The sequence below is a fragment of the Bifidobacterium callitrichos DSM 23973 genome (assembly GCF_000741175.1).
Lineage (GTDB): Bacteria > Actinomycetota > Actinomycetes > Actinomycetales > Bifidobacteriaceae > Bifidobacterium > Bifidobacterium callitrichos.
Genome location: NZ_JGYS01000019.1, coordinates 1 through 56,563, shown reverse-complemented (window position 1 = coordinate 56,563; position 56,563 = coordinate 1). Strand labels below are relative to the sequence as shown.

At 63.9% G+C, this 56,563-nt stretch carries 55 protein-coding genes and 1 tRNA gene (1 of these 56 cut by a window edge); 15 read left to right on the top strand and 41 right to left on the bottom strand.

All coding sequences use genetic code 11. The features are described from left to right. The 13 genes from hisI to BCAL_RS09760 form a co-directional block, all read right to left on the bottom strand. Nucleotides 1–329: the 5' portion of a phosphoribosyl-AMP cyclohydrolase gene (gene hisI / locus BCAL_RS09820; RefSeq protein ID WP_043164074.1), read on the bottom strand. 91 nt of this gene lie to the left of the window's left edge; only the first 329 of its 420 coding nucleotides appear in the window; the start codon lies at nucleotides 327–329; its stop codon lies off the left edge, out of view. Between the two features lie 45 nt (nucleotides 330–374). Beyond that, the gene (gene hisF, locus BCAL_RS09815; protein ID WP_043164075.1) at nucleotides 375–1,145 is read right to left on the bottom strand and encodes an imidazole glycerol phosphate synthase subunit HisF; all 771 of its coding nucleotides are present in this window, start codon (nucleotides 1,143–1,145) and stop codon (nucleotides 375–377) included. Between the two features lie 132 nt (nucleotides 1,146–1,277). Then, nucleotides 1,278–2,474, bottom strand: a complete 1,197-nt coding sequence (gene rlmN / locus BCAL_RS09810; protein ID WP_043164077.1) for a dual-specificity RNA methyltransferase RlmN — start codon at nucleotides 2,472–2,474, stop codon at nucleotides 1,278–1,280. A 70-nt stretch (nucleotides 2,475–2,544) separates the two neighbouring features. After that, entirely contained in the window at nucleotides 2,545–3,531 is a 987-nt protein-coding gene (locus BCAL_RS09805) for a phosphatidate cytidylyltransferase (protein WP_043164079.1), read from the bottom strand. A gap of 15 nt (nucleotides 3,532–3,546) precedes the next feature. After that, complete coding sequence (gene frr / locus BCAL_RS09800) at nucleotides 3,547–4,101, bottom strand: ribosome recycling factor (RefSeq protein WP_043164081.1); 555 nt, start codon at nucleotides 4,099–4,101, stop codon at nucleotides 3,547–3,549. Nucleotides 4,102–4,205: 104 nt separating this feature from the next. Beyond that, complete coding sequence (gene pyrH / locus BCAL_RS09795; RefSeq protein WP_043164083.1) at nucleotides 4,206–4,955, bottom strand: UMP kinase; 750 nt, start codon at nucleotides 4,953–4,955, stop codon at nucleotides 4,206–4,208. 77 nt (nucleotides 4,956–5,032) lie between these two features. After that, on the bottom strand, nucleotides 5,033–6,019 hold the full coding sequence (gene yddG, locus BCAL_RS09790) for an aromatic amino acid DMT transporter YddG (RefSeq protein ID WP_052118972.1): 987 nt from the start codon (nucleotides 6,017–6,019) through the stop codon (nucleotides 5,033–5,035). Nucleotides 6,020–6,137: 118 nt separating this feature from the next. Further along, nucleotides 6,138–6,989, bottom strand: a complete 852-nt coding sequence (gene tsf, locus BCAL_RS09785; RefSeq protein ID WP_043164085.1) for a translation elongation factor Ts — start codon at nucleotides 6,987–6,989, stop codon at nucleotides 6,138–6,140. A gap of 101 nt (nucleotides 6,990–7,090) precedes the next feature. Then, a complete protein-coding gene (gene rpsB / locus BCAL_RS09780; protein ID WP_043164087.1) occupies nucleotides 7,091–7,918 on the bottom strand; it encodes a 30S ribosomal protein S2 in 828 nt (275 codons plus the stop codon). Between the two features lie 281 nt (nucleotides 7,919–8,199). Then, nucleotides 8,200–8,688: a peptide deformylase gene (def, locus tag BCAL_RS09775; protein WP_043164089.1), complete on the bottom strand. Its 489-nt coding sequence runs from the start codon at nucleotides 8,686–8,688 to the stop codon at nucleotides 8,200–8,202. 5 nt (nucleotides 8,689–8,693) lie between these two features. Beyond that, nucleotides 8,694–10,790, bottom strand: a complete 2,097-nt coding sequence (locus BCAL_RS09770; protein ID WP_081887414.1) for an AMP-dependent synthetase/ligase — start codon at nucleotides 10,788–10,790, stop codon at nucleotides 8,694–8,696. 54 nt (nucleotides 10,791–10,844) lie between these two features. Beyond that, nucleotides 10,845–11,474 carry a hypothetical protein gene (locus tag BCAL_RS12385; protein ID WP_052118973.1) on the bottom strand — a complete coding sequence of 210 codons (630 nt, stop codon included), beginning with the start codon at nucleotides 11,472–11,474 and terminating at the stop codon, nucleotides 10,845–10,847. Nucleotides 11,475–11,612: 138 nt separating this feature from the next. Next, on the bottom strand, nucleotides 11,613–12,740 hold the full coding sequence (locus BCAL_RS09760) for a GuaB3 family IMP dehydrogenase-related protein (RefSeq protein WP_043164091.1): 1,128 nt from the start codon (nucleotides 12,738–12,740) through the stop codon (nucleotides 11,613–11,615). Nucleotides 12,741–12,888: 148 nt separating this feature from the next. Between BCAL_RS09760 and BCAL_RS09755 the strand changes: the two genes are divergently transcribed. Together BCAL_RS09755 and BCAL_RS09750 are read left to right on the top strand one after the other, a co-directional pair. Further along, nucleotides 12,889–14,109 carry an NADP-dependent isocitrate dehydrogenase gene (locus BCAL_RS09755; protein ID WP_043164093.1) on the top strand — a complete coding sequence of 407 codons (1,221 nt, stop codon included), beginning with the start codon at nucleotides 12,889–12,891 and terminating at the stop codon, nucleotides 14,107–14,109. A gap of 131 nt (nucleotides 14,110–14,240) precedes the next feature. Beyond that, nucleotides 14,241–15,941 (top strand): type 1 periplasmic-binding domain-containing protein, encoded by a 1,701-nt coding sequence (locus tag BCAL_RS09750; protein WP_043164095.1) that lies wholly within the window; start codon nucleotides 14,241–14,243, stop codon nucleotides 15,939–15,941. 51 nt (nucleotides 15,942–15,992) lie between these two features. Here BCAL_RS09750 and era read toward each other — a convergent pair whose 3' ends face one another. From era to BCAL_RS09720, 6 genes are all read right to left on the bottom strand, one after another. Beyond that, a complete protein-coding gene (gene era / locus BCAL_RS09745) occupies nucleotides 15,993–16,964 on the bottom strand; it encodes a GTPase Era (protein WP_238549684.1) in 972 nt (323 codons plus the stop codon). Between the two features lies 1 nt (nucleotide 16,965). Then, on the bottom strand, nucleotides 16,966–18,411 hold the full coding sequence (locus tag BCAL_RS09740) for a hemolysin family protein (RefSeq protein ID WP_043164099.1): 1,446 nt from the start codon (nucleotides 18,409–18,411) through the stop codon (nucleotides 16,966–16,968). A gap of 75 nt (nucleotides 18,412–18,486) precedes the next feature. After that, a complete protein-coding gene (gene ybeY, locus BCAL_RS09735) occupies nucleotides 18,487–19,032 on the bottom strand; it encodes an rRNA maturation RNase YbeY (protein WP_043164101.1) in 546 nt (181 codons plus the stop codon). Next, nucleotides 19,022–20,224 carry a PhoH family protein gene (locus BCAL_RS09730; RefSeq protein WP_043164103.1) on the bottom strand — a complete coding sequence of 401 codons (1,203 nt, stop codon included), beginning with the start codon at nucleotides 20,222–20,224 and terminating at the stop codon, nucleotides 19,022–19,024. Before BCAL_RS09730 ends, ybeY begins: the two co-directional genes overlap by 11 nt. Before the next feature lie 14 nt (nucleotides 20,225–20,238). Continuing rightward, nucleotides 20,239–20,577 (bottom strand): histidine triad nucleotide-binding protein, encoded by a 339-nt coding sequence (locus BCAL_RS09725; RefSeq protein WP_043164105.1) that lies wholly within the window; start codon nucleotides 20,575–20,577, stop codon nucleotides 20,239–20,241. Nucleotides 20,578–20,643: 66 nt separating this feature from the next. Next, a complete protein-coding gene (locus BCAL_RS09720; protein ID WP_043164107.1) occupies nucleotides 20,644–21,441 on the bottom strand; it encodes a 16S rRNA (uracil(1498)-N(3))-methyltransferase in 798 nt (265 codons plus the stop codon). Nucleotides 21,442–21,536: 95 nt separating this feature from the next. On the opposite strand from BCAL_RS09720, the gene BCAL_RS09715 reads away from it, so the two are divergent. From BCAL_RS09715 to glgC, 3 genes are all read left to right on the top strand, one after another. Then, a tRNA-Leu gene (locus BCAL_RS09715) sits at nucleotides 21,537–21,627 on the top strand. Between the two features lie 97 nt (nucleotides 21,628–21,724). Continuing rightward, nucleotides 21,725–22,597, top strand: a complete 873-nt coding sequence (locus tag BCAL_RS09710; protein WP_043164109.1) for a TrmH family RNA methyltransferase — start codon at nucleotides 21,725–21,727, stop codon at nucleotides 22,595–22,597. Nucleotides 22,598–22,853: 256 nt separating this feature from the next. Beyond that, nucleotides 22,854–24,101: a glucose-1-phosphate adenylyltransferase gene (gene glgC / locus BCAL_RS09705; protein WP_043164111.1), complete on the top strand. Its 1,248-nt coding sequence runs from the start codon at nucleotides 22,854–22,856 to the stop codon at nucleotides 24,099–24,101. A 131-nt stretch (nucleotides 24,102–24,232) separates the two neighbouring features. On the opposite strand, the gene BCAL_RS09700 is transcribed toward glgC, so the two are convergent. The 6 genes from BCAL_RS09700 to sufB all read right to left on the bottom strand — a co-directional run bounded on the left by BCAL_RS09700 (nucleotide 24,233) and on the right by sufB (nucleotide 30,544). Beyond that, nucleotides 24,233–24,826 (bottom strand): metal-sulfur cluster assembly factor, encoded by a 594-nt coding sequence (locus BCAL_RS09700; protein WP_043164113.1) that lies wholly within the window; start codon nucleotides 24,824–24,826, stop codon nucleotides 24,233–24,235. A gap of 120 nt (nucleotides 24,827–24,946) precedes the next feature. Then, nucleotides 24,947–25,510, bottom strand: coding sequence for a Fe-S cluster assembly sulfur transfer protein SufU (gene sufU / locus BCAL_RS09695; protein WP_043164116.1), 564 nt, complete (start codon nucleotides 25,508–25,510; stop codon nucleotides 24,947–24,949). Nucleotides 25,511–25,570: 60 nt separating this feature from the next. After that, a complete protein-coding gene (locus BCAL_RS09690) occupies nucleotides 25,571–26,842 on the bottom strand; it encodes a cysteine desulfurase (protein ID WP_043164118.1) in 1,272 nt (423 codons plus the stop codon). Between the two features lie 157 nt (nucleotides 26,843–26,999). Further along, nucleotides 27,000–27,788, bottom strand: a complete 789-nt coding sequence (gene sufC, locus BCAL_RS09685) for a Fe-S cluster assembly ATPase SufC (RefSeq protein WP_043164121.1) — start codon at nucleotides 27,786–27,788, stop codon at nucleotides 27,000–27,002. Between the two features lie 3 nt (nucleotides 27,789–27,791). Then, nucleotides 27,792–29,021, bottom strand: coding sequence for a Fe-S cluster assembly protein SufD (gene sufD, locus BCAL_RS09680; protein ID WP_043164123.1), 1,230 nt, complete (start codon nucleotides 29,019–29,021; stop codon nucleotides 27,792–27,794). Nucleotides 29,022–29,026: 5 nt separating this feature from the next. Then, nucleotides 29,027–30,544: a Fe-S cluster assembly protein SufB gene (sufB, locus tag BCAL_RS09675; protein ID WP_274518257.1), complete on the bottom strand. Its 1,518-nt coding sequence runs from the start codon at nucleotides 30,542–30,544 to the stop codon at nucleotides 29,027–29,029. A 211-nt stretch (nucleotides 30,545–30,755) separates the two neighbouring features. On the opposite strand from sufB, the gene BCAL_RS09670 reads away from it, so the two are divergent. Genes BCAL_RS09670 through BCAL_RS09660 form a run of 3 tightly spaced genes read left to right on the top strand, consistent with a single transcriptional unit; the run spans nucleotide 30,756 to nucleotide 33,630 of the window. Continuing rightward, entirely contained in the window at nucleotides 30,756–31,427 is a 672-nt protein-coding gene (locus BCAL_RS09670; RefSeq protein ID WP_043164125.1) for a response regulator transcription factor, read from the top strand. After that, nucleotides 31,424–32,662 carry a sensor histidine kinase gene (locus tag BCAL_RS09665; RefSeq protein ID WP_043164127.1) on the top strand — a complete coding sequence of 413 codons (1,239 nt, stop codon included), beginning with the start codon at nucleotides 31,424–31,426 and terminating at the stop codon, nucleotides 32,660–32,662. Before BCAL_RS09670 ends, BCAL_RS09665 begins: the two co-directional genes overlap by 4 nt. Before the next feature lie 59 nt (nucleotides 32,663–32,721). After that, a complete protein-coding gene (locus BCAL_RS09660) occupies nucleotides 32,722–33,630 on the top strand; it encodes a TraX family protein (protein ID WP_081887413.1) in 909 nt (302 codons plus the stop codon). 185 nt (nucleotides 33,631–33,815) lie between these two features. Here BCAL_RS09660 and BCAL_RS09655 read toward each other — a convergent pair whose 3' ends face one another. From BCAL_RS09655 to aroC, 4 genes are all read right to left on the bottom strand, one after another. After that, nucleotides 33,816–35,477 (bottom strand): CTP synthase, encoded by a 1,662-nt coding sequence (locus BCAL_RS09655; RefSeq protein ID WP_043164131.1) that lies wholly within the window; start codon nucleotides 35,475–35,477, stop codon nucleotides 33,816–33,818. 65 nt (nucleotides 35,478–35,542) lie between these two features. Beyond that, nucleotides 35,543–35,992, bottom strand: coding sequence for a type II 3-dehydroquinate dehydratase (gene aroQ, locus BCAL_RS09650; protein ID WP_043164133.1), 450 nt, complete (start codon nucleotides 35,990–35,992; stop codon nucleotides 35,543–35,545). Between the two features lie 45 nt (nucleotides 35,993–36,037). Next, nucleotides 36,038–37,660 carry a bifunctional shikimate kinase/3-dehydroquinate synthase gene (locus BCAL_RS09645; protein WP_043164375.1) on the bottom strand — a complete coding sequence of 541 codons (1,623 nt, stop codon included), beginning with the start codon at nucleotides 37,658–37,660 and terminating at the stop codon, nucleotides 36,038–36,040. A gap of 248 nt (nucleotides 37,661–37,908) precedes the next feature. Beyond that, nucleotides 37,909–39,102: a chorismate synthase gene (gene aroC, locus BCAL_RS09640; RefSeq protein WP_043164134.1), complete on the bottom strand. Its 1,194-nt coding sequence runs from the start codon at nucleotides 39,100–39,102 to the stop codon at nucleotides 37,909–37,911. Between the two features lie 174 nt (nucleotides 39,103–39,276). Between aroC and BCAL_RS09635 the strand changes: the two genes are divergently transcribed. Then, nucleotides 39,277–39,735, top strand: a complete 459-nt coding sequence (locus BCAL_RS09635; RefSeq protein ID WP_043164136.1) for a prepilin peptidase — start codon at nucleotides 39,277–39,279, stop codon at nucleotides 39,733–39,735. A gap of 99 nt (nucleotides 39,736–39,834) precedes the next feature. Here BCAL_RS09635 and mltG read toward each other — a convergent pair whose 3' ends face one another. From mltG to BCAL_RS09595, 8 genes are all read right to left on the bottom strand, one after another. Further along, nucleotides 39,835–41,013 (bottom strand): endolytic transglycosylase MltG, encoded by a 1,179-nt coding sequence (mltG, locus tag BCAL_RS09630; RefSeq protein ID WP_043164138.1) that lies wholly within the window; start codon nucleotides 41,011–41,013, stop codon nucleotides 39,835–39,837. Nucleotides 41,014–41,023: 10 nt separating this feature from the next. Continuing rightward, nucleotides 41,024–41,479 carry a Holliday junction resolvase RuvX gene (gene ruvX, locus BCAL_RS09625; RefSeq protein WP_043164139.1) on the bottom strand — a complete coding sequence of 152 codons (456 nt, stop codon included), beginning with the start codon at nucleotides 41,477–41,479 and terminating at the stop codon, nucleotides 41,024–41,026. Nucleotides 41,480–41,484: 5 nt separating this feature from the next. After that, nucleotides 41,485–44,169 carry an alanine--tRNA ligase gene (gene alaS / locus BCAL_RS09620; RefSeq protein WP_043164141.1) on the bottom strand — a complete coding sequence of 895 codons (2,685 nt, stop codon included), beginning with the start codon at nucleotides 44,167–44,169 and terminating at the stop codon, nucleotides 41,485–41,487. Nucleotides 44,170–44,345: 176 nt separating this feature from the next. Beyond that, nucleotides 44,346–44,582 carry a hypothetical protein gene (locus BCAL_RS09615; RefSeq protein WP_043164143.1) on the bottom strand — a complete coding sequence of 79 codons (237 nt, stop codon included), beginning with the start codon at nucleotides 44,580–44,582 and terminating at the stop codon, nucleotides 44,346–44,348. Beyond that, nucleotides 44,582–44,965, bottom strand: a complete 384-nt coding sequence (locus tag BCAL_RS09610) for a DUF948 domain-containing protein (RefSeq protein ID WP_043164146.1) — start codon at nucleotides 44,963–44,965, stop codon at nucleotides 44,582–44,584. Before BCAL_RS09610 ends, BCAL_RS09615 begins: the two co-directional genes overlap by 1 nt. Before the next feature lie 36 nt (nucleotides 44,966–45,001). Beyond that, nucleotides 45,002–45,676: a histidine phosphatase family protein gene (locus BCAL_RS09605; RefSeq protein WP_043164147.1), complete on the bottom strand. Its 675-nt coding sequence runs from the start codon at nucleotides 45,674–45,676 to the stop codon at nucleotides 45,002–45,004. A gap of 136 nt (nucleotides 45,677–45,812) precedes the next feature. Beyond that, complete coding sequence (gene rpsD, locus BCAL_RS09600) at nucleotides 45,813–46,439, bottom strand: 30S ribosomal protein S4 (protein ID WP_043164149.1); 627 nt, start codon at nucleotides 46,437–46,439, stop codon at nucleotides 45,813–45,815. Between the two features lie 234 nt (nucleotides 46,440–46,673). Next, on the bottom strand, nucleotides 46,674–49,406 hold the full coding sequence (locus BCAL_RS09595) for an ATP-dependent helicase (protein ID WP_081887412.1): 2,733 nt from the start codon (nucleotides 49,404–49,406) through the stop codon (nucleotides 46,674–46,676). Nucleotides 49,407–49,558: 152 nt separating this feature from the next. On the opposite strand from BCAL_RS09595, the gene BCAL_RS09590 reads away from it, so the two are divergent. Continuing rightward, a complete protein-coding gene (locus tag BCAL_RS09590; protein ID WP_043164152.1) occupies nucleotides 49,559–50,140 on the top strand; it encodes a xanthine phosphoribosyltransferase in 582 nt (193 codons plus the stop codon). Between the two features lie 175 nt (nucleotides 50,141–50,315). Beyond that, entirely contained in the window at nucleotides 50,316–51,677 is a 1,362-nt protein-coding gene (locus tag BCAL_RS09585; protein WP_043164377.1) for a nucleobase:cation symporter-2 family protein, read from the top strand. Nucleotides 51,678–52,297: 620 nt separating this feature from the next. Here BCAL_RS09585 and BCAL_RS12860 read toward each other — a convergent pair. The 3 genes from BCAL_RS12860 to BCAL_RS09570 form a co-directional block, all read right to left on the bottom strand. Next, on the bottom strand, nucleotides 52,298–52,873 hold the full coding sequence (locus BCAL_RS12860) for a DEAD/DEAH box helicase family protein (protein WP_052118974.1): 576 nt from the start codon (nucleotides 52,871–52,873) through the stop codon (nucleotides 52,298–52,300). A gap of 85 nt (nucleotides 52,874–52,958) precedes the next feature. Beyond that, on the bottom strand, nucleotides 52,959–53,261 hold the full coding sequence (locus BCAL_RS09575) for a hypothetical protein (protein WP_043164154.1): 303 nt from the start codon (nucleotides 53,259–53,261) through the stop codon (nucleotides 52,959–52,961). Beyond that, entirely contained in the window at nucleotides 53,252–53,503 is a 252-nt protein-coding gene (locus tag BCAL_RS09570) for a hypothetical protein (RefSeq protein ID WP_043164156.1), read from the bottom strand. Before BCAL_RS09570 ends, BCAL_RS09575 begins: the two co-directional genes overlap by 10 nt. Nucleotides 53,504–53,708: 205 nt before the next feature. Between BCAL_RS09570 and BCAL_RS09565 the strand changes: the two genes are divergently transcribed. The 4 genes from BCAL_RS09565 to BCAL_RS09550 all read left to right on the top strand — a co-directional run bounded on the left by BCAL_RS09565 (nucleotide 53,709) and on the right by BCAL_RS09550 (nucleotide 56,145). Then, entirely contained in the window at nucleotides 53,709–53,963 is a 255-nt protein-coding gene (locus BCAL_RS09565; protein WP_043164158.1) for a helix-turn-helix domain-containing protein, read from the top strand. A gap of 152 nt (nucleotides 53,964–54,115) precedes the next feature. Continuing rightward, on the top strand, nucleotides 54,116–54,913 hold the full coding sequence (locus tag BCAL_RS09560) for an AIM24 family protein (RefSeq protein ID WP_043164160.1): 798 nt from the start codon (nucleotides 54,116–54,118) through the stop codon (nucleotides 54,911–54,913). A gap of 516 nt (nucleotides 54,914–55,429) precedes the next feature. Further along, nucleotides 55,430–55,924 (top strand): DUF2975 domain-containing protein, encoded by a 495-nt coding sequence (locus BCAL_RS09555; RefSeq protein WP_238549683.1) that lies wholly within the window; start codon nucleotides 55,430–55,432, stop codon nucleotides 55,922–55,924. Nucleotides 55,925–55,926: 2 nt separating this feature from the next. Beyond that, entirely contained in the window at nucleotides 55,927–56,145 is a 219-nt protein-coding gene (locus tag BCAL_RS09550; RefSeq protein WP_043164162.1) for a helix-turn-helix domain-containing protein, read from the top strand. Nucleotides 56,146–56,168: 23 nt separating this feature from the next. On the opposite strand, the gene BCAL_RS09545 is transcribed toward BCAL_RS09550, so the two are convergent. After that, nucleotides 56,169–56,563: DUF1846 family C-terminal domain-containing protein (locus tag BCAL_RS09545; protein WP_043260101.1), on the bottom strand; the 395-nt coding region annotated here is incomplete at its 5' end.

Genomic DNA, 56,563 nt, shown 5'->3' with positions numbered 1-56,563 from the left:
TTGCCGGTGTGGCATGCGGCCCCCACCTGATCGACCTCGACGAGCAGTGCGTCGCCGTCGCAGTCGAGCGAGACCCCCTTGACGTATTGCACGTGGCCGGAGGTGTCGCCCTTGCGCCAGTATTCCTGACGGGAGCGGGACCAGAAGGTCACGCGTCCGGTGGTGAGCGTGCGGCGCAGCGCCTCGTCGTTCATGTACCCGACCATGAGCACCTCGCGGGTGTCATACTGCTGGATCACGGCGGCCACGAGACCCTTCGCGTCGCGCTTGAGACGGTCCGCGATGCGCGGGTCGAGTTCGGTTGAATTGTCGTAGGTGATGTCTGTCATATGTCCTTGTCTGCCTTTGGAAACCTGATAATCCGAAGAGCCGCTCTAGCGCACGGTGTAGCCGTGGCGCTTGAGCTCGGCCTTGACGTCGGCGATGGTCATGATGCCGAAGTGGAAGACGGATGCCGCGAGCACGGCGTTCGCGCCCGCCTCGATCGCGGGCGGGAAGTCCTCGACCTTGCCGGCGCCGCCGGAGGCGATGATCGGGATGCTGACCTCTTTGCGCACGGCGCGGATCATCTCGAGGTCGAAGCCCTGCTTGGTGCCGTCGGCGTCCATCGAGTTCAGGAGGATCTCACCGGCGCCGAGCTGCTCGGCTCGCTTGACCCACCAGATCGCGTCGATGCCGGTGGACTTGCGACCGCCCATCGTGGTGACCTCGAAGCCGGACTGCGTATGCTGCTCGCCCTTCTCGCGACGTGCGTCGACGGAGAGCACGAGGACCTGGTTGCCGAAGCGCTCGGCGACCCTGCTGATCAGCGTGGGATCGTTGATGGCGGCGGTATTGACGCCCACCTTGTCCGCGCCGCAGCGCAGCAGGGAGTCGACGTCCTCGGGAGTGCGCACGCCGCCGCCGACGGTCATCGGGATGAAGACCTGCTCGGCGGTGCGGCTGACGACGTCGACCATCGTGCCACGATGGGAGCTGGAGGCGGTCACGTCGAGGAACGTCAGCTCGTCAGCGCCCTGCCGGTAGTATTCGGCGGCAAGCTCCACCGGGTCGCCGGCATCCTTGAGATTCTCGAAATGCACGCCCTTGACCACTCGTCCGGCATCGACGTCCAGGCACGGGATGACTCGAACCGCCAGCGTCATACTTCACTCCCCTTTGCTTTGCAAGGCTTTCGTTACAGATGTCAAGGCTAGCGGCGAAGCGTTACATCGTCATCGCGCGTCTCGCTATGCTGACTCGCGGCTGACTCGCGACGACGATCATCCGATTCGGTCTCACGACCGACGCTCGAACGCCTCCCTGGTCTTGGCGGCGAGCTGTCCGCAGGCGCCGTCGATGTCCTGACCGCGAGTGTCGCGCAATGTGGCGGTGATGCCGGCTGCGTGCAGGATATCGAGGAACCGTGCCTCGTCCTCGGGTTTGGAGGCGGTCCAGCGAGAACCCTCTATCGGATTGAGCGGGATCGGGTTGACATGCGCCCAGTTGTCGCCGTAGTGGTTGAGCCGCTTGGCGAGGAGCCTGGCGTGCTCGGCCTGGTCGTTGATGCCGCGCATCAGCGCGTATTCGATGCTGACGCGGCGCTTGGAGGCAAGGAAGTAGTCATGCGCGGCGTCGAGCACTTCAGTGGTGTTGAAACGCTTGTTCATCGGCACGAGTTCGTCGCGCAGCTCGTCGCTCGGCGCGTGCAGCGACACCGCCAGACGCACCGGAAGCCCCTCGGCGGTGAGCTTTTTGATGCCGGGGACGACACCCACGGTGGAGACGGTGATGTTGCGTGCGGAAATGCCGAACCCCTCGGGCGGCATGGCGGAGATCTGACGTACGGCGGAGATCACGGATCGGTAGTTGCCCATCGGCTCGCCCATGCCCATGAACACGATGTTGCTCAGACGCCCGGGTCCTCCGGCGACCTCGCCGTCGCGCATCATGCGTGCGGCGACACGCACCTGTTCAAGGATCTCACCCGCGGACATGTTGCGGGTGAGACCGAGCTTGCCCGTGGCGCAGAACGGGCAGCCCATGCCGCAGCCCACCTGGCTGGAGATGCACAGCGTGGTGCGCGTCGGATAGCGCATGAGCACGGATTCGATATGGGAGCCGTCGAACAGACGCCACAGGGTCTTGATGGTGGTGCCTTCGTCGGCCACCTGCCGGGTGACCTCATGGATGAGTTCAGGGAAGAACGCGGCGGCAGCCTCGTCGCGTTTGGCGGCGGGAAAATCGGTGAACTCGGCGGCGTTGACGTCGAAGTGGCCGTAGTAGTGGTTGGCGAGCTGCTTGACGCGGAACTTCGGCAGACCCAGTTCGGCGGCCCTGGCGATCCGCTCCTCGCCGGTCATATCAGTGAAATGCAGCGGTGGTTTGCCGCGCCGGGCGTGGTCCTTGGAAAGCACATCGCGGAACGCGCCGGTGGTGCCACCGGGGGTGATGCCCGTCTCGGGAGTGTCATGATGCTGATCGTCAATGGCCATGTCGGTCCTTGGATGTTCCTTTCGTAAGGCCTTGTAGTCAAGTGGCCAAACCAATGTCAACGGTTCGCCGTTACAGGCCGGTGAACCACAGCAGGATGCAGGTGAAGGGAGCGGCCATGAGGATCGAGTCGACACGATCCATGACTCCGCCGTGTCCCTTGAGCAGGTGACCCATATCCTTGATGCCGAGATCGCGCTTGATCATCGAGGCGCACAGGTCGCCGAACGTGCCGGTCACGCCGACGAGTATGCCGGAGACGATCGGCACCCACCATTTGGCGGCCCACACGTCGGGGGTGTAGGTGAAGAACATGACGGCGAACGCCCCGGCCATGGCGAACAGGATCGAGCCCGCCAGACCCTCCCAGCTCTTCTTCGGGGAGATGCGCGGGGAGAGCTTGTGCCTGCCCAGCCATGCGCCGGCGAACAGGCCTCCGGTATCGGACAGCGCCGGCAGGAACACCAGCATGATCGCATGGGCGACGGGGTGACCGTGGAAGGTCAGCGGGATGATGATGCAGGAGGCGAGCACCGGGATGTAGAGCACCGTGAGCACGGAGACCGCCACATGGCTGAGCCTCGAATGATGCTGTTCGCCGCCGTCGTGGTTGAACGACGATTCAAGGCGCGCCCCCGCCTCGGTGCTGGACAGCTTGTTCGCGACGGCGAGCGACAGACGATTGCTGAAGCTCAGCTTGGCCGTGGCGGACATGGCCACGAGCATGATCGACGCCATGGCACACAGCGCCATGGCCACCACATGCAGTGGCGAGAAGTATGCGGCGAAGAGGGTGATGGCCGAGCAGATCCATAGCATGACCACGGGTATATGCAGACCGACCGTCGCGAAGTCGACGCGCAGTTCCCACAGGGCCAGCACCATGAACACGACGACCAACGCCACGAACAGGTCGATGTTGATGAGCAGTGCGGCGAGAATGACGGCGATGAGCAGCACGGCCGTGCCGATCGCCTGGGGCATGTTGCGCCCGGTCTTCTTGTTGATCTCGTCGAGCGCGACCTCGGCCTCTTCGTGGAGTTGTTCGTTGCGTTCCATGGGTGTGTCGGAGGTTCAGACCTCCATGATCTCCTTCTGCTTGGTCTCGAGCAGGGCATCGATCTCGTCGGTGATGGACTTGGTGACCTTGTCGAGGTCCTTGAGCAGACGATCGCCCTCGTCCTCGCCCAGATCGCCGTCCTTGACGGACTTGTCGATGCCTTCCTTGGTCTTGCGGCGGATGTTGCGCACGGCGACCTTGCCGTCCTCGGCCTTGGACTTGGCGAGCTTGACGTACTCCTTGCGGCGGTCCTCGGTGAGTTCCGGCATGGTCAGGCGGATGACGTTGCCGTCACGGTTCGGGCTGATGCCGAGATCCGAGTTGCGGATCGCCTTCTCGACGGCGCCGGCCTGGGATGCGTCGAACGGGGTGACGGACAGGGTGCGCGGTTCGGGAACGCCGATGGAGGCGACGGCCTTGATCGGCGTCGGGGCGCCGTAGTAGTCGACCATGATGCCGTTGAGCAGCGCCGGGTTGGCACGGCCGGTGCGGATGCCCGCAAAGTTCTCCTTGGTGTTCTCCACTGTCTTGGCCATCTGTTCCTTGGCCTGATCGATGACGTTTGCCATGTGTGTTCTCCTTAAGTTAGAGCTTGTGTGCTGTCTGTTCTTCCACGAACGGTTCAGACGAACGGTTTCGTCTTTCGATTGTAGATGCCCGAGGTGGCCGCGGGTCAGTCCGCCACGCGCGATTCGGCGGTGGACACGAGCGTGCCGATTTCCTCGCCGAGCAGGGCGCGGGTGACGTTGCCCGGCTCCTCGAGGCCGAACACGCGGATGCGCTTCTTGTTGTCGCGTGCCATGGACAGCGCGGAGGCGTCCATCACGGCGAGGTTGTCGACGAGGGCGCGGTTGTAGCTCAGCGTCTCGAAGCGCTTGGCGTTCGGGTCCTTGCGCGGATCGGCGGTGTACACGCCGTCGACGCCGTTCTTGCCCATGACGACCTCATCGCAGTGGATCTCGAGGGAGCGCTGGATGGAGACGGTGTCGGTGGAGAAGTACGGCATGCCGGCGCCGGCGCCGAAGATGACCACGCGGCCCTTCTCAAGATGGCGGATGGCCTTGAGCGGGATGTACGGCTCGGCGACCTGGCCCATCGTGATGGCGGTCTGCACGCGGGTGGCCTGTCCCTCCTGCTCGAGGAAGTCCTGCAGGGCGAGGCAGTTCATCACGGTGCCGAGCATGCCCATGTAGTCGCCGCGGGAACGGTCGATGCCGGCCTGCTGGAGCTCGGCGCCGCGGAAGAAGTTGCCGCCACCGGTCACGATGGCGACCTGCACGCCCTGACGCACCGCCGGGACGATCTCCTCGGCGATGCGACGGATCACCGAGGTGTCGATGCCTACCTTGCCGCCGCCGAACGCCTCTCCGGACAGCTTGAGGAGGACCCTGCGCGGTTTGTCTTTTGCATCGTTGCCAGTCATGGAACACCCTTTCGTTCTCGGGTCCGAGTCCGGTGTCGGCCGGGACCCACGAAAATTACCGTCTAACAGGTTATCCGCTATTCGCGACAGGCGTCCGGCGGTTCGACGTCCGCGGTTCTCGGACGGTTTCGCGTCGAACGTGCGGCGAGCCAGTTGAGCACCGATCCGGAGACCACCAGCATGGTTCCGAACCAGAACGGCAGCGAGAGCGCCAGACCGAGGATCAGCGAGCTGGCCGCCACGGAGAGTACCGGAGTCGCGTAGGACGCGATGGCGAGTGTCCTGAGGCTGCCATGCAGGATGCCGTAGCCCCAGCAGGCGTAGCCGCCGGCGATGACCACCGCGCATCCGAGGACGGCGATCCAGTCGATGACACCCGGCATCGAGGAGGGCAAACCCTGACCGGACATGAAGTGGATGATCCACAGTGCGACGGCCACTCCGGGGAAGAACACGGACGTGCCGTCGAGTCCGCCGGACAGCGTCGGGGTGATGACGGCGTACACGGACCATGCGGACGCCCCGAGGAAGGCGAGCAGGTACGGCAGCGGATTGGAGGCGATATGACCCGTCGCGGCAGTGAAATCGAGTCCGCTGTTGCCGCCGACCGCAAGAGCCACGCCGATGGTGGCGACCACGGCGCCGGGGATGGCCCGCCATACTGCCCCCTTGACCCGCGGCTTGGTGATGCCGGCGGAGAGCAGCACCATCATCGTGGGCCACAGATAGTTGACGAGACTGACCTCGACCGACTGCGCGGCGGTGGACGCCAGACCGATCGACAGGGAGATCGACGACTCGTAGAAGACGAACAGTATGCCGCCGATCACAAGGTAGCGCCGGGGGTATTCCCCCAGCGGCGCCGGTCTGTGGAAGACGAGCAGCAGCACGACGCCGACGGTGTAGATCATCGCCGATCCGAGCGTGGCGCCGAACGATTCCGCGACGATGCGTACGAGCGCGGTCATCATGCTCCACAGCAGGAGGGCCGAGAGCCCCACCGCCGTGGCCCTGGTAGCGGGTACGTATCTGAAGCCATGTCCCCTCGGTGATTGGCGATTCATATCGCTCCTCCCCCTCGATGTCGTTCGTGTCGTTCGTATTTCACGAATTACGGCAAGCGGCCGTGCGCCACGCGTGGAGACGTGGTGCACGGCCGCTCACGGACGGGATGACGAAGGATCAGTCCTCTTCGCCCTTGCCGACCTCGATGCGGGCGAAGGCCAGAGCCTTGCCGCCGACCTCTTCGAACAGCTTGCCGACGTTCTTGGACGGATCCTTGACGAACGGCTGCTCGAGCAGGACGACCTCCTTGTAGAAGGCGTTCAGACGACCCTCGACGATCTTCGGAACGATCTTCTCCGGCTTGCCTTCGGCGAGAGACTTCTCGGTGGCGACACGACGCTCGGACTCGACGACATCGGCCGGGACATCCTCACGGGTCAGCCACTTGGCGCCCATAGCGGAGATCTGCAGGGCGGCCTCGTGCGCGACGGCGGCACCGGCCTTGTCGGTGGCGATCATCGCGACGATGCTCGGCGGCATCTCGACGGACTTCTTGTGGGCGTAGATCTCGACGTGCTCGCCGGAGATCTTCGCGAACTGGCCGACCTTGACGTGTTCGCCGAACAGGGCGGCAGCTTCCTCGATGGCCTCCTTGACGGTCTCGTCACCGGCCTTGGCGGCCAGCAGCTCGTCGACGTTGTTCGCGTCGGCGGCCACGGCGTAGCCGAGGATGGTGTCGGCGAACTCGACGAACTTCGGGGTCTTGGCCACGAAGTCGGTCTCGGAGTTCAGCTCGACCGCGTAGCCGGTCTCGCCGTTGGCGCCCTCGACAACCTTGGAGGCGATGGTGCCCTCCTGGGCCTTGCGACCCTCACGCTTGCCGGCGGCGGCGATACCCTTGGCGCGGATGATCTCCTTGGCGCGCGCGACGTCGCCTTCGGCCTCGGTCAGGGCCTTCTTGACGTCGAGCATGCCGGCGCCGGTGTCCTCACGAACCTGCTTGATCAGAGCGGCGGTAATTGCTGCCATGAAACTATCTCCTTGAGATGAAACTCGATTGTGTACTCCTAGAATCGGAGGTGCAATCCTTGTCGCACCTCCGATTCTAGCGTCTACCGGTCCCTAACGGGTCACTCGGCCTTGGCTTCGCCCTCGGCGGACTCGGCCGGAGCCTCGGTCGCGGCGGCGTCCTGGTTCTCCAGCAGGTCCTTCTCCCAAGCGGCCATCGGCTGCTCGGCGGACTCGGACTCGTCCTTGGCGGCCTTGCCGGAGCGCTCCAGCAGACCCTCGGCGACGGCGTCGGCCATCAGGGTGGTCAGCAGCTCGATGCCGCGGATCGCGTCATCGTTGGCCGGAATCGGGTACTCAACGGACTCCGGGTCGGTGTTGGTATCGACGATGGCGACGACCGGGATGCCCAGCTTGTGGGCCTCCTCGACGGCCAGCGCCTCCTTGTTAATGTCGACGACGAACATCGCGGACGGGGTACGGCCCATGTTGCGGATGCCGCCCAGCTGCTTCTCCAGCTTGTCCTTCTCGCGCTCGAGCAGGAGCAGCTCCTTCTTGGTCAGGCCGGAGCCGTGCACGTCGGAGAAGTCCATCTCCTCGAGCTCCTTGAGGCGGGCGACGCGCTTGGAGACGGTCTGGAAGTTGGTCAGCATGCCGCCGAGCCAGCGCTCGGAGACGTACGGCATGTTCACGCGGGTGGCCTGAGCGGAGACGGCCTCCTGAGCCTGCTTCTTGGTGCCGACGAAGAGCACGGTGCCGTTGTGGGCGACCGTGGTCTTGATGAAGTCGTACGCCTTGTCGATCATCTCGAGCGACTTGAACAGGTTGATGATGTGGATGCCGTTGCGCTGGGTGAGGATGAACTGCTTCATCTTCGGGTTCCAGCGGCGGGTCTGGTGGCCGAAGTGCAGGCCGGCCTTCAGCATTTCGCTCATAGTGATCTGAGCCATGGTGATACACCTTTCTTGTCGGTTATTGCCTGGCCATGCGCACCCGGGTGCAGCCGTTCCCCCCGATTGACGCGGGGTCGGGCCGACCGACACGGGCCGTCGCGAGCATGACGCGAATTCTTGGTGCGCCGGTTGACGATAATGGGTGGTTCGGAACGCCTGCGACTGCGTTCCTTGCCGGTTGGCACACAAATTTTTAGGATACCACGTGGCATGGAAAAGGCCTGTGTGACGCATACTCGCGCATCACACAGGCCTTTTCCCGTCGACTTACCGCCCGCTCACTTGTCGGCGTGCTCGCGCATGTACTTCAGCGCGGCGCGTCGTTCCGCCTTCTCGAGACGGTCGAGATAGACGTGCCCATCGAGGTGGTCGGTCTCGTGCTGGAGCATGCGGCCCATCAGCCCGCTGCCCTCGAGCACGATCTCCTTGCCGTCAAGATCGATGCCCCTGACACGCGCATAGTCGGCGCGGCGGGTCTTGTACCACAGGCCGGGCACGGACAGACACCCCTCGTCGCCGTACTGCTCCCCGCGGGTCTCCTCGAGCACCGGATTGAGGATGTAGCCTACCTTGCCGTCGATGTTGTAGGAGAAGGCTCGCAGACTCACGCCGATCTGGTTGGCGGACAGGCCGGCGCGGCCGGGATCGTTCACCGTCTCCAGCAGATCGTCCACCAGCCGGCGCACGGCCGGGGTGATCTCGCGGATCTCATCGCAGGGCGTGCGCAGCACGGGATCTGGTACGATGCGAATCTCTCGGATGGCCAATGCTTTCAGTTCTCCTTGTCCTCGTCATGACCGTCTGCACGGTCGTCTGCACGGTCGGTCCGCTCGGTGCCGTCGGTCTGATCGGCCCCGGCTCCCGGCTCCTCGCGCTTGATTCTCTCGGATACGCTAGCAATGGAATCCGACACGTTCTCCTTGGCCTGCTCGTAGGCGGAGCGCAGGGCCTTCGGGTTGACGTTCTCGGAGGCCTGCTTGACGGTCTCGGCGGTGCGCTTGACCGATTCGGTGGTCCTGTCAAGGATGCGCACGGTGGCGGGCAGCGGCTTGGAGACGCCGCGCGGCGCGTAGATCTCGCCGTCGATGATGCTCTCGTAGCGCTTGAGCACCTTCGGGCGCACGACCTTGAGGCTCGGGGTCAGCGTGCCGTCCTCCTGGGTGAACGCCTCGTCGAGCACGACGAACTTGCGCACGGATTCGGCGCGGGAGACGTTCGCGTTGGCCTTGTCGACGTACTGCTGGATGTAGGCGCGCACCGCGTCGTTCGCCGCGATCTCAGCCATCGGGGCCTCGCGGTCGAGTCCCTGCGAGGCGAGCCAGGAGCGGGTCATCTCCTCGTCGAGCTCGATCAGAGCGGAGATGAACGGCTTGCCGTCGCCCACGACGACCGCGTGGTCGACGATCGGACAGGTGGCGATGACCTCCTCCATCGGCGCGGGGCTGACGTTCTTGCCGCCGGCCGTGATGATGATGTCCTTCTTGCGGCCGGTGATGTACACGAAGCCGTCGTCGTCGATGTGGCCGAGATCTCCGGTGCGGATCCAGCCGTCGGCGGTCTTGACCTGGGCGGTCAGATCGGGCTGCTTGTAGTAGCCGAGGAACACGTTCGGGCCGGTGAGCAGCAGCTCGCCGTCCTCGTTCTGCCTCACGCCCATGCCGGGGCCGGGCTTGCCCACCGATCCGACCCGGTTCGCATCCTGCCAGTTGACCATCATCGGGGCCGCGGTTTCGGTCATGCCGTAGCCCTGGATGAAGGTGATGCCGTCCATGCCGTTGAAGAAGTGCGCCAGATCGGCGTTGAGGGGCGCGCCGCCGCAGGCGAGCCAGGCGAGGTTCGGCCCCAGCGCCGAACGCACCGACTTGCCGACCGTGGACATGAAGAACGAGTGCTGCATGCGGGCGATCAGCGAGTGTCCGCGTCCCTCCTGCTCGTCCCTGGACCACTGCACGAAATGGCGGTAGGCGGCGGCGAACACGCGTCCGGCGATGCCGTTGCCTGCCTTCTGGGAGGCGGCGTTGTACACCTTCTCGAACACGCGCGGCACGCCGAGCAGATACGTGGGCTTGAACGAGCGCAGATCGGCGAGCAGATGCTTGGCGCCCGGAATGTAGCCGACCACGCCGTGCCCGCCGACGGCCACGTACTGGATGTAGCGGGCGAAGCAATGGGCCAGCGGCAGGAACAGCAGCAGACGGTTCGGCTCGTAGAGCATCTCGTCCAGGATGATGTAGCCGTTCTTGACGATATGCACGAAGTTGCGGTTGGACAGCATCGCGCCCTTGGGTTTGCCGGTCGATCCGGAGGTGTAGACGATGGTCGACATGTCGTCGGCCTTCACGCGGGCGATGGCCTCGTCGAGCTCGCCGTCGGGCACGTGCGCGCCGAAGTCGGCTACGGCGTCGAGTCCGTCGGCCCTGAAGTTGAAGATGTACTTGAGGTCCTTCACCTGATCGCGCACCTGCTCGAGGGTCTGCGCATGCTGGTGGTCGCCGGCGAACGCGATCAGCGGCGCCGTATCCATGATGATGGAGGCGGCCTGCCGCTCCGAGTCGGTCTCGTAGATGGGGACGCTGACCGCGCCGATCGCGGCGCAGGCGAAATCGACGACTCCCCACTCGTAGCAGGTGGCCGAGTAGATCGCCACCATCGTTCCCGGGCGGACGCCGATACCGATCAGGCCCTTGGCCACTTCGCGCACGCGTGCGAGCATCGATGCGGCGGAGACGGTGTGCCAGACGCGCTCGTCGTCCTGGTACTCGGCGATGTCGCCGTCGGGTTCGGATGCCGCTCTGTCGGCGAGCAGCGAGAAGATCGTGTCGCCGTCGCCGGTCACATATTCGGGGTCGGAGATGTATTCACGCAACATAAGGCTCAACTATACCCGCTATGCCTGTATTTCACCGCCTGATCGGATGCCTTCCTAGCCCATATCCACGACGGCGCACATCCATCTGCATCCGATGCGTCTGAGCGTGACGGTCGACCAGTAGACAGTGCCGCCCACGGAGATCTTGATGACCATCTCGACGCTCGTCTCGTTGACGAGGGTGCCGGAGACGTCATGTGGCACCACGGGAAGGCAGCGCATCCGTGCACGCAGTTCGACGTTTTTCCTCAGCTGGCTGTCCACCAGGAAGGCGAGTGTCTCGATCCGTTTGAGGCACGGCGCGGTCACGGCGCGCTTCAATGCGGACGGGGCGAGCTTGCCGCGGATCACATCGGCCGTCAGACATGCGATCCTGCAGGCCGAAACCGCCAGGGCATGGCATTCTCGCTCCCCCATCACGCCGTCCTCGGTGGCCACGATGCGATATGGCACCGCATCCGCCCCGAGCTCGACGTAGATGGACCCCTCGTATACGGGCAGATTCTGCTCGGTGCGGGATGGCGCCCCGTCGCCGTCGGACGGTTCGTAGGCGTTCCCGCTGGTCTCGGATCGCCATGCGTCGCGTGCGTCGTTCGTCGACCGGCGCGTGACTCCATCGCCGTCCGCGCCGTCCGCACTGTCCGTGCTGTTCATATCGTCGTCGATGTCGTTCGTGCCGGTCATGGGGACTCCTTCATCCGTTTTCACGATTCCGTTTCGCGATCCAGCTCATCACGACAAAGTCCCCGCGTCAACGACGCGGGGACCCATGGTGATGACTGTGGATGATCCGGTGGATGACCGGCTTATGCTCCAGACGACTCAGCGACGGCCGCTGTACGGCGCCACGACCACGCCGCAGCGCTGGAAGCTCTTGATGTCGACGTAGCCGGTGGACGCCATCGCACGCCGCAGCGCACCGATGAAGTTGGTGGTGCCGTCGGCGGTGTGGCTCGGCCCGAACAGGATCTGCTCGAGCGGGGCCACGGTTCCGACATCCGTACGGTAGCCGCGCGGCAACGTCTGGTGGCGCGCCTCGGCACCCCAGTGCTTGCCCCTGCCCGGAGCCTCGGTGGCGCGCGCCAGCGGGGCTCCCAGCATGACGGCGTCCGCGCCCAGGGCAAGAGCCTTGACGAAGCTGCCGGAATCGCCCATACCGCCGTCGGCGATGAGCTGCACGTATCGGCCGCCGGACTCGTCCATGTAGTCGCGGCGCGCCTCGGCCACGTCGGCGATGGCGGTGGCCATCGGAGCCTCGACGCCGATGGTGTTGCGGGTGGCGGAGACGGCGCCTCCGCCGAATCCGACGAGTACGCCGGCGGCTCCGGTGCGCATCAGGTGCAGCGCCGCCGTGTAGTTGGCCGCTCCGCCGACGATGACCGGCACGTCGAGGTCGTAGATGAACTGCTTGAGGTTGAGCGGCTCATGGTCCTGCGAGACATGCTCGGCGGAGACCACGGTGCCACGGATGACGAACAGGTCGACGCCCGCATCGACCACCGTCGAGTAGAACTGCTGCGTGCGCTGCGGGGAGAGCGCTCCGGCCACGGTGACGCCCGCATCGCGGATCTCGTGCAGGCGCTGGGTGATCAGCTCCGCCTTGATCGGCTCGGCGTAGATCTCCTGGATGCGCCTGGTCGCGGTCTCGGCCGGCAGCTCGGAGATCTCCTCCAGCAGCGGCGTCGGATCGTCGTAGCGGGTCCACAGACCCTCGAGATCGAGCACGCCGAGCGCACCGAGCCTGCCCATCGCGATCGCCGTGGCGGGGCTCGTCACCGAGTCCATCGGCGCGCCGACGACCGGCACGTCGAACTCATAGGCGTCCACCTGCCATGCGGTGGAGACGTCCTGGGGATCACGGGTCCTGCGGGAGGGAACGATGGATACATCGTCCAGAGAGTAGGCCAGACGGCCCTTCTTGCCCAAACCGATTTCAATTTCCTGAGACATATCTCCCGAGAATAATGCGCGGGTATGACGGCGCATCACGTCGCAAGCGGGCGGATCCCGGCGCATCTCACATATTCGAACACCCGCTTTCGCCGTTACATGGATGAGATATGAATGGTCACGTTCTTTTCAACCGTCAGGAGGAAGCATGGCCAAAATCAAGGTCGAAGGCACAGTCGTCGAGCTCGACGGCGACGAAATGACCCGCGTCATCTGGAAGGACATCAAGGACCGTCTGATCCTGCCCTACCTCGATGTGGATCTCGATTACTACGATCTGGGCATCGAGAACCGCGACGCCACCGATGACCAGGTCACCATCGACGCGGCCAACGCCATCAAGCGCGAGCACGTGGGCGTCAAGTGCGCCACCATCACCCCCGACGAGGCGCGCGTCAAGGAATTCGGTCTGAAGAAGATGTGGAAGTCCCCCAACGGCACGATCCGCAACATTCTGGGCGGCACCATCTTCCGCGAGCCGATCGTGATGAGCAACGTGCCGCGTCTCGTCCCCGGATGGACCAAGCCGATCGTCGTGGCCCGCCACGCCTTCGGCGACCAGTACAAGGCCACCGACTTCAAGGTGCCGGGAGCCGGACGTCTGACCGTCACGTTCACCCCCGAGGACGGCTCCGAGCCGATCGAGCACGTGGTCTACGACTACGGCGCGGACGGCGGCGTGGCCCAGGTGCAGTACAACGTCAACGATTCGATCAGGGGCTTCGCCCGCGCCTGCTTCAACTACGGTCTCATGCGCCACTATCCGGTGTATCTGTCCACGAAGAACACGATCCTCAAGGCGTACGACGGACAGTTCAAGGACATCTTCGCCGAGGTGTTCGAGACCGAGTACAAGGACAGGTTCGAGGCCGAGGGGCTGACCTACGAGCATCGCCTCATCGACGACATGGTCGCCAGCTCCCTCAAGTGGCACGGCGGATACATCTGGGCCTGCAAGAACTACGACGGCGACGTCCAGTCCGATTCCGTGGCGCAGGGCTTCGGTTCGCTGGGCCTCATGACCTCGGTGCTCATGACCCCCGACGGCCAGACCGTCGAGGCCGAGGCGGCGCACGGCACCGTGACCCGCCACTACCGCCGCTGGCTCAAGGGCGAGAAGACCTCCACGAACCCGATCGCCTCGATCTTCGCTTGGACCGGCGGCCTCAAGCACCGCGCGGACCTCGACAACACCCCGGAGGTCCGTCACTTCGCCGAGACGCTGGAGAAGACGATCATCGACACCGTCGAGGGCGGCCAGATGACCAAGGATCTCGCCATGCTCATCGGTCCCGACCAGCCGTGGCTCGACACCGAGGGATTCATGAACGCGCTCGACGAGAACCTCGCCAAGGCGCTTGCCGAATGATCCCACGGGGACGATCCGGTGACCCGGAGTCCAGCCCGTATTCCCGTTTCCTAGGGAGGGGCTACTACAATCGAGGCGAAGATCGAAAAGATCGCCAAGCATCGTCCGTCGATTGAAAGGATCCCCGCCCCATGGCCACAAGCCGCAGCCACATCGCAGTACGACTGATCGCCATGGCGGCGGGGATCTCTTTGCTGTTCGCCTCCGAAGCATGCTCGACCGACTCCGGGAAGGACGTGAATGCGAACGGCGTCACGACCGTCACCACATCCAGGACCACCGCGGGGACGGTGGCCATCTTCACTCCATCGGACGGCATCACCATCTCCCAGCGCACGCCGCTCAACAAATGGGCGAAGCTCACGCCGCAGATCACCAAGGAACTGATCGGCCAGGGAGTCCGCAAGGATGCGATCGAGAAGACGACCTCCGACAGTCTCGACCAGCAGAGCCATGACGTGCAGGACTGGGTCGTCGATCACATGACCGCCAGCCATGACTCCTCGGACGGCGGCAACGACAGCTCCGACCCCTCGCATACGACGATCATCGTCGCGCCGGTGGTCGACGCCGACCCCTCCACCCGTCAGTACGGCGATTACGTCACGCAGCCCGTCGACGCCTCGGATTCGACGGATAACGGTTCTTCCGGTTCGTCCGCGCAGAACACCGACGAGAACGAGCAAGACGCCTACAATCGTCTCGATTCCGCGCTCAAACTGGCGAAGGACGCCGGCATGCATGTGGTACTGCTGTCCAACGGCGTCGACGGATTCTCCCCCGACGCATTCGTCCGATTCTCCACGGCCGAACAGATCGGCGCACTCCAGGCGACCAAGCTCATCGCCAAACTCGATCTGGACAAGGCCAGCAAGGACAACCCCAAGGCGATCGAGGTGCTGATTCCCTACTCCGCCTCGCAGGACGGGCAGTCGAGCGGGGCGGGATCCGGTTCGAAGTCCGATGCGACGTCCGACGCGAAGAGCGATGAGGCCGACGCGGACAATACGACGCAGTTCGACGACGCGTTCGCGCGCGCCGCGTTCTCAGGCATGTGGAGGATACTCCAGCCCTATTTCAATCAGGGTAAGGCGTACAGCCCGTCCGGTCTGCTCGATAAGGCCACCAAGGATTCCGACTGGCGCGCCGTCGCCGTCTCCTCGGACGACAAGAAGCACATCGCCGCCGCACTGGACGAGCGCCTTCCCATCGAGAAGACCGATGCGGGAACGACGTATACGAAGGTGGACGGGATCATCGCGATGAACGACTATGTGGCCTCGGTCGTGACCGATGAACTTGCTTCGCTCGGCTATACGGGTTCCGCGGCGGACATCAACCCGTCCATCACGATTTCCGGCATCGTGGGCAACATCACCGGAAAGAAGGATCTACAGCGCGGCAAGGTGCCCGACCCGGCGAAGGCTCCGGATGCCGACGGAGGGTCAGGCGGAAGCGACGACGACATGGACGGTTCGGCTTCCGCGAAGGATCCGGATGCTGACGATGAGTCGGACTCCAGCTGGCCCATCGTCACCGGCTTCGGCGGCTACGTGGACACCATTCCGCAGGTCGTCAACGGCAAGCAGTGGATGACCGGGCTGGAGAACCGCAACGCCATCGCCGCCGATATTGCCGAGACGACCGTCCGTCTCAATCGCGGGGAATCCCTTGCGGATCTCAAGTACGTCACCAAGGAGATCGTGCCCGGATCGTCCTCGAAGACCAAGGTGAGTACGATCAGCGAGGACGCCCTGTCCGTGAGCGCCTACAATCTCAAGACGGTGCTCATCGACCCCGGCTACATCACCATGGCCGATGCCGGTCTGTGACGTGGAGGACGATCGAACGGTCGTCGAACGGTCGGGAAGGTGTGAACCGGATCAGAAGCCGAGGCGCTCGAGCTTCTTGGGGTCGGACTGCCATCCCTTGGCGACCTTGACGTGCAGGTCCAGTCTGGCCTTGCATCCGACGATACGGTTGACCGGGGTGCGCAGCTTCTTCTTGACGGCGGTCAGATGCTCGGCGCCGCGGCCGATGATGATCGGCTTCTGGGAGTCGCGTTCCACGTAGATCGAGACATGCACCTCGGCCTTGCCGTCATAGGTCTCGCCGGTCTCGTTGTCCTGCGGGTATTCGATCGAATCGACCACGACGGCCAGGGAGTGCGGCAGCTCGTCGTCCAGCTGCTCGAGGAACGCGCCTCGGATGAGTTCGGCGATGGTCTCCTCCGGACGTTCCTCGCTGACCTGATCCGCCGGATACATCTGCGGGCCTTCGGGCGTGTGCTCGATGAGCACGTTGCGCACCTCGTCGAGATTGTCGTGCTCCAGGGCGCTCACGGGCACGATGTCCGCGAAATCGGCGAACTCGTTGATCTCGATGAGTTTGGCGACCAGCTGCTCGCGGGACAGTTCGTCGATCTTGGTGACGATGGCGATCAGCGGGATCTTCCACGCGAACGTGCCGTCGTCCTTCCTGACGGCGAAGTCGGAGCGCAGGCGGGACAAAATGCGCTTATCTCCGGGGCCGATCTCCTGATCGGCGGGCAGCAGGAACGCCACCTCGTCCACGTCGGACAGGCTTTCGTCGACGATGTCGTTGAGTCGCTGGCCGAGCAGGGTGCGCGGACGGTGGATGCCGGGGGTGTCGACGAGCACCAGCTGTGCATGATCGGTGGTGAGGATGCCGCGAATGGCCTTGCGTGTGGTCTCCGGACGTGATGACGCGATGGCGATCTGCGTGCCGATCAGCGCGTTGATCAGCGTGGACTTGCCCACGTTCGGTCGTCCGACGACCGCCACGAAGCCGGAACGGTACGGCTGTTCGGTTGCGGTGGTTGCTGTTTCGCTCATATCACTCCTCATGGCCTTCGCTATGGCCGTCATGCGTATTGTGTGTCTTGCTCGTCTCGTCATCATCGGCGTTCTGATCGCCGGATTCGGACTTGTCATCTTCCTCGCGCCCCTCGACGTGGGCGGGTTCGACGACGATGGTGGACACCTTCTTGCGGCGTCCAGCCGAGTCGACCGCGGTGAGTCTGAGGCCGCGTGTCACGGCCGAGGCCCCGACGATCGGCACGCGGCCGATGAGCTTGGTGAGCAGGCCGTAGACGGTGTCGACGTCGTCCTCGTCGATGTCGATCTCGAAGAGCTCCTCGAGATCGGCGATAGGCGTGCGCGCGGGCATGCGCCACTTGTTCTCGCCGATCTTCTCGGGCTCCTCGCGCTGGGTGCGGTCGTGCTCGTCCTCGAGTTCGCCGACGATCTGCTCGATGGTGTCCTCGATGGTCACCAGGCCCGCGATACCGCCGTATTCGTCGACGACGATCGCCACATGCTGGCGGGATCGCTGCATCTGGTGGAACAGGTCGTCGACCGCCTTGGATTCGGGTACCAGCATCGGATCGCGCACGATGGAGGACACCTCGCGGTCCATCGCCGCCGGATTGAAGGCGGTGGCCCTGACCGCGTCCTTGAGGTACGCGACGCCGATCAGGTCGTCGACGTCCTCGCCGATGACGGGCACGCGCGAGAATCCGGAGCGTGAGCACAACTTGAGCATGTCCTCCAGCGTCGAGTCCTTCTCGATGCAGATCATGTCGGTTCTCGGCACCATGATCTCGCGGGTCAGCGTATCGGAGAGGGTGAGCACGTTGCGCAGCATCTCCGAAACCTCCGGGTCGAAGTCGTTCGATTCGACGAGACGGTCGATGGTGGCGCGCCCCTGCTCCTGCTGGATCTTCTCGAGCTCCTCGTCATCGGAGAGGTTCTGGGAGCGGCGCCGGCCGTCCGGCGCGGCGCCGATGCTGGTGAACGGGGTGATCGTGTTCGCGACGGTCACCAGCCAGGAATGCTTGATCATGATGTCGGCAGGCTTGACCGCGCCGGTCTCGCGCGGACGCACCAGCACGCTCACCACGCCGACGACGATCGCGACGACCAGTCCGATGATGATCTGCAGCCAGACCATCGCCCCCCAGATCGCGGCGACGATGGCGACGAGCGCGCCGACGAGGACGTTGCAGGTGACGCGGAAGAACGCACACGCCCCCGCCGCCGCATACCGGTCGGCGATGAGCCGTTGCACTCGGTGGATGCGCGTGATCTTCTTCATCCTCGAGAACTGCGAGAGTTCGGTGTCGGTCTGCACTTCGAGGATGAGGTTGTTCAGGCTCGCCCTGGTGACCCGTCCCGCCGCCCCCTCGGCGGCCGCCAGCAGCAGCGACAGCCAGACCAGCAGGGCCGCGACGACGACCAGCACGGCGGTTATGGCGATCAGGGTCGATTGGGAATACTCCATCGGTGTTCGTTCTTTCCTAGCGCGATCGGGAATATGAGACTATGGCAGATTACGGTTTATGGCTTCTGGCTTCGATCAGTGGGTGATCTGACGGCCCGCGCCGTGTTCGGCGTCGTAGATGGCCAGCGCATCCGGGCTGCCGGCCGGCAGCCCCACGGGGGCGCCCAGATCGTGACGCACCGCGATGAAGGTGAGCAGCAGCTGGCGTTGCAGACCGAACATCTGACGTTCCTGCTCCGGGTTGACGTGGTCGTAGCCGAGCAGGTGCAGGATGCCGTGGATGGTCAGAAGCATCATCTCCTGCAGCACGCCGTGGCCGGCGGCGGCGGCCTGCTGCGCGGCGACCCACGGGCAGATCACGATGTCGCCGAGTACTCCCTCCATGACGGTCTTGCCGTCTCCGGGGCGCAGCTCGTCCATCGGGAAGCTCATCACGTCGGTAGGACCCTCGAGGTTCATCCAATGCGCGTGCATCTCGGCGATCGGCTCGGGGTCGACGAAGAGGATGGTCAGGTCGGACTGCGTGCTCACGCGCATCTGGTCGAGCACCCATATGCCGAGATCGGAGAACAGCTTGGGCTCGATCGTCCACACGGTCTCGTTGGATACGTCAACGCTCATCGGATGCAGGTTCCTTTCGGTGCTCGGTTCGGTTCATGTCGTCGTGATCGGCATCATGTTCGGTACGTTCGTCATGGTCGTCATGGTCGTCATGGTCGACGCGTTCGACGCGTCGGCGGGAGATGCGGCGATGATCGCCGTCGAGGCCCTCGTGGCGGTTGTATGCCTCGACGATCAGGCCGACGAGACGGTGGCGCACCACATCCTGCGATCCGAGATGCACGAAAGCGATGTCCCTGATGCCGTCGAGGATCCGCTCGATGGTCGCCAGTCCGGATCTGGGCACGGTCAGATCGACCTGCGTGATGTCGCCGGTGATGACCATCTTCGTGTTGAAGCCGAGACGGGTGAGGAACATCTTCATCTGCTGCTCGGTGGTGTTCTGCGCCTCGTCGAGGATGACGTACGCGTCGTTGAGCGTGCGGCCGCGCATGTAGGCCAGGGGCGCCACCTCGATGGTGCCGTCGTCCATGAGACGTCTGAGCTGGTCGGCGCCGAGCATGTCCCCCAGCGCATCGTAGAGCGGGCGCAGATAAGGATCGACCTTGTCGTTGAGCGTGCCAGGCAGGAAGCCGAGGCTCTCTCCGGCCTCCACCGCCGGGCGGGTGAGGATGATGCGGCGCACCTGCTTGTCCTGGAAGGCCCGCACGGCCTTGGCGACCGCCAGATACGTCTTGCCGGTGCCGGCCGGGCCGATGCCGAACGTGATGGTATGCGACTCGATGGCGGCCACGTAGGCGGCCTGACCGGGGGTCTTGGCCCGCACTGGCTGTCCGGAGGCGTAGGTGATGACGCCCGGTACGGTGGGCCTGCGCCGTTCGTCGCCCGTCGAACGGGCGGAGACGTTGGCCTCCATGCGCTGCAGCGCCTCGACGGTGCGACCGTGGCCCGGATGGGTGACGCGGGTGCGGTTGTCGAGCACATCTTGGTCGATCATCCGCCGCACGGTGTCCGCGTCCATCGGCGCCGTATGCGCCGCCTCGATGATCGTGTGGACGAGCTCCTCGGCCTTGGATGCGTCGGACTCGGTCTGCTTGGATCGCGAGACGATGGCCACGCGGTTGCCCCGTACCAGAATGGTCAGGTCGGGGAACGCGCGTTCCACCTCGCGGATCACCTCGTCGACCGGTCCGAGGACGGCCACGGGATCGAGTTGGGTGGGGATGGTGATGGTTCGCGTTGTCGTCGCCACGGAGCCCTTATCCCCTACTCGTCCAGGACTTCGCCGGTGAGCACGTGGGCGTGCACGTGGAAGACCGTCTGTCCTGCGTCGAGTCCGGTGTTGAACACGAGGCGGTAGGCGCCGTGGAACCGCTCGTCCGCGATCCTCTGGGCGATCTCGACGATATGGGCGAGTTCGGCGGGATCGGCGGCGGCAAGTTCGGCGACGTTCGCATAATGACGCTTCGGGACGATCAGCACATGGACCTTGGCCTTCGGGTTGATGTCGTAGAAGGCATAGGTGGTGTCGTCCTCGTAGACCTTGCTGCTGGGGATCTGTCCGGCGATGATCTTGCAGAACAGGCAGTCATCGGCTTCGCTCATACGTGCTCCTTGCTCGACGTGTTGTTCGATGGGGGTTTGGGTTTCCTCGCCTTTCAGCTTAGCGCGTCAGGCGTACCGTCCGAGCGCCCGGCTCAGTAGGGAGAGCGCGACCGGCCCGGCGGTCGAGGCGCGCAGGATGATGCGCCCCAGCACGACGCTGTGCGCCCCCGCCTCGACGAACCGTGCGATCTCGTCCTCGCTGATGCCGCCCTCGGGGCCGACGACCACATATATGGTGCGCGGCTTACCGTCCGCGAGACATCTGCCCGATAGGTCGGCGACCAGCGATTCGACGGAGTCCCACGTGTCGGTGGCGTCCTGGTGGAGGACCACGACCAGATCGCCGTGCACGTTGGCCCGCAGGCACATCGCCACGATCTGCCTTGAGGAGACGCACTCCCCCAGTTCCGGCCTCCACGCACGGCGCGACTGCTCGGTGGCGGCGTCGATGACGGCACCCCACTTGCGGTCGGTGCGCCCCGCCTTCCACTTGGCGATGGACCGGTCGGCCTGCCAGGGGATCACCTCGTCGACGCCGATCTGCGTGGCCGTGTCGACGGCCTGTTCGTCATGCCCGGTCTTAGCGAGGGCCTGTACCAGCGCAAGACGGGTGACCGGCCGCGGCTCGCGCGTGAACTCCTTCACCTCCGCCAGTCCGGTTTCGGGGTCGACCAGTTCGGCGGCGATGCGCAGCCCCGCGCCATCGGAGAGCTGGAGCCCGTCACCGGCCCTTAGTCGCATCGCCTGCACGGCATGACGCCTGACCGAGGCGGGCAGCGTGATCTTCCAGCCGGCGTTGAACTCATCCGAGTTGACCGGTACGTCGTCATGGTCCGAATCGAGGAGGAACAAAGCGTTTGTCATGGTTCCAAGGCTATCAACACCGGTGCGACACGCCGGCGATTGCGCGTCCGTCGATCGATGATAGAGTAATCACTCGTTGCCACGAAGCGACACCTGCCCGGGTGGCGGAATGGTAGACGCGCTAGCTTGAGGTGCTAGTGCCTATTTTTAACGGGCGTACGGGTTCAAGTCCCGTCTCGGGCACCATCGAAAACCCCTTGGAGACAAGGGGTTTTCTCATATTTACAACCCCATTCGGCCGCTCGCCTAAGAGACCATAGAACAAACAAAAGGAGTTTCCCCCATGCGTTTCGTCCATCTCGAATCAATCGACGACGAGCGCGTGTCGGCCTATGTCAATCTGACGGAGATCCAGCTGCGCAACCGTCTGGAGCCGGAGAAGGGACTGTTCATCGCCGAATCGCCGAAGGTCATCGACCGCGCGCTCGCCGCGGGACGCGAGCCGATCTCCCTGCTGGTCGAGGAGCAGTGGATCGAGGGCATGGCAGACGAGTTCTCCTTCATCGACGAGCATTGGGGTCCGGACGTGCCGGTCTACGTCGCCTCCCCCGACCAGCTGCAGCGACTGACCGGATACCGTCTGCACCGCGGGGCCCTCTGCGCCATGCGCCGCTGGCCGCTACCCGCCGTGGCGCAGGTGTGCGAGCACGCCACGCGCGTGGCGGTGATGGAGAACATCGTCGACCACACTAACGTGGGAGCGCTGATGCGTTCGGCCGCCGCGCTCGATGTGGACGCCGTGCTGGTCACCCCCTCCTGCGGCGACCCCCTGTACCGACGTGCGGCGCGCGTGTCGATGGGCACCGTCTTCCAGATCCCGTGGACGCGCATCGGCGGCGAGGACAGGCGCTACTGGCCGTTCAGGGGTATCGACGAACTGAAGTCCCTCGGCTTCACCACGGTGGCCATGGCGCTCGAGGACGATTCGATCAGTCTCGACGAACTCACCCGCAGACTCGACAACGATCCCGCCGAGGCCGATCACATCGACAAGCTGGCGCTGATCTTCGGCACCGAGGGCGATGGTCTGTCGCGCCACACCATCGCACGCGCCGACCTCACCGTGAAAATCCCCATGGCGCACGGCGTCGACTCCCTCAACGTGGCCGCCTCCAGCGCGGTCGCCTTCTATGCGACGCGCCCGCATCGCTCCTGACCCCCGTCTCCCCCTCCGACCGCACACCGCCGATGATCGTTTCCGACACGCGACGAGGTCTTCGAAGCACTCCGAACATGTGATATGCATCACTGCCAATGCGGTGTGACACACCAAGACGCGCGGGCGACGTTGCTTGCGTGTCGCCGTTTTTGTGCAATCATTGTCAATGTGAGACCGAGACAAGGATGCCCGGTTTACAACCCCGAGCGGCGTTGAAAGACGCTGGAAGTTGTTGAGAGGAGCAACGTAGACAATGGCCAAGAACAAGCAGAAGATTTTGTCGATCGTACTGGCTGGCGGCGAGGGGACCCGCCTGATGCCGCTGACCCGAGATCGCGCGAAGCCGGCGGTTCCCTTCGGCGGCGTGTTCCGTCTCATCGACTTCCCCCTGTCCAATCTGGTGAACTCCGACTACCGACACATCGTCGTGCTCACCCAGTACAAGTCCCATTCGCTGGATCGTCACATCTCCCAGATGTGGCGCTTCTCCTCCCTGCTGGGCAACTACGTCTCCCCCGTGCCGGCGCAGCAGCGTCTCGGCAAGCACTGGTATCTCGGCTCCGCTGACGCCATCTACCAGACCATCAACATCATCGAGGACGTCCAGCCGGACATCGTCGTGATCGTCGGCGCCGACCACGTCTACCGCATGGACTTCGGCCAGATGGTCCAGCAGCACATCGAGTCCGGCGCGGAGTTCACCGTGGCCGGCATCCGCCAGCCGATCGAGCAGTCGAAGCAGTTCGGCGTGATCGACGTGGATCCGGAGCACCCGAACCAGATCAAGAGCTTCCTCGAGAAGCCGGACACCTGCGCCGGTCTTCCGGATGATCCGAACTCCTTCCTCGCCTCGATGGGCAACTACGTGGCCAATACGGACGCCCTGTTCGACGCCCTCGCCAAGGATGAGAAGAACGAGAACACGAAGCACGACATGGGCGGCGACATCGCCCCGTACTTCGCCTCGCGCGGTGAGGCCGGCGTGTACGACTTCAACACGAACGAGATCCCCGGCGCCACGCCGACCGATCACGCCTATTGGCGCGACGTCGGTACGATCAAGCAGTTCTACGATGCGCACATGGATCTGATCGCCTACGTGCCCGAGTTCAACCTGTACAACCAGGCGTGGCCGATCTACACGAACTCCGGCACGCTGCCGCCGGCCAAGTTCGTGCACGCCGGACGCGACCGTCTGGGCCACGCGACCGACTCGATCGTCTCCCCCGGAGTGATCGTCTCCGGTGGCGAGGTGCACCATTCGGTGCTCTCCCCGAACGTGCGCATCCACTCGTGGGCGCAGGTCGTCGACTCCGTCCTGTTCGATGGTGTGATCATCAACCGTCGCGCGCGCGTGTACAAGGCGATCCTCGACAAGAACGTCGTGCTGACCGAGAACTCCACGGTCGGCATCGACACCGAGCATGATCTCGCACGTGGCTTCACCGTCACGCCCGAGGGCATCACCGTGGTGCCGAAGGGAACCGTCGTCGACGACTGATCGCTTCCGATACGACATTCGGATATGACCTAGACCTATGACAATGGGTTCCGACCGCAACCGGTCGGAACCCATTGTCATATATTGCGAGGAGATACTTCGGAATCAGTGGATCCGGTATCGCAACCGCCTTAGTACTGCGGCATGTTGTCGAAGTTGAAGCCGAGCGCGGCGAGCTGCTCGCGGCCCTCGGGCGTGATCTTGTCCATCGTCCAACGCGGCTGCCACGTCCAGTCGATGCGGAACTCCTCGACGAGACCGGCGAGGGTGCTGGCGCACTCGTCCTCGATGAGGTCGGTCAGCGGGCAGGCCGGCGTGGTCAGCGTCATCGTGATGATGGCGCGGCCCTGATCGTCGATCTCGATGCCGTAGACCAGACCAAGGTCGATGACGTCGATGCCGAGCTCCGGGTCGATGACCTGATGCAGGGCCTCGCGCACGTCCTCGGCGGTGGCGCGGCCGATATCGTCGACGAACTTGAGCGGGATGTTGCTGTCTTCGCCATGCTGGTCATCGTCGCCGTGACCGCATTCGCTCTTCTTGTGGCGGCCGCATGCGCACATGTCGTCTGCATCCGATGCCGACGGGGCGGGATGTCCGTTCGGGAATCCCTTGGCCAGAGCCGGATTGGCCATCACGCGACGGGCGGCCTCCTCATCCTGCAGAACGCCGTTGACCGCGTCGAACACGGTCGGCTGCGGTTCGGGCACCAGATTATCGCTCATTGTCACTCCATACCTTGGAAAGGATTACAGCGTCTACTGTACGCGAGCTGTTTCGGCTTGTCATGCGTGCGCGTCCACGTCTTGGCTATCGGCTGAGAGAGGCCCGGATTCGGGTCACGCTCAGCCGTTCTTGGCGGCCAGCGCCTTCGCGATGGAGTCCTTGAGACCCTCCCATGCGAGCAGCGCACACTTGATGCGCATCGGATACTTGGACACGCCCTGGAAGACGACGCCATCGCCGAGGCTTTCCTCGGCGGCCTCATCGTCAAGGCCCTTGCCGCGGGATTCCATGAGCCTGTGGAAGGTGTGCTCCAGTTCCATCGCCTTGTCGACGGTCTGTCCGTCGACAAGATCGACCATGACGGACAGACTCGCCTGCGAGATGGAACAGCCCTGGCCATCCCATACGACGCGTCTGATGGTGTACGGCTCCTGATCGGAGACCTCCACGTGCACGGTGGCCTCGTCGCCGCAGGTCGGGTTGAACTGGTGGGATTCGCCGGGCGTGCAGTATTCGTGCGTGGCCCGCACCACGGTATCGCCGGAGGCGTCGCCGTCGCCGGTGGACTCCTTGGTCAGGTCCGTTGCGAAATGCTCCTTGCCGTGCGGGTTCTTCGCCGCCTCGAGGATGACCTCCTGATACATCTGTTCGAGGTCATCGCCGCTCATGCCGTAATCGTTCATAGTCTCCTCAATATAGCGCCCTCCCCATGACGGGGAGGGCGAAACAGCAATTTCAGGCTTTCAGGCTCCGAAGAACTTTCGGATGCCCTTCGCCGCCTCGACGAGCGCCTGCGCGTCCTCGACGGTGTTGTACACGCCGGACGAGGCACGGTTGGAGGCGTACAGGCCGAAGTGACGGTGCACCGGCTGCGCGCAGTGGTGGCCGACGCGGATGGCGATGCCCTGGGCGTCGATGTACTGGCCGACGTCGTGCGGGTGCACGCCCTTGACGTCGAACGCGACGGTGCCGATGCGGTCCACGTTCTCGCGCGGGCCCAGAATGCGGATGCCGTCGATGTCGCCGAGCTTGAGCAGTTCGGCGGCGATGGTGCGCTCATGGGCCTCGATGTTCTCCAGACCAACCTTCATCATCCATTCGGCGGCGACGCCTGCGGCCACGACCTGTGCGACCGGCTGGGTGCCGGCCTCGAAGCGTGCCGGAGGCTCCATGTACTGGGCCGGCTGGTCCATCCACGCGAGCTCGACCATGGATCCGCCGAAGCTCGCCGGCGGCAGGGCCTCGAGCAGCTCGCGGCGTCCGTAGAGGAAGCCGACGCCGGTGGGGCCGTACATCTTGTGGGCGCTCCACGCGGCGAAGTCCACGTCGAGCGCGTGGAAATCGACCTTGAGATGCGGCACCGACTGGCAGGCATCGAGGATGAAGATCGCGCCGACCGCGTGCGCGCGGGCGATGATCGGTGCGATGTCGGTGATCGCGCCGGTGGTGTTGCCCACGTGCGTGACGGCGACGACCTTGGTGCGATCGGTGATGACCTCGTCGAGGTTGTCGGTGCGCACGCGGCCGTCCTCGGTCAGGTCGATCCACTTGAACGTGGCGCCCGTACGGTAGGCGAGCTCCTGGAACGGCAGCAGCACGGAGTGGTGTTCGGCCTTGGAGACGACGATCTCGTCACCGGGCTTCAACGCGAAACGCTTGGCGGCCTCTCCCCCACGGCCGAGCGACGCGTTGCCGAATGCGGTGGCCAGCAGGTTGAGACCCGCGGTGGCCCCCGCCGTGACGACGATCTCCTCCTCGCCTTCGGTCGCATTCGCGCCGACCAGCTTCGCGACCTTGGCGCGGGCGTCCTCGAAGGCCATAGTGCTGCGGGCCGCGAGCTCATGGGCGCCACGGTGCACGCCGGCGTTGATCGTGCGGTAGAACTCGCTCTCCGCGTCGATCACGCACTGCGGCTTCTGCGAGGTGGCCGCCGAGTCGAGGTACACGAGCGGATGCCCGTGGATCTCCTGCTTCAGAATCGGGAACTCGTCCCGAATCGCCGCAAAATCTGTCATATTTCCCCCTGTCCCTTAATCATGTGCTTCGTATCGGCACTGGTCAATCCGAGCGTGGTATGGATCACCCGATTCACGACCGTAGGCTTGGCCGAACGGCCTTGAGTGTGTCGTGAACCGGGTGATCCATACCACGCGGACGCTGCTAGAACCGAACTCAGGCCAATGCCGATTCGGAATCCGCACCCTCCGGCAGGTACTCGTCGTAGCCGTGCTCCTCGAGGTAGTCGGCGAGCTCCGGGCCGCCGGTCTTGACGAAGTGGCCGTCGGCGAAGACGTGCACGATGTCCGGCTTGATGTACTTGAGGATGCGCGTGTAGTGCGTGACCATGAGGATGCCGAGATCGGTGTTCTCCTTGGCGCGGTTGACGCCTTCGGACACGATGCGCAGCGCGTCGACGTCGAGGCCGGAGTCGGTCTCGTCCATGATCGCGAACTTCGGCTTGAGCAGCTCGAGCTGCAGGACCTCGGCGCGCTTCTTCTCACCGCCGGAGAAGCCGTCGTTGACGGAGCGGGACGCGAACTTCGGATCCATGCGCAGACGCTTCATCGCCTCGCCGAGCTCCTTGGCCCACGTGCGGATGGCCGGAGCCTGGCCGTCGATCTCGGTCTTGGCGGTGCGCAGGAAGTTGGTCATGGAGACGCCCGGCACCTCGACCGGGTACTGCATGGCGAGGAAGAGGCCCTCCTTGGCGCGCAGATCCGGGGTCTGCTTGAGGATGTCGACGCCATCGAGCAGCGCCTGGCCGGAGTCAACCTCGTACTTGGGGTGTCCGGCAAGCGTGTAGGCGAGCGTGGACTTGCCGGAGCCATTGGGGCCCATGATGGCGTGGGTCTCGCCCGAGTGAACGGTGAGGTTCACGCCTTTGAGGATCTGCTTGCGACCCTCCTTGGTCTCCACGGATGCGTACAGATCCTTGATCTCGAGGGTGTGCTGTCCAGCCATCGTTTACTTGTCCTCCAATACGGCTTGCATGGCGTCGCTTTCTCCTCGTGCGAGACGCCGGTCGATTACGTCCATCAGGTGTTCGGAAATGTAGGGCACGCCGATCTCCTCGACGAGTTCGCCGAAGAAGCCGCGCACGACGAGCTTGCGCGCGTCGGTCTCGCTGATGCCGCGGGACTCGAGGTAGAACAGCTCCTCGTCGTCGAAACGGCCCACGGAGCTCGCGTGGCCGGCGCCGATGATGTTGCCGTTCTCGATCTCGAGGTTCGGCTCGGAGTCGGCGATGGCGCCCGGGGTGAGCACCAGGTTGCGGTTGAGCTCGTAGGAGTCGGTGCCGGGGGCGGTCGGTTGGATGAGCGCGTTGCCGACCCACGTGGAGTGCGCGTCCTTGCCGTCGAGCGCGCCCTTGTAGACGACGCGGGACTTGCACTCGGGGGCGTTGTGCACCACCATCGTGCGATGCTCGATGTGCTCGCCGGGGTCGACGAAGTAGATGCCGAGCATGTTGAGATCGCCCTGCTCGCCGCCGAAGTCCTGATCCATGCGGATGCGGACCACGTCGCCGCCGAGCGTGACGACGGAGTGGCGCAGGGATGCACCCTCCCCCACGCGGATGCGATGGTTGGCGACGTGCTTGGAGCCCTTCGCCCATTCCTGCACGAACGTGGCGGACACGTGCGAGTACTTGCCGGTGACGATCTCCACGCCTTCGGCGAGACGCGCGAGTCCGTGGTGCTCGACGATGACGTCGGCATGGGTGTTGTCGGCGGCCGCGATGACCAGGTGCAGCGCGTCGAGGTCGGCGCCCTGTCCATTGACGTCGATGAGCACCGGCTGAGCGATCTCGCCGTTCAGTTCGACGATGGTCGCGGTACGGCCGGAGTTCCATTCGACGACGGAGGCGCGGTCGTTCGGCTTGGAGACAGTGCCGGACAGGCCCTCGCCGAGCGGCACCTGGCTGATGCGCACGCGCTCGGGGTCGACCGCGGAGCCGTCGGTGTAGCCCACGGCGATGGTCGTCTCGCCGCTCGGAGCGAACACGTCGAAGAACTCGTCGATGCGCTCGAGCGGGGTGTAGCGCCAGTCGTCCTGCTTGCGGGTCGGCATGGCGAAGTCGTTCACGTCGAAGGAGCGGGGCTCCTTGTCGGCGCTGGACGGCATGGCCGCCGGAATCGCGTACGGATCGTTCGGATCCGCGACGGGGATAGTGATTTCAGTGTTGTTCTGCGCCATGGGAATCAGCCCACCGATCCTTCCATCTGCAGTTCGACCAAACGGTTCAATTCGAGCGCGTACTCCATCGGCAGCTCGCGGCTGATCGGCTCGACGAAGCCGCGCACGATCATGCCCATGGCCTCCTTCTCCTCGAGGCCGCGGCTCATCAGGTAGAACAGCTGGTCCTCGGAGACCTTGGAGACGGTGGCCTCATGCGCCATCGTCACGTCGTCCTCGCGCACGTCGACATGCGGGTACGTGTCGGAGCGGCTGAAGTCGTCGACGAGCAGCGCGTCGCACACGGTGGAGTTGGACGAGCCCTCGGCGCCGTCGACGATCTTGACGAGTCCGCGGTAGGCGGAGCGGCCGCCGCCGCGCGAGATCGACTTGGCGACGATCGTGGAGCTGGTGTGCGGGGCGAGGTGGATCATCTTCGCGCCGGTGTCCTGATACTGGCCCTTGCCGGCGAAGCCGAGGGACATGGTCTCGGCCTTCGCGTACGGCTCGGCGAGGATGCAGGCCGGGTACTTCATCGTGGCCTTGGATCCGATGTTGCCGTCGACCCACTCCATCGTGCCGCCCTCACGCACGTAGGCGCGCTGGGTGACGAGGTTGTACACGTTGTTCGACCAGTTCTGCACGGTGGTGTAGCGCACGCGCGCGTGCTTCTCGACGATGATCTCGACGATGGCGGCGTGCAGCGAGTCCTCGGACCAGATCGGGGCGGTGCAGCCCTCCACGTAGTGCACATAGGAGCCTTCGTCGGCGATGATCAGGGTGCGCTCGAACTGGCCCATGGCCGGGGTGTTGATGCGGAAGTAGGCCTGCAGCGGGATGTCCACGTGCACGCCCTTCGGCACGTAGACGAACGAGCCGCCGGACCATGCCGCGGTGTTGAGGGCGCCGAACTTGTTGTCCTCCGGCGGCACGACGGTGCCGAAGTACTTCCTGACGAGATCCGGGTACTCGCGCACGGCGGTGTCGGTGTCGACGAAGATCACGCCCTGCTTCTTCAAATCCTCCTGGATGGAGTTGTAGATGACCTCGGACTCGTACTGCGCGGCCACACCGGAGACGAGACGGTTCTTCTCCGCCTCGGGGATGCCGAGACGATCATACGTGTTGCGGATGTCGTCCGGCAGCTCGTCCCAGCTCTTGGCCTGCTTGTCGATCGGCTTGACGTAGTACTTGAAGTCGTCGGCGTTGAATCCGGACAGGTCGACGCCCCAGTCGGGCATCGGCTTGTCGAGGAACGCCTTGTAGCCGCGCAGACGCATGTCGAGCATCCATTCCGGCTCGTGCTTGTCCGCGGAGATGGCGCGCACGACGTTCTCGTCGATGCCTCGCTTCGCGGCCTCGCCGGCCGCGTCGGAGTCATGCCAGCCGTAGGTGTAGTCACCGAATTGGCTGATGATCTCGTCATCCTTCTTCAGTTTCTCTTCGTCCACACGCGCTCGATCGGCCACATACTGGCTCATCTCCACGTCGGACGCGGCGTTGGGCGCCTGTTGGGTGTCGCTCACCTTGACGCTGCCTCCCATCGTTCGAAAGTTCCTACGTAAACCTAGCAGAAGGGCCGCCGGAACTCCATAACGACACCGCATGTCGGCTATGCGCGCAACGTGAGCTTGATAACGGCGGGTTCCATTATGACGGGTTCCTCGGGTTCGGTCGTTCCCGTGTTCACGGCTGATGCGATGACCGGTGTGATAATGATGCGGGAGACCCGTTCCCCCATGAGAGGACGTGAACATGGATGCACACGATTGGCGTCTGGGATTGGTTGACGATGACGCTCTGACTCTGGCGGCGTTGTCCTCGTTGGTCCGGTCCAGATTCGCCGATGGCGGCATGTCGGTGGCATGGTCGGTCCGTTCGGGAGATGAGGCGGTCGACCTGTGCCTCGATCGGAGTACGCGCCCGGATGCGGTTCTGGTGGATATGGGGATGGATGATGTGGACGGCGCGATGACGATGCGCCGCATCCGTCGACTGTCGACCCGAATCATGCTGCTTGCGATGACCTCGCATTCGTTGACGAGATACCGGGAGCTGGCCCGATCCTCCGGAGCCGCCGTCCTGCTCGACAAGGCGGACTTCTCCGGCCTGGCCTGCTGTCTGCGTGACTGCGCCGCGGGGAGAAAGCCGCGGAACGGGTTCGGCACGGTGACGCAGGGATCCTTGTCCACCGGCGAGCAAGCCTCTCCACTCTCGGGATCACGAACCGTGCGTTCCCTGTCCGCGCGGGAGATGGAGGTCATGGATTGGACCATCGAAGGGCTGACGGCCAAGGAGGTCGCCGCAAAGATGGCGATCTCCGAACCGACGGTGAAGACTCATATCCGTCATGTCATCATCAAACTCCGGGTGAGGAACAAACTACAGGCGATACGCCTGTGGTCCGAGATGAGGAGGGATGGATGAGACGGAAGTTTCCTCATTTCCGTGCGTTCGATCGGCTCCGACGCCCCTATGTTGCGGTGATGATCATCGTCGTGATCGTATGCACGGCGCTCATCTATGCCACCGATGGCGACTATTCATTGCCGCAGACGATGTACTCATTCGCCCATATCTGTCTTCTCGTGGGGTTGTACTGGCATCCGACCTACTGCGCCTGTGCGATCATCGCCCTGTCTATTGCAGCGGAGCTCGCACCTGAGGCCATGTTCATGAAACAGCTCTGGTGCCTTTGGCTAGCGGCAGGACTGCTTGGATATCATCGACGTCTTCGTATGGCGTTCTCACTGCTGCTGATCCAGACGCTCATCATGATGATGTCGTTATCGGATCAGCATCAGATGGACGACTGGAATGTTCCTGGAGTGCTGTCGTTCAACATTATCTGTGCGATCATGCTCGTCGTCGGGTATGCATTGGCGGAGCATCAGGAGGCTGATCGGCTGCGTAGGAAGGCGCAGGAGAGAGAACGTCTGGCGATCGAACAGGAACGTCTGCGTCGTGATATGGCTCTGGCAAGTAGGATCCATGATTCGACGACCCGCGGTCTGGCACTCATCTCGCTGTTGTCCGAGGAATGCATTACGGACAGCGCCAATGCCAAGCTGCCCGACGTATTGAAGGAGCGGATCACCCTCATCGGTTCGACTGCGCGGTCCACTCTGCAGGACGTCCGCAAGGTGATCGATGTATTGAACCGGGACGAGCGGGATGAACGAGATGCGGATGCGAAGGGCGAAAGCACCTCAGACGAACCGATGGAATCGATGCTGACCCAGCTTCTGGCCGATAACGACAAGCATATGGCAGCAATCGGCGTACAGGGAAGCAGCGTCATGACGTCATCCGCATCATCGGCTCTGACCGTATCGTGCATCGATCGGGAGACGATGCAGGAGGTCAGGGATCTCATCAATCAGATGTACACCAACATCGCGGTTCACGGCGCGCGCGGTACGGACGCCTACCACGTACGTATGGAACTCACCGATCGTGCGCTTCGCATACGGGAGTTCAACGCCATCGGCCGGACCGACGACCGTCTCCACACAGGCAAGGGCCTATCCATGCATCGAACGCGCATCATGGCAATGGGTGGTATCCTCCATACTCATGGTGAGGACGATATATGGACTCTACAGGTGGAAATACCCATACAGCCTCACACATCATCCCACTCATCGTCTTTTAGACGATGATGGTGGAAGGGTCGTTACGTTGCATGGTATGAGCAATGATCGTGTGACGGGATGACGACATGAATAGTTTCCAGTTGAAGGTCCTTGCCTGCGTGCTCATGGTCATCGATCATGTGGCCGAGTTCCTGCCGGGCATGCCGATATGGATGCATTGGATCGGACGGTTGTCGGCACCCATCTTCTACTTCCTCATCGGATGGAGCTGCGTCTACACCAGCAACCGAAGACGGTTCCTGCTGCGATTGTATGTTGCCAGCGTCGGAATGTCCGTCATCCAGGCGCTGTCGTCCATGTTCTCGTCCACCTTGCCGGAGCTCAACGTGTATCCGATCGAGAACAACATCTTCGCCACCTTGTTCCAGATGAGTCTCGTCATCTGTCTGCTGTCCACATCGACATGGCAGAAACGACTGCGCAACATCTCGATCTATGTCCTCATCCAACTTGTCATCGGCATCTCTGTGTATTTCCTGACGAACATCATCTACAAGCTGCCCTATGGAGAGGCCCTCGACTACATACTGCTCCGTGCAAGCGGCACCGTGCTGGATCTTGAGGGAGGGTTGTTCGCCGTCACGATCGGCGTCGTGCTATGGGCCACGCATGATCATCGCTTGCGTCTGTCTTTGGCTCTCGTCGGACTGGCCGCGACGGATCTGGTCCTGAGCGCGTCCGGTGTGCTGTATTCGATCACGACCGCTCTCATGTATCGGTTCCCGGATCCGGCGCAGGCGGTCGTATCGATGAATCGCATATGGGACGTGATGGGATTCTCCCCGTTCAACTTCGGGCAGTCCCCCATCACCGTGAACTACCAGTGGATGAAGGTCTTCGCGCTGCCGTTCATGCTGGTGTACAACCACCAGCGCGGACCACATGTGAAGTGGTTCTTCTACGTGTTCTACCCGGCGCACATCGTCGTGCTGTTCCTCATTGGGACGGTGATGAATAACCTCGTGGCGGGTTGATCTCCGGTTTCTCTCCCCCAGTCAGCTCCGCTGACAACCCCCTCGTCAGAGGGGGCCACACACACCGGATACTCCAATAAATGATATGAGGCGGATGCCATGACCACAATGGTCTACGGCATCCGCCTCATATCATTTATCGGATCGGTGGATCGCCGAATCCTCCGATCCGACAGCCGATCAGATCAGCGCGCTTCCTTGTGGTCGAGCGCGGCCTTGACGAGGCCAGCGAACAGCGGGTGCGGCTTGGTCGGGCGGGACTTGAACTCCGGATGCGCCTGGGTGGCCACGTAGAACGGGTGGACCTCCTGCGGCAGTTCGACGAACTCGGTGAGCTCGCCGTCCGGGCTCTGGCCGGAGATGCGCAGACCGCCCTCGCGCAGACGATCCTTGTAGGCGACGTTCACCTCGTAACGGTGACGGTGACGTTCAGTGACGTGCGTGGTGCCGTACAGTTCGGCGACCAGCGAACCCTCCTCGAGCTCGGCCGGGTAGGAGCCGAGACGCATGGTGTGGCCCATGTCGCCGTGACCGGCGACGATGTCCTTCTGCTCCTCCATCGTGGCGATGACCGGGTTGGCACAATCCGGCTCGAACTCGGTGGAGTTCGCATCCTCGATGCCGAGCACGTGACGCGCGTATTCGATGACCATCGACTGCAGACCCAGGCACAGGCCCAGCGCCGGCAGCTTGTTTTCACGGGCGAACTTCAGCGCGCCGATCTTGCCTTCGATGCCACGGATGCCGAAGCCGCCGGGGATCACGATGCCATCGATGTTGTCGAGCGCGGCGGCCGCGCCCTCCTCGGTCTCGCAACGATCCGCCGCAACCCACTTGACGTTGACCTTCGCCCAGTTGGCGAAGCCGCCGGCCTTGATGGCCTCGGTGACGGACAGGTACGCATCCGGCAGGTCAATGTACTTGCCGACGATCGCGACGTTCACCTCGTGCTTCGGGTGATGGACGCGTTCGAGCAGATCCTCCCACTCGTCCCAGTCGACGTCATGGAACGGCAGGCCGAGCTCACGCACGACGTAGGCGTCGAGACCCTCGTCGAACAGGATCTTCGGCACGTCGTAGATGCTCTGGGCGTCCACGCAGTTGACCACGCCCTCCTCGTCCACATCGCACATGAGGCTGATCTTGTCCTTGATGGACTGGTTGAGCGGACGATCGGAGCGCAGCACGAGCGCATCCGGCGTGATGCCGAGCTGACGCAGCATCATGACGGAATGCTGGGTGGGCTTGGTCTTGAGCTCGTGGGCGGCGGAGATGTACGGCACGAGGGACACGTGCACGAACATGCAGTTGTCGCTCCCGAGATCGCGACGCACCTCGCGGGCCGCCTCGAGGAACGGCTGGGATTCGATGTCGCCGACGGTGCCGCCGATCTCGGTGATGATCACGTCCACGTCATCGCTCGCCTGGGCGCGCATACGGGACTTGATCTCGTTGGTGATGTGCGGGATGACCTGCACGCACTGGCCGAGGTACTCGCCGGCACGCTCCTTGCGCAGCACCTCCTGGTAGATCTGGCCGGTGGTGACGTTGGCCTTCTGGGAGAGGAAGACATCGAGGAAACGCTCGTAGTGGCCGATGTCGAGATCCGTCTCGGCACCGTCTTCGGTGACGTACACTTCGCCATGCTGGAACGGATTCATCGTGCCCGGGTCGACGTTGATGTACGGATCGAGCTTCTGCTGCAGCACATGCAGACCGCGGGAACGCAGCAGGCGGCCGAGAGAGGATGCGGTCAGGCCTTTGCCGAGGGAGGAAACCACGCCGCCGGTGACGAAGATATGCTTGGTGACGTGCTCTTGGGAATTGCCATGTGTTCTTCTAACCATGGAATTTCATCCTATCATCCGTCCGTGACGCGGCGTGTTCCCTTTCCCTCGTTCGGTTAGTCGTTTCAGGCGCTGACGAGATGGGCGATGGCCTCGAGGGCCAGCTTGTAACCGTAGAAACCGAGACCGGTGATGGTGCCGGTGGCCACCGGGGAGATCACGGAGCGCTTGCGGAACTCGTCGCGGGCGGACGGGTTGGAGATATGCACCTCCATGAGCGGCAGGCCCGCATCTCCGACCATGTGCGCGGCGTCGGCCAGCGCGTACGAGTAGTGGGTGAACGCGGCCGGGTTCATGACGATCGGCGTCTTCTCGTCGGCGGCCTGATGCATCCAGTGCACCATCTCGGCTTCGTCGTCGGTCTGACGCACCTCGACCTCAAGATCCAGCGCCGTACCCCATTCGGTGCACAGGCGACGGAGCTCCTCCAGATCCTGACGGCCGTATACGTCGGGCTGGCGTACGCCGAGACGACCGAGGTTCGGTCCGTTGACGACGATGACTTTCGTGGTCATGATGACTGATTCTCCTTTCGGGAATGAATGCTCGGGAACGAACACTCAGGAACGGATGCGACGGAACGCCTCTTCGACGGCGTCGGCCGGCGGGTTCTCCAGATGGATGACGTTGCCGGGACCGCCATCGAGCACGACGAAGCGCAGCATGTTGCCGCGCGCCTTCTTATCCTTGTGCATCAGCGCGAGCACGTCCTCGAACGAGCCGCCGTTCCATGAGGTCGGCAGGCCCAGCGAGGAGAGTAGCGAGCGATGGTAGTCGACGAGATCCTGATCGATGTAGCCGAGGATGTGCGCCAGTTCGGCGGCGTACACGGTGCCGACGGCCACCGCGTTGCCGTGACGCCAGCGGAAGTGCTCGAGCTTCTCGATCGCGTGGGCGAGCGTATGCCCGTAGTTGAGGAACTCGCGCTTGCCCTTCTCCTTCAGGTCGGCGGACACGTGGTGAACCTTGACCGTCACGGTGCGCTCGATGAGCTCGGAGACGACGTCCTCCAGGCCGGAGCCGAGGAACGTGGCGCCGTCGAAGGCGCGCAGTTCGTCCGCATGCGCCTCGAGGATCCTCAGGATCTCCGTATCCTCGATGAAGCCTGATTTCGCGACTTCGCCGAGTCCCTCGATGAAGATGTCGTTGGGCAGCGAGGCCAGCGTCTTCGTATCGGCGAACACGCCTGCGGGCGTGTAGAACGATCCGACGAGGTTCTTGCCGGCGCTCGTGTTGACGCCGGTCTTGCCGCCTGTGGAGGCGTCGACCATGGCCAGCAGCGAGGTCGGGCAGTTGGCGTAGCGGATGCCGCGCATCCACGTGGCCGCAATGAAGCCGGCCAGATCGGTGGCGGCCCCACCGCCCACGCCGACGATCGCATCGGAACGGGTGAAGCCCTCGTCGCCGAGACGCTCCCAGATGCGATTGGCGACCTCGACGGTCTTGCCCGCCTCGGCGTCCGGCACGACGATGTCGTAGACCTCGTAGCCGGCCTGACGCAGCAGGGCGCGGGCGCGGTCCGAGTGCCGCTGCACCGGTTGCGTGTGGATGAGCGCCACCTTGTTGACCGTGTCCCCGAAGACCTCGGTCACATGGTTCATCGTGCCTTCGCCGATCACCACATCGTAGGGTTCGATGGCGGTGCCGGTCACATGCACGCGACGTTCGGAAATCATGTCCATCACCTTTCTCGCGGCGACCTGCGGCGTCTGCCGACGCGTATGCACCAGCACATTCGCGACTTCGCGGAACACCGGATCGCGTTGTTTGTAGAGCTTCTTCCATCGGGCGTTGGCGTCGCCGGCGAGCATCGGGCGTCCGCCTCCGCGATTGGCGCGTTCCATCGCCTCCTCGGGATCGGCGTCGAGATAGACGACACGGCCGCCCGCGGCGATGTAGTCGGCCAGGGCATCCTGCGTCGACGGGGTCATCGGGGCGCCTCCGCCAAGGGAGAAGATGCCGTCGAAATCCTCCAGGAAGTCGGCGATCAGATCGGCCTCGACCTTGCGGAACGCGGGTTCCCCGTACTTCTCGAAGTACGCGGGGATCTTCATGCCGACCTCGCGCTCGATCTCCACGTCCGCGTCGGCGAACGGGATGCGCATCATGTGCGCGACCTCCTTGCCGACGCGCGTCTTGCCCGCGCCCATCATGCCGATGATGACGGCGCGCGGGCGCTTCACCTGGGGATTCCGGGAATCCTGCAGATCACCGGAATCCCGCAGACCCTGCGTGCGGGGGGCGCGGGTACGGGCGCGTTCGTTGCGGACGCCGGCATCCTGTGCTCTGGCCGTCCTATGACGCCTGATACGCGGGTTGCGGGACGCGCCGCCTGAGGCGCGGGATGACCGGGAGGCGCGATTGCGGCGACCGCGTCCGTTGCCGTTGCGTTCGCCGCCGTCGTGTTCGTTGTGATTACGGTTCATATGGTTCAACGCATGTGCTCCGGCCAGGAGGCGAGGTAGTTCTCGCAGTTGCGACGCGTCTCCTCAAGGGAGTCGCCGCCGAACTTCTCGAGCGCGTACTTGGCAAGGGTCAGACGCACCATCGCCTCCGCCACGACGGACGCCGCGGGCACGGCGGTGGAGTCGGAACGCTGGTTGATGGCGGAGGCGGCCTCGCCGTTGGTGACGTCCACGGTCCTCAACGCACGCGGAATGGAGGGGATCGGCTTCATCGCGGCGCGCACACGGATCGGCTGGCCGTTGGACATGCCGCCCTCGATGCCGCCCGCACGGTTGGTGAGCCGGGTGATGTGACCGTCCTCGCCGGGCACCATCTCGTCATGCGCGGCGGAGCCGGGGCGCACGGCCTCGAGGAAGCCGTCGCCGATCTCCACGCCCTTGATGGCCTGGATGCCCATGACGGCGGAGGCGAGGGCCGCGTCGAGGCGACGGTCGGACTCCACGTAGGTGCCGATACCGGCGGGCACGCCGTAGGCGATGACCTCGATGACGCCGCCGACGGTGTCGGCGTTGGCCTTGATCTCGTCGATGCGCCTGATCATGCGCTCCTCGGCGGCCTTGTCGAGCGTGCGCACCGGCGAGGCGTCGAGCGCGGCGACATCATCCGGCGTGGGCAGCGGCGCATTGTCGGCGTCCTCGACGCCGGCGCCGCCGATGGAGATCACATGGGCGACGGTGCGGATGCCGAACGCCTGCTCGAGGAACTTCGCCGCCACGGCGCCGAGCGCGACGCGCGACGCGGTCTCGCGGGCGCTGGAACGCTCGAGCACCGGGCGAGCGTCGTCGAAGCCGTACTTGCGCATGCCGGTCAGATCGGCGTGGCCGGGGCGCGGGCGGGTCAGCGGCGCATTGCGGCCCTCACGGGGAATGTCGTGGTCCAGCGGATCGGCGCTCATGACCTCGGTCCACTTGGGCCATTCCGTGTTGGCGATCTCGATGGCGATCGGGCCGCCGAGCGTGGAACCGTGGCGGACACCGGTGAGCAGACGCACCTTGTCCTGTTCGAACTTCATGCGGGCGCCGCGGCCGTAGCCGAGACGACGGCGTGCCAGCGCATCCACCACATCGCCGCTGGTCACCTCCACGCCCGCGGGCAGGCCCTCGATCATGGCGACCAACGCCTCTCCGTGCGACTCCCCCGCCGTCTGCCAACGCAACATATCTGCTTTCTCCTCCCATTGATGGGTTGTCACGGCTGTTCACGAATCACCGGGATGGCCGTACACGAACCGACACGCCTTGCGAAACGGCTTTACGCCCATAGCGTGACGAAACGCATGCAACTGCGGGACCGCGAGCCGTTGTGCGTGTTCACTAGGGGTTAATGTTAAAACATGCCGTACCTGTATTGTTTACCGAGTCTCATTTGCGCCGTCGCCCTGAGCATCGAGGACGTGCGCAGACGCCGTGTGCCACGCGCATGGGTGGCGGCGTTCTCCGTCATGCAGCTGGTGGCCGATCTGGTGTGGGCGGGGATGGCGAACCAGTTCTTCATCGTGCTGCAGGCGTTGCTGTTCGCGCTGCTGTGCGCGTTCGTCCAGCTGATGCTGGCTCTGGTGAAGCCTGGCGCCCTCGGCCTTGGGGATGTGACCGCGATGCTGCCGCTGGGGCTTGCGGTGGGCATGTACGGCTTGGAGAGCGTCATCGTCTGGTGGGTGGCGATGAGCCTGTTCGGGCTTGCATGGGTGATGTTCTGGACCAGATTCGACCCGCAGCGTCACACCGAGTATCGGGGAAGGACACCGTTCGTGCCCGCCATCGCGGTTGGCGCGATCGCCGCGGTGCTGATCTGAACCGGACCCGCTTATGAAAACGGCTCCCCTGTAAAGGGGAGCCGGGGATGACTCAGGAACGGCTGGGACGCCTGGTGACATCTGGTGATGTCCGAGGGATCAGTTCGCGTCCTTGTTGGTGGTCTTGTACTCCTGGACGAACTTCTGGAACTCCTGCTCGTTGTCGGTGAACTTCGTCTCTCCGGATTCGAGGTTGGTGGTCACGAAGTACAGCCAGTTGCCGTCCTCGGGGCTGATGGCGGCCTTGATCGCGTTGTCTCCCGGGTTGGAGATCGGCGTGGGCGGCAGTCCCTTGTTGACTCGCGTGTTGTACGGGTTGGACTTGTCCGCGAGCTGCGCGTTGGTGAGCTTGTTCGCGGTGGTGCCGAGACCGTAGGCAACGGTCGTGTCCATGCCGAGCGGCATGTCCTTGGCGAGCCTGTTGAGGATCACGCGGGTGACCTTGCCGTAGTAGTCCTGCGAGTTGACCTCGGATTCGGCGATGGATGCGATGATGAGCAGACGTTCGCGCTCGTCGCCGGTGGGGGCGTCGAGCGAGTCGAGCTTCGCGATGCGCCTGTCGACCATCATTTTGAGGATGTCGGACGCGGACTTCTTGGACTTCACGTCATACTGTCCCGGTTCGAGCCATCCCTCGAACTTGCCCTTCGCCTCGGCGGGCAGGATGCCGTCTCCCCCGTCGTCGACGATGGATTGGAACTCGCTCTCGTCGATGCCGCTCAGTTGGGCCGCCGCCTTGATGACGTCGGAGACGCGATCGCCCGACTTGACGTCGAGGAAGCCCGTGGCCTTCGTCTGGTCGGAGAGGATGGCCACGGCGTCGGCCGATCGCATGTGCCTCTTGAGCTGGAACGTGCCCGGGTAGAGCGTCGCCGAGTTGGCGGAGACGGACGAGGCGAACGCCTCCGCCGACTTGACGACCTCGGCCTTGACCAGACGCTTGCCCACGGAGACGGAATCCTCGCCCTGCTCGATCGTGAACATGACCGAACCGGTGCCGGGACCCGGATAGTCCTGCGAGACGCGGTCGTTGTAGTCGTTGACCGCTCGGATCGCGGCGATGCGACGATAACCGAAGAAGCAGCCTGCTGCGACCAGAGCGATGACGATGGCCACGACGATGGCCACGACGACGTTCTTACGACGGTGGGTCTTGCGCCGCTTGCGCATTTCCTTACGCGACTTCGGCGGACGAGGGGGCTCCGCTGCGGGAACCGCCGCATTGCCCGACACCCACTGTGTGTTCTCCTCGAAGAAATCGTTGAAGCTCTCGGCCATTACCTCTCCCCTAGTGCTCACTGCGATCCAACGCGGACTGCAATATCACGACCGCGGACTGCTGGTCGACTACAGGCCTATGCTTCCTGCCTGCGATATTCGCGTCATGCAACTGACGATGCGCGCTGACCGTGGTCAGGCGTTCGTCGATCAATTCTATCTCAGGTACGGTTTCCAGTTCGATCTCCCCGTCCTCCATCAGCAGTTCGATGCGTTTGACGAGGTTCGAAGCCCACCTGCGCGCCTTCTTGGCGCTCTTTCCTTCAGTGCCGTCCAGCAGCAACGGCAGTCCGACGATGACACGATCGATGTGCTCGTCTTCGATGATATCGATAACATCATCAAGCGCACGGAACGAGTCCCCGTACACCTGGATGTTGCCGATGGGATGTGCCAAGGTGAGCTCCGGGTCGGACAATGCGAGTCCGACCCGGGCGTCACCCAAATCAATGCCAAGCCAGGTCAAACGGCTCAGCCCTTCAGCGCCTCGCGTTCGAGAGCGGAAACCGCCTCATCGAGCTTCGACGCGTCGGCGCCGCCACCCTGGGCGAAGTCCGGCTTGCCGCCGCCACCGCCGCCGAGGATCTTGGATGCGCCGCGAACGAGGTCGCCGGCCTTGATGCCGAGCTTGCGAGCCGCCTCGTTGGTGGCGACGGCGACCATCGGCTTGTCGTCGGCGCTGACGCCGGCCAGAGCCACGACCACCGGGGACTCCTCGCCGAGACGGGAGCGCACGTCGAGCACGGTCTTGCGCAGGGCGTCGAACGAACCGAAGTGGCCGACGTTCTTCGCGGCGACCTTCACCGGAGCCGTGGAGGCCTCGGCGTTCCTGACGAGCTCCGGAATGGCGGCGGACAGCTGGCCCTCGTACATGGCGGCGAGCCTGCGGTCCGACTCCTTGAGCTTGGCGAGCAGCGCGTTGACGCGCTCGGCCAGCTCGTCCGGACGGGCATTGAGCTTGTCGCTCAGCTGGGAGACCAGCGCGTGCTCGCGGGCGTTGAACTCGTAGGCGCCGGCGCCCACCACGGCATCGACGCGGCGCACGCCGGAGCCGATGGAGGATTCGGACATGATGTTGATCGCGCCGATCTTGCCGACGTGGTCGACATGGGTGCCGCCGCACAGCTCGCGGCTCCAGCCGTCCTCGCCGATGGACACGACGCGCACGATGTCGCCGTACTTCTCGCCGAACAGGTGCATGGCGCCGAGGGCGATGGCGTCGTCGAACTTCATCTCCTTGGTGGTGACGGCGAGGTTGTCGCGCAGACGGTCGTTGACACGCTCCTCGACGGCGCTCATGACCTGCTTGGTCGGGGCGCTGGACCACTGGAAGTCGAAGCGCAGACGGTTCGGGGCGTCCTCGGAGCCGCGCTGGGTGGCCTGCGGGCCGAGCTCCTCGCGCAGCGCCTTGTGCACCATGTGCGTGGCGGTGTGCGAGCGGGCGATGGCGCCGCGGCGGGCCAGATCGATGCTGGCGTTGACCTGTGTGCCGACGACCAGCGTGCCCTCGGTCAGACGGCACTGGTGGACGATGAGATCCTTGATCGGCTTCTGCACGTCGTCGACCTCGAGCACCGCGCCGTCGTCGGACAGGATCTCGCCCTGATCGGCGAGCTGGCCGCCGGCCTCCGCGTAGAACGGGGTGCGGTCGAGGATGACCTCGATGTTGGCCGGACCGGTGACGGCCGGCACGGAGCCCTTGCCCTCCTGCATGATGCCGAGCACGGTGGCGCGCGCGGACATGTCGGTGTAGCCGAGGAAGTCGATCGGCTTGGCGAGGGTCTTCTTGAAATCGTCGTAGACGGACAGGTCCACGTTGTGGCGCTTCTTGAGCGCGTCGGCGCGGGCGCGGTTCTTCTGCTCGGCCATCAGCTCGCGGAACTTGGCCTCGTCGACCTTGACGCCCTGGTCGGCGGCCATCTCGAGGGTCAGCTCGATCGGGAAGCCGTAGGTGTCGTGCAGCTTGAACGCGTCGTCGCCGGAGACGACGGCGTTGGCGCCGGACTCCTGCTTGGCCTTGTTCACGGCCACGTCGAGGATGTCGATGCCGGCGGACAGGGTGCGGCGGAACGCGTCCTCCTCGCCGTACGCGGACTCGGACACCTCGTGGAAGGTGTCGTTGAGCTCCGGGTAGCTGGGCTCCATCGCGGCCTTGGAGGTCGGGAAGAGGGTCGGCAGGACCGCATCCTCGACGCCGAGCACGCGCATGGCCTCGATGGTGCGGCGCAGCAGACGGCGCAGCACGTAGCCGCGGCCGTTGTTGGACGGGCGCACGCCGTCGGACATGATCATCAGGGCGGAGCGCACGTGATCGGCCACGACGCGGAACTTGACGTCCATCGCCTCGTCCTCGCCGTACTTGCGGCCCGAAAGCTGCTCCGCGGCCTGGATGACCGGGTAGACCTCGTCGGTCTCGTAGATGTTGCCCTTGCCCTGCATCAGGTAGGCGAGGCGCTCGAGACCGGCACCGGTATCGATGTTCTTGTGCTCGAGCTCGCCGACGATGTGCAGGTCCGTCTTGGACTTGACGTTGTCGACCTCGTAGTTCTCGAAGACCAGATCCCAGATCTCGATGTAGCGGTTCTCATCGGCGATCGGGCCGCCCTCCTTGCCGAAGGCCGGACCGCGGTCGACATAGATCTCGGAGCACGGGCCGCCGGGGCCGGGACCGCCGGTGGTCCAGAAGTTGTCCTCCATGCCCATGATCTGGATGTGCTCGGGGTCGACGCCCTCGTTCTTCCACATCGAGCGGGCTTCCTCGTCGTCGGTGAAGGTGGTCATCCACAGCTTCTCCGGGTCGAAGCCGTAACCGCCCTTGTCCTGCGGGGTGGTCAGCAGCTCGTACGCGTAGTGGATCGCCTCCTCCTTGAAGTAGTCGCCGAAGGAGAAGTTGCCGAGCATCTGGAAGAAGGTGCCGTGACGGGTGGTCTTGCCGACCTCGTCGATGTCGAGCGTGCGTACGCACTTCTGATTGGAGGCCATACGGTGCTTCGGCGGGGTCTGCTCGCCCATCAGGTACGGGATGAACGGCACCATGCCGGCGATGGTGAACAGCGTGGTCGGGTTCGGCGAAATCAGCGACGCCGACGGTACGACCAGATGGTCGTGCGCGGCGAAGTAGTCGAGATAGCGCTTCGCGATTTCTGAGGTGCGCATAAGCGGTTGGAACTCCTTGTGTGTGTTTGCGGGCATGGTGAAGCCCTGGAAAGACTGTGATATGCGATTATCGATGGATGTCGGCGACCGGATGATCATTCCTCGGCCGATCCGTCACCGCGGGACATGGGATCGGGGCTACCGGCTCCGTGCCCGTGCGTTCGACCCGTCCCCGTCTAGTGGACGTCCTTCGAATACCGCTCGTTGAGCTCATGCTCACGGGCCTTGCGCGCGGTATTGAACTCATCGAACAGGCCGGCGAGCGTCCTGACGGTGACATTGTCCTGATCGGGGCCGAGCAGGAACTGACGCGCGGCGTCGGGGGTGTTGGCCTTGACGTAGGCCTGGGCCTTGGAGACGGCGATCACGCCGAGACCGAAGCCGAGACCGACCCAGAAGATGCGCTTGAACATCACTTCTCCTCCTGCTTCGCCGCGGGCTTGCCCTCGGCGAGGAAGGAAGCGGCGGTGGACTTCAGGGCGTATGCGGCCGACGCGATCTTGATCACCGGCTTGCCGAGGAACGAACCGTACAGGTCGGTCAGTGCGCCGACGTTGTTGGCGGTGGTCGACGCGGCCGCCGAGATCTTGTTGACGTCCTCGAGCGACTTGTTGACCTGCTTGACGGTGGTGACTCCCTCATCGAGCGCGGGGATGGCGTGATCGCCGGATTCCTTGACGGTCGCGGCGATCTGGTCGAACAGCTTGCCCAGACGGATCAGCGGATAGATCATGAACCCGGCGAGCACGGCGAACGCGATGGCGGCCACCAATCCGGCGATCTCTCCAACTCCCATAAAGCCTCCTATGTCACAGTTACTCGCAATAGGGTATCACTTGCCGTACGACACGATGGTGATCGCCTCGGCAAACGGCTTGGACGTATCGAAGTCGATGTCGGTGACGGAGCCGTTCCTCGGCCTCTCGCTCAGATCGAGATCGCTGCCGCCGAATCGGTGTCCGAGGCTGAGCAGCGTGTTGCCGTGCGAGATCTGGAGCACGTCGTCGCCGTCCCTGAGATCGGGATTGGCGGCGATGAGCGCGAACGCGCCCTCGACGCGGGTCCAGTACTCCTCATCCGATTCCGCATCGTGGAACGGGTCGGCCTCCTTGAGAAAGTCGCGGGTGGCGGCGAGGCCGAACTTCTCGACGATCTCGTTGTAGTTCCTCGCGCCGTGGGGTCCGCCGGCGGCGGTCCATGCCAGGGACATGTCCTGCCCCTCGAAGTAGCCGTAGCACTGCTCGCGGAAGTGCATGTCGGAGATCAGCGCGGGGCGTGTGTGGCCTGCGGCCTCGTTGATGTCGAGGATGCGCGCGGCGGTGATCTGGGCGCGCGAGGTGTCCGAGCAGTATGCGGCGGCGAAGTCGTAGTGCTCGAGTCGATGTCCGGCCTTGTCGGCGTCGGCGAGGCCTGCTTCGGTCAACGGCGCGTTGCACCATCCCTGAAGCCTGTTGTAGCGGTTGAACGTGGTCTGTCCGTGGCGGACCAGATGCAGGTGGAGGATCATGGGTCCACTCTACCGCCGCCGCGACGGCGGCGCGAGTCCGTGCTCCCCCATAACGCGGGAACCCCGCGTCCCAGACGGGAGCGCGGGGTTCGGGCGGTATGTCCTTGACTGTAATGGATACAGAAGTGGGCCCGGATCAGCGGGCGTAGAACTCGACCACGTACTGGATGTTGACCTGCACCGGGATCTGATCGACCTCCGGCTTGCGGGTCAGGGTGGCCTTGAGGGACGGCAGGTTCACATCGAGGTAGCCGGGGACCGCGGGCAGCACATCACGGTGCACGCCTTCGGCGGCGATCTGGAACGGAACCATGGTCTGGCTCTTCGGCTTGACCTGGATGGTCTGGCCGGGCTTGACGCGGTAGGACGGACGGTTGACGATGTTGCCGTCCACGAGGATGTGGCGGTGGGTCACGAACTGACGGGCCTGGGCGGTGGTGCGGGCGAAGCCGGAACGCAGGACCAGGTTGTCGAGACGGACCTCGAGGTCGGCCAGCATGGCGTTACCGGTCTGGCCCGGAACGTGGGTGGCCTGCTCGTAGGCGCGACGCAGCTGCTTCTCGGACACGCCGTACTGGGCGCGCAGACGCTGCTTCTCGCGCAGACGCACGGCGTAATCGGACTCGGTGCGACGGCGAGTGCGGCCGTGCTCACCCGGGGCGTACGGGCGCTTCTCGAAGATGCGCTGGGCCTTCGGGGTCAGGGCGATGCCGAGGGCGCGGGAAAGGCGCACCTGACGGCGGGAACGCTGAACGTTCGTCATGATTATTCCTTTATCTTTCTGTCGTTATCTGAACGGAACGTGGGTGGCCTTGTTGGCCTTCCACGCTGAGTCGGGCCTCTCCAACGCTTCGTCGTGATCGCTCACGAGCGGCCTGTTTTCCTTGGGAAGCTCCCAAGCGGCAAGCCGCCGACCCGTTGATGGGCTAAGACTCCAGACGTATCCGCCTTGCGGCAGACACAAACGTCTAATATACACCCGAGGTGCGGACAGACTTCAGAGCTTCTCGATCGGCGCGTTCTTGAGCGACAGGCGCTTGACCCCGTCGGAGCCGAAGTCGACGGTGATGACCGGCCTCGGACCCGCGGCCTGGATGTCAATGATCTTGCCCATGCCGAAGCGATCGTGGGTGATGCGATCGCCGATCGCGAAATCGGCGATGTCGAGTCCGTTGTCGTGCATGCCCTGCGAAGCCGTCGATGCGGCGGAGGCCTTCGGCGTGACGCGGCGGGTCGAGACCTTGCCGGATCGCCCGGTCGAGGAGGACGACCCATAGGACGACGATCCGTAGGATCGGGACGAACGGGACGACGAACCGGAACGGGATGAGGATGAGGAACCGTACGACGAACCCGACGAGCCGCCGTAGGTGGACGAACCGTAGGTCGAGGAGCCGTACGACGAGCCATATCGTCCTCCCCCGCGTGAACCGTAGGACGACGAGCCGTACGACGAGCCGGAAGAACCGTACGTGGATCCGCCGTACGACGAGCCATACGAGGACGACCCGTACGACCCCGAACCCCCGAAGGTCGGCCCGGAGGAGAAGTCGTCGTCCCAGCCGCCGAACTCGTCGTCGTCCCAGTTGGCGCGCATGCGCTCGACGTCGGATTCACGGCGTTTCCAGTCGATGAGCTCGTCGGGGATCTCGTCGAGGAACTGGCTGGGGAGCATCTCGGCGGCCTTGCCCCACTGGCTGCGCACGTCGGCGCGCGTGACGTAGAGACGGCACTTGGCGCGGGTGATGCCCACATAGGCGAGACGACGCTCCTCGGCCAGTTCGCTCGTGTCCTCGAGGGAGCGCGAATGCGGGAACGTGCCCTGTTCCATGCCGGTGAGGAACACCACCGGATATTCGAGGCCCTTGGCGGTGTGCAGGGTCATGAGCGTGACCTTGCCGGAGTCCTCCCCCTCGCCGGGCAGCTGGTCGGAGTCGGCAACGAGCGCCGTCGTCTCGAGGAACCCGCCCAGGGTGGCGTCGGGGGTCTTCTGCTCGAACTCGGCCGCCGTGGACTGCAGCTGGGAGAGGTTCTCGATGCGCGACTCGTCCTGCGGGTCGGCGGATTTGCGCAGCTCGTCGAGCAGTCCGGACTTGTCGAGCACCTCGGCGACGACGTCGCTGGGATGCGCGTCGTTGGCGCGCGCGAACGCGGACAGGCCGGCCATGAGATCGCGGAAGGCGTGCAGCTGGTTCAGCGTACGGGTGGGCATGCCTTCGATCTCGTCCATGTGCATGAGACCGTAGAAGAAGCTGCCGCCGTTGGCGCGCGCGTAGTCGAGGATGATGCCTTCGGCACGGGCGCCCAGGCCTCGCTTGGGCACGTTGAGGATGCGGCGCAGGTTCACGTCGTCGTCCGGGTTGACGATGGCCTGCAGGTAGGCCATCGCGTCCTTGATCTCGCGACGTTCGTAGAACCTGGTGCCGCCGACCAGCTGGTACGGCATCCCCGCGTTGATGAGCGCCTCCTCCAACGAGCGGGACTGCGCGTTGGCGCGGTACATGACCGCCATGTCCGAATAGGCGATGGACTCCTCGCTGTGGAGTCTGGCGATCTCGCCGGCGACCCACTGGGCCTCCTGCTGGGCGTTGTCTGCCGCATAGCCGACGATCGGCTCCCCCTTGCCGATGGCGGTCCACAGCTTCTTGGGCTTGCGTCCCTCGTTGTGGGAGATCACGGCGTTGGCGGCGTCGAGGATGGTCTGCGTGGAACGGTAGTTCTGTTCGAGCATGATGGTCTTCGCATCCGGGAAGTCCTGCTCGAAGTCCTGGATGTTGCGGATGTCGGCTCCGCGGAACGCGTAGATCGACTGGTCGGAATCGCCCACCACGGTGATCCACGCCGGATCCCGTCCGTCACGCGAGTCGACGCCGGCGAGTTCGCGCACGAGCACGTACTGCGCATGGTTGGTGTCCTGATACTCGTCGACGAGGATGTAGCGGAACTTGTGCCGGTAGTATTCGGCGGCCTGCGGATGCTCGCGCAGCAGTTCGACGGTGCGCACGATGAGATCGTCGAAGTCGACGGCGTTGGCGAGGGCGAGGCGATGCTCGTACTCGGCGTAGACGATCGCATACAGCTCCTCGACGTTGTCGAAGTTGCTGATCCGGTAGCCGCGCTGTCCGGGCTTGAAGTCGGGCGCGTAGGCCGCCAGCTGCGTGGAGACGGAGATGAGCTGGTTCTTGTAGTCGGAGATGCGTCCGAGGATCGAACGGGGCGTGTAGCGCTTGACGTCGATGTTGAACTCGGTGGCGATGATCTTGACGAGACGCTCGGAGTCGGCGGAGTCGTAGATCGAGAAGCCGCTCTTGAGCCCGATCTCCTTGCCGTCGCGCCTCAGGATCCTCACGCACGCCGAGTGGAAGGTCGACACCCACATGCGCTGGGCCACCGGTCCGATCAGCGTCTGGAGGCGCTCGCGCATCTCGGCGGCGGCCTTGTTGGTGAACGTGATGGCGAGGATCTGGCTGGGCCATGCGCCGAACTGGCTGAGGATCCACGCGATGCGACGGGTCAGCACGCGGGTCTTGCCGGAGCCGGCGCCCGCGCCGATCAGCAGCGCCGGCCCACGATACTGCACCGCCTGGGACTGCTGCGGGTTGAGATCCCCCACGAGCTCCTCGGCGCTTCTTGCGATGACATCCGGATCCTGTTGCACGCTGCTCCCCTGTCGTGTGAACTGTGAACGTATTGGCGAACCGTCTTGCCGTGGAATTTTTCGGCCATACATGTCTACCACATGGCATCGTCGGCCGGGATGGCGATGATTGTGTGGGAGGACGGCGCGAGGCGGATCGCACGGCTCAGCCGCGGCGGTCACCGACACGACGTAAACTGGCTGTTCAACCATTCGTTACCCGCCATTCGTCAAAAGGGGTTGTTTTGAAGGAACTTGAGGAACGCATCCGCAAGGAGGGCACGGTCAAGCCCGGCAATGTGTTGAAGGTGGACGCCTTTCTGAACCACCAGTGCGATGTGACGCTGTTCGATCACATGGGCGCGGCCTGGGCCGAGCACTTCGCCGGCAGGACCATCACGAAGATCCTCACCATCGAGGCCTCCGGCATCGGCATCGCATGCGTCGCGGCGCGCCACTTCAACGGCGTTCCGGTGGTGTTCGCGAAGAAGGCGCAGTCGATCAACCTCGACGGCGAGCAGTACACCACCACCGTCTATTCCTTCACCAAGCAGAAGGAGTTCCCGGTGATCGTCGCGAAGAAGTATCTCAGCGCCGGCGACCACGTCCTGCTCATCGACGACTTCCTCGCCAACGGCAAGGCGCTGCACGGACTCATCGACCTGTGCAAGGAGGCCGGAGCAGTGGTCGAGGGCATCGGCATCGCCGTCGAGAAGGGCTTCCAGGGCGGCGGCGACGCGCTGCGCGCCGAAGGCTACGACGTCGACTCGCTCGCCATCGTCGAGTCGATGGACGCCGAGACCGGCGAGATCACGTTCCGCGACTGATGTCCGTGCGGGCGCATCCGCATGTATTCCAAGGCTCCCCATCGGGGAGCCGTTTTCATGATGGTGTCGTAACCGATCAACATGTTGATTTGGGCAACCAAAACTGAACAACGTGTTGATTCTATATTGAGAGGAACCAATGGAAGAGCAGAAAGAGAAGAACACCGGCGCAAACATGGCCGGCAAGACCGACAAGGCAAGCAAGGCCGGCATCTCGATGGAGGCGCTGACCTCCCTTGACGCGCCGGTGTCGTTCTGGAAGGGCATCCCCTTCGGCCTGCAGCACGTGATGGCGATGTTCGTCGCGAACCTCGCCCCGATCTTCATCGTCGCCTCGGCCGCGAAGATGAGCGCCGCCCAGTCGGCCGCGGTCATCCAGGCCGGTCTGCTGGTGGCGGGCCTCGGCACCTGCCTGCAGCTGTACGGCGCGTGGCGCATCGGCTCGAAGCTGCCGATGGTCACCGGCATCTCGTTCACGTACGTGGCGGCCGCGGTCGCGATCTGCGCGGACAAGGGCTACGGCGCGGTCGTCGGCGCGGTGATCGTCGGCGGCCTTCTGGAGCTGGTGCTGGGCCTGACGGCGCAGTACTGGCGCAGGTTCGTGCCGCCGATCGTCTCCGCGATCGTCGTCACCTCGATCGGCTTCTCGCTGCTCAACGTGGGCGCCACCTCGTTCGGCGGCGGCTCCGGCGCGAAGGACTTCGGCTCGTGGCAGAACCTCACGCTCGGCCTGATCTCGCTGATCGCGTGCCTCGCGTTCCAGCTGCTCATGAAGGGCACCGCCAAGCAGCTGTCCGTGCTGTTCGGCCTCGTCGTCGGCTATGTGGCGGCGATCGCCATGGGCAAGGTCGACTTCTCCGGATTCCAGAACCTCGCGATCGTCTCCGTGCCGCAGTTCATGCCGTTCAAGCCGGAGTTCGATCCGGGCGCGATCATCTCGCTCGCCCTGCTCTACGTCGTCTCCTCGGTCGAGGTGCTCGGCGACACCGCCGCCCTGACCAAGGTGGGCCTCAACCGCCTGCCCACCGAGAAGGAGACCGCCGGCGCGATCGCGGGCGACGGTCTGATCTCCTCGGTGTCCGGCCTGTTCGGATGTCTGCCGCTGACCTCGTTCGCACAGAACATCGGACTCGTGGCGATGACCAAGGTCGTCAACCGCAAGGTGATCCTCTCCGGCGGTCTGATTCTCGTGGTGGCGAGCTTCGTGCCGGCCATCGCCGAGGTGTTCAACTCCCTGCCGCAGGCGGTGCTCGGCGGCTGCACGATCATGATGTTCGGCAACATCATCCTCTCCGGCTTCCAGATGATCGCCGAGGCGGGCTTCACGCAGCGCAACATCACGATCGCCGCGCTGAGCCTGACGATCGGCATCGGCTTCACGCAGGTGAGCGACATCTTCGACCAGTTCCCGGCCCTGTTCCAGCAGATCTTCGCCTCGAACTGCATCGCCGTCGCATTCGTCGTCGCCGTGGTGCTCAACGCCGTACTGCCGAGCGAGGACCACTTCCTCTCCGCTCCGAAGGAGCAGGAGGCGTAGGAAGCGCTTCCAACCTATTCAAGATACGGGGGCACCATTTGATGCCCCCATTTATTCAGTGTATTCAGTGTAGAGTTCAGCAAAAAGCAACGTTGCGACGACATAGCCGACATAACGAACGTGCATGTGTCCCGGCCACCGTACGATGTCGTCACGCCCTTCGCGACACGCCATGGACGTGGTAACGGAGGTGGTGCGGTATTTCAACGATTCCGAGCCATTCCACCGATCTGCCCGCTCTCCGTTATGGTCCATCTCGACCGTCTGCGAGGGACCCAGCGCAGCCGGGGTCGATTCCGGCTCTGAATCCCGCGAACCCGGGGGACTCAATGCGGTTCCCCGCGATGTTCGCGCTGAGTCCCGCAACAACACCCACCCACACCGGCACCAGACCAGAGATACTCAGCAGCGCCATCCAGGAACGGCGGAATTCCAATGATTCATAATCTACGACCGACAGATGACCGCAGGTACAGCGTCCGAGTCGCGGGACTCAACGACGAAACCACCCGCAACCATGCTGAGTCCCGCGAATCCGGGGGATTCAGCACAGCCACCCCGGTTTCTCGCACTGAATCCCCCGGAACCCCCACGCATCATCGTCGCGGGAACCTAACACCTCACCACGCAAACTGACGAAGACCCAAATCAAGCGAGAACTTCTGCGCGAGCTCGTCACGCCACTGCTCCGCCAGCCCGCCCGGACAGACGATCGCCACGCGCTCGGCGGCCGAACGCAACAGCATCTCCTTGACGTACAGGCCCGCCATGATGGTCTTGCCGGCACCCGGATCATCCGCCAGAAGGAAACGCAACGGCACCTTCGGCAGCATGTCCTCGTAGACCGCGCGGATCTGATGTGGCAGCGGGTCGATGTCCGACGAATAGACCGCGGCCATCGGGTCGTACAACGCCGCGTACCTGATGCGCAGCGCCTCCGCCGCTAGACGGAACTCATCGGGATCCGCGTCGAACCGCTGGCCTCCGTCCTCGGCATGGACGACGCTCAATCGGGCGACCGCGGCCGCGTCGATGATCTCCTGACCCGTCTCGCCATCGGCGGTCGTGTAGAACAGGCTGACCGCGGCATCCCCCACCGGCATGACGGCGACGATGGTCGCGGCCTTGCCCGGCACCAGACCGAGGAGCGCTATGTTCGGCTTCAGATCACCAAGAGCCAGCGGTTCTTGTTCCATGACGGTTCCCTTTCTCGCATCTTGCTTATGGATGTCAGGTCATCCGCACGACTACGCTATTGCCGTTACGGCAATAGCGTAGTCATCACACTTCGGCGAGCGCCTTGTCGAGCAAGGCCCGCACCGCCGCGCTGCGGGTCATGTGATGATTGCGCATGTACCGTTCCAGTTTGGCGTCGCGCTCATCATCCAAACGTACGCGGATCACGTTGGAAGCAGGCGTCAATCCCACCGCCAACGGGCGCCCCGGCGTCCTGCGCATGGCTTCTTCGATCTGCTCGTCGGTATACCCGCGTTCGGCCTCCTCCGCGTCGGCTTGCAGCATGGCGGCCTCCTCGGCCGGCAGATCGTCATATGAAAGCATGGTGTAATCATGTGTCATGTCCATTGTCTTCCTCCTTCTATGAGCTTTACATATTTGGTCCGCATGCGCATCGCATGAAGCAATGCGGGTCCTCTCGACGTGTCGACCACGATGACCTCCAGCGGTATCCCGTCCGGCGATATGCCGAGATACAACACCTTCAGTGGCTCCTCGCGCATCATCAGCTCGCGTATCGGATGCGTTACGACATACATGGCATCGTCCGGTTCGATGCCGTGTTTGAGTGCCGAGGGCAATATATTCATATCATTATTGTGCCACAAAATACGAAGGGGATCAATCCTTGAAGCTTTACAGCGCACATATCCAGCGCGCAAGGAGTACGCACCATCACACATTCCGGATTCATGAAGTATCATCGACGATACAATCCAAATTTGCAACGTCCACGGACGTCATCGCCCGACGGCCGAATACCGTGACGGATACAACCTAAGGAGGACGCGGCATATGGCCACAACCACCGACAGCACGGCAACCAAGGAACGCATCTATCCCGAGGTGGGGGCGGCGCTGCTTCAGGCGCGCAAGGAGTGCGGGATGACCCAGCAGCAGCTGGCCGACGCCACAGGGGTCTCGCGCATCACGATCCAGCGCATCGAGCAGGCGCACATCAACCCATCGTTCCGCTCGCTCGAGGCGCTCGCCCACGGCATGGGCCGCAGGCTCACCATCAGCTTCGACCCGCTCGACGAACAGAATTGACGCCGGTTCGAACTCAGCCGGATCGAGTTGTCGACATGCCTCCGGAGTTGTCCACAGGCGTCCACAGGTCGCTACGCGGTTCACGAGACTGACAGTATGTTGGGAGGCATCGGGCTGGAACCGCCAACCACCATCAGACAAGGGAGTAAACCGTGAGGATCTACAATTTCACCGACAATGACGACGTCGATATCGTCGCGCGGCAGGGCGCGTTTCAGGTCATCGAATGGAAGCGGGATCTGTCCGTGGACTACGGCGGCGCGGCGGCCGCCTACTTCGCATCCGAGATGAACGTGCGCCGCCGGCAGGTGGTGTGCACGCTCGATGGGAAGACGGGCATCACCGTGCAGGCCGGTGCCATGCAATGGCAGGCCGGACACATTCAGGCCACCACCGGGTTGAAGGGAGTGGGCGATTTCCTCGGCAAGATGGCGCGCGGCGCCGTCACCAAGGAGTCCGCGATCAAACCCGAGTATCAGGGCGTCGGCGTGCTGGTGCTCGAGCCGACGTACCGGCATATCCTGCTTATCGACCCGATGCAGATGGGTGGATCCATGACCGTCAACGACGGCCTGTTCTACGCATGCGAGTCGACGGTGCAGCAGAGGGCGGTGATGGTCTCCCGTCCGAGCGCGATGGTCGCCGGCGGCGAGGGACTGTTCAACCTTGCTCTCCAGGGGCAGGGCACGGTCGCGCTGGAATCCCCCGTCCCCGCGTCGGAGCTCGTCACCATCGATCTGGAGGACGATGAGCTGAAGATCGACGGCAACTTCGCCATCGCATGGACCACCGGACTCCAGTTCACGGTGGAACGGTCCGGCAAGACGCTGATCGGCTCGGCCGCGAGCGGCGAGGGGCTGGTGAATGTATACCGAGGATCCGGTCGCGTGTTGCTCGCGCCGGTGGCCTCCCCTACCTTCAATCCGAACGCCGGCACTGGCACGGCGTGAGGACACGGGAATCGGACGGTTCCATTCCATACGTATTCCGTGGCCATCCTGCATGAAGCCTCGTTCCCCGTACGCTGACGTCCGCCCAGCATACGGGGAACGGGGCTTCGTCGATGATGTCCCCCGTTTTCGTACGCTACGGAACGGTAGGCATACGAAAACAGGGGGTAGGAGCCGGATAGCCACAGGGAACGTATACCTAGAAAGCCTCAGCGTACGCGGATGGGGAATAGGGTCGCCCGAGCCACGAGGAGCGTACGCCGCGACACGCATGAGGGCGGGTGCGAGGACAGTCGCGGCCGCATCCGCCCGATCGGCCCCCGATCGGCCCCGGTCCGATCCATCCGAATATGGTCGAACCCGGTCAAACACATCCGATCTCGGTGGAGTCCAGGCATATCCGGCCGATAGGTTGCTGCTCATATCGTTTTTCAATATAATTATGTTGAAAAACAAAAATGGATGACTAAGAACCGGGAGGGGTTGCCGATCATGCAACGGTATATGAATCGGTGGGTGCTGGACGTACTGAAGGGGATCGTCGTGCTCATCTGGATCGGATGTCTGTGGGGACAGGCCGTCGTCGTGCCCACGCTGTCGCAGGCGGTGGGAGACCTCTTCTATCCGCAGAATCAGGCGGCGATGCGATGGCCGTATCTGATCGCGGGCGAGCTGTTCCTGCTGTGCGTCGAGATCGCGTTCGGCGCGGTCTGGCGGCTGCTCACACTGTCCGGTTCGGGACGCGTGTTCACCGCCAAGGCCCTGACCTGCGTGAACTGGGTGATCGGATGCGCTGCCGCCGCCACGGCGCTGACTCTCCTCGTGCTCGTAGTGTTCCTCATCTCGGGCTGGAACGATCCCGTCATCGAGACGATGGATTACTACGCCGTCGCGTTCATGCTCGGAGTCGTCCTCATCGCCGAAATAGGATTCGATCTGCTGATGACGGTGATGAGAGGACTGCTCAGAGCCGCAACCGACCAGTCCGACGAACTGGAGCAGGTGATCTGAGCATGTCCATCCGTATCAATTTGGACGTCATGATGGCCAAACGCAGAATCGGTGTCGGCGAGCTCGCCGAACGCATCGGCATCACTCCGGCGAACCTGTCGATCCTCAAGAACGAACGCGCCAAGGCGGTGCGATTCACCACTCTCGACGCGATCTGCCGCGAACTCGACTGCCAGCCAGGCGACATCCTCGAATGGGTTGACGACGGGGATCGTCAATAGACAGAGGGGGCCGAAACCTATGGTTACTTGTGGTAGAGGCTGACGCGCTCGTACTTGGGCTCGCAGGAGACGTTGATGCCGAGCTTGCGGTAGAGCGCCTCGTCGGCCGCCGAGATGATGACCGAGAAGAACGCGTCGCAGCCGCGCAGGCGCTCAAGGCCTGCGATCACACGGGCCGCGGTCTCATCCGTCGAACTCGTGATGGACAGTGCGATCAGCGTCTCATCGGAATGCAGTCGACGGTTCACGCTGTTGAGATGCTCGGTCTTCAATCGGCAGATCGGCTCGATCGCCTTGTCGTCGATCACCAGCAGATCGTCGTCCACGCCGGTGACGGCCTTGAGCGCGTTCATCAGCAGTGCGCTCGCCGCGCCGAGCAGCGTGCCGGTCCTGCCTGTGACGACCCTGCCGTCGGGCA

What these genes read in the sequence shown, in the direction of transcription:
- alaS (WP_043164141.1), bottom strand. Translation starts at nt 44,169, where the DNA reads ATGCGCACCTCAGAAATCGCGAAGCGCTATCTCGACTACTTCGCCGCG.
- BCAL_RS09750 (WP_043164095.1), top strand. Translation starts at nt 14,241, where the DNA reads ATGGCCACAAGCCGCAGCCACATCGCAGTACGACTGATCGCCATGGCG.
- BCAL_RS09725 (WP_043164105.1), bottom strand. Translation starts at nt 20,577, where the DNA reads ATGAGCGAAGCCGATGACTGCCTGTTCTGCAAGATCATCGCCGGACAG.
- BCAL_RS09805 (WP_043164079.1), bottom strand. Translation starts at nt 3,531, where the DNA reads ATGGAACGCAACGAACAACTCCACGAAGAGGCCGAGGTCGCGCTCGAC.
- aroQ (WP_043164133.1), bottom strand. Translation starts at nt 35,992, where the DNA reads ATGACCACGAAAGTCATCGTCGTCAACGGACCGAACCTCGGTCGTCTC.
- BCAL_RS09665 (WP_043164127.1), top strand. Translation starts at nt 31,424, where the DNA reads ATGAGACGGAAGTTTCCTCATTTCCGTGCGTTCGATCGGCTCCGACGC.
- BCAL_RS09760 (WP_043164091.1), bottom strand. Translation starts at nt 12,740, where the DNA reads ATGTCTCAGGAAATTGAAATCGGTTTGGGCAAGAAGGGCCGTCTGGCC.
- BCAL_RS09670 (WP_043164125.1), top strand. Translation starts at nt 30,756, where the DNA reads ATGGATGCACACGATTGGCGTCTGGGATTGGTTGACGATGACGCTCTG.
- glgC (WP_043164111.1), top strand. Translation starts at nt 22,854, where the DNA reads ATGGCCAAGAACAAGCAGAAGATTTTGTCGATCGTACTGGCTGGCGGC.
- rpsB (WP_043164087.1), bottom strand. Translation starts at nt 7,918, where the DNA reads ATGGCTCAGATCACTATGAGCGAAATGCTGAAGGCCGGCCTGCACTTC.
- BCAL_RS09605 (WP_043164147.1), bottom strand. Translation starts at nt 45,676, where the DNA reads ATGATCCTCCACCTGCATCTGGTCCGCCACGGACAGACCACGTTCAAC.
- BCAL_RS09615 (WP_043164143.1), bottom strand. Translation starts at nt 44,582, where the DNA reads ATGTTCAAGCGCATCTTCTGGGTCGGTCTCGGCTTCGGTCTCGGCGTG.
- pyrH (WP_043164083.1), bottom strand. Translation starts at nt 4,955, where the DNA reads ATGACTGGCAACGATGCAAAAGACAAACCGCGCAGGGTCCTCCTCAAG.
- sufU (WP_043164116.1), bottom strand. Translation starts at nt 25,510, where the DNA reads ATGAACGATTACGGCATGAGCGGCGATGACCTCGAACAGATGTATCAG.
- sufC (WP_043164121.1), bottom strand. Translation starts at nt 27,788, where the DNA reads ATGGCTGGACAGCACACCCTCGAGATCAAGGATCTGTACGCATCCGTG.
- aroC (WP_043164134.1), bottom strand. Translation starts at nt 39,102, where the DNA reads ATGTTGCGTTGGCAGACGGCGGGGGAGTCGCACGGAGAGGCGTTGGTC.
- BCAL_RS09610 (WP_043164146.1), bottom strand. Translation starts at nt 44,965, where the DNA reads ATGGGAGTTGGAGAGATCGCCGGATTGGTGGCCGCCATCGCGTTCGCC.
- frr (WP_043164081.1), bottom strand. Translation starts at nt 4,101, where the DNA reads ATGGCAAACGTCATCGATCAGGCCAAGGAACAGATGGCCAAGACAGTG.
- mltG (WP_043164138.1), bottom strand. Translation starts at nt 41,013, where the DNA reads ATGGCCGAGAGCTTCAACGATTTCTTCGAGGAGAACACACAGTGGGTG.
- rlmN (WP_043164077.1), bottom strand. Translation starts at nt 2,474, where the DNA reads ATGGCCATTGACGATCAGCATCATGACACTCCCGAGACGGGCATCACC.
- BCAL_RS09565 (WP_043164158.1), top strand. Translation starts at nt 53,709, where the DNA reads ATGGCCACAACCACCGACAGCACGGCAACCAAGGAACGCATCTATCCC.
- yddG (WP_052118972.1), bottom strand. Translation starts at nt 6,019, where the DNA reads ATGAATCGCCAATCACCGAGGGGACATGGCTTCAGATACGTACCCGCT.
- era (WP_238549684.1), bottom strand. Translation starts at nt 16,964, where the DNA reads ATGAGCGAAACAGCAACCACCGCAACCGAACAGCCGTACCGTTCCGGC.
- BCAL_RS09585 (WP_043164377.1), top strand. Translation starts at nt 50,316, where the DNA reads ATGGCCGGCAAGACCGACAAGGCAAGCAAGGCCGGCATCTCGATGGAG.
- sufD (WP_043164123.1), bottom strand. Translation starts at nt 29,021, where the DNA reads ATGGCGCAGAACAACACTGAAATCACTATCCCCGTCGCGGATCCGAAC.
- BCAL_RS09770 (WP_081887414.1), bottom strand. Translation starts at nt 10,790, where the DNA reads ATGTTGCGTGAATACATCTCCGACCCCGAATATGTGACCGGCGACGGC.
- BCAL_RS09570 (WP_043164156.1), bottom strand. Translation starts at nt 53,503, where the DNA reads ATGAATATATTGCCCTCGGCACTCAAACACGGCATCGAACCGGACGAT.
- BCAL_RS09595 (WP_081887412.1), bottom strand. Translation starts at nt 49,406, where the DNA reads ATGTATGGCCGAAAAATTCCACGGCAAGACGGTTCGCCAATACGTTCA.
- sufB (WP_274518257.1), bottom strand. Translation starts at nt 30,544, where the DNA reads ATGGGAGGCAGCGTCAAGGTGAGCGACACCCAACAGGCGCCCAACGCC.
- BCAL_RS12385 (WP_052118973.1), bottom strand. Translation starts at nt 11,474, where the DNA reads ATGACCGGCACGAACGACATCGACGACGATATGAACAGCACGGACAGT.
- BCAL_RS09710 (WP_043164109.1), top strand. Translation starts at nt 21,725, where the DNA reads ATGCGTTTCGTCCATCTCGAATCAATCGACGACGAGCGCGTGTCGGCC.
- ybeY (WP_043164101.1), bottom strand. Translation starts at nt 19,032, where the DNA reads ATGAGCGTTGACGTATCCAACGAGACCGTGTGGACGATCGAGCCCAAG.
- BCAL_RS09575 (WP_043164154.1), bottom strand. Translation starts at nt 53,261, where the DNA reads ATGGACATGACACATGATTACACCATGCTTTCATATGACGATCTGCCG.
- rpsD (WP_043164149.1), bottom strand. Translation starts at nt 46,439, where the DNA reads ATGACGAACGTTCAGCGTTCCCGCCGTCAGGTGCGCCTTTCCCGCGCC.
- BCAL_RS09700 (WP_043164113.1), bottom strand. Translation starts at nt 24,826, where the DNA reads ATGAGCGATAATCTGGTGCCCGAACCGCAGCCGACCGTGTTCGACGCG.
- BCAL_RS09635 (WP_043164136.1), top strand. Translation starts at nt 39,277, where the DNA reads ATGCCGTACCTGTATTGTTTACCGAGTCTCATTTGCGCCGTCGCCCTG.
- BCAL_RS09655 (WP_043164131.1), bottom strand. Translation starts at nt 35,477, where the DNA reads ATGGTTAGAAGAACACATGGCAATTCCCAAGAGCACGTCACCAAGCAT.
- hisF (WP_043164075.1), bottom strand. Translation starts at nt 1,145, where the DNA reads ATGACGCTGGCGGTTCGAGTCATCCCGTGCCTGGACGTCGATGCCGGA.
- BCAL_RS09690 (WP_043164118.1), bottom strand. Translation starts at nt 26,842, where the DNA reads ATGACAGATTTTGCGGCGATTCGGGACGAGTTCCCGATTCTGAAGCAG.
- BCAL_RS09550 (WP_043164162.1), top strand. Translation starts at nt 55,927, where the DNA reads ATGTCCATCCGTATCAATTTGGACGTCATGATGGCCAAACGCAGAATC.
- BCAL_RS12860 (WP_052118974.1), bottom strand. Translation starts at nt 52,873, where the DNA reads ATGGAACAAGAACCGCTGGCTCTTGGTGATCTGAAGCCGAACATAGCG.
- BCAL_RS09720 (WP_043164107.1), bottom strand. Translation starts at nt 21,441, where the DNA reads ATGACAAACGCTTTGTTCCTCCTCGATTCGGACCATGACGACGTACCG.
- BCAL_RS09755 (WP_043164093.1), top strand. Translation starts at nt 12,889, where the DNA reads ATGGCCAAAATCAAGGTCGAAGGCACAGTCGTCGAGCTCGACGGCGAC.
- BCAL_RS09660 (WP_081887413.1), top strand. Translation starts at nt 32,722, where the DNA reads ATGAATAGTTTCCAGTTGAAGGTCCTTGCCTGCGTGCTCATGGTCATC.
- tsf (WP_043164085.1), bottom strand. Translation starts at nt 6,989, where the DNA reads ATGGCAGCAATTACCGCCGCTCTGATCAAGCAGGTTCGTGAGGACACC.
- BCAL_RS09740 (WP_043164099.1), bottom strand. Translation starts at nt 18,411, where the DNA reads ATGGAGTATTCCCAATCGACCCTGATCGCCATAACCGCCGTGCTGGTC.